Genomic DNA, 56,209 nt, shown 5'->3' on the forward strand with positions numbered 1-56,209 from the left:
CTGCTGGTGCGGATGCTCGGCAACGTGAGCGCCTCGCTGGGGATGGCGGTCCGCAACGCCCAGCTGCTCGACGAGGGCCGGGGCTCGGACGCGCACTCGTCGCTGGTGAAGGAGTTCTGCGCGACCCGGATGCGCGAGACCGTCGCGCTCGGGCGCCAGCTCGTCGGCGGCAACGGCGTCGTGCTGGAGAACCGGATCGCCAAGTACTTCGCCGACGCCGAGGCGATGTTCTCCTTCGAGGGCACCCGGGAGATGAACACCCTGATCGTCGGGAAGGCGATCACGGGGCAGAGCGCGTTCGTCCGCTGAGCGCCCGGGAGGGCTCCCGGGCCCCGGGGGCCATCCTGGGGCACCGACGAGGAGGGGGACGCCGTGCCCGACGCCCGGTCCGACGGTGCCCTGCGGCGCCGGCTCCGCCCCTGGTTCCGGCTGCTCCTCGTCGGCGTCGGTGCGCTGGTGCTGTCGTTCGCCGCCCGCCGGTACGGGGCCGGCACCGGCCGCGGGCCCGTCGTGGCGCTGTTGTCCGACGGTGGGCTGCTGCTGGTGGGGGTCGGCCTGCTGGGCCTGCTCGGAGCGGCCGTGTTCACCGCCGTGCTGTACGTCCTGGAACGGCGGGACCGGTGATCCTCACCAGACGCCAGGGGTCCCGCCCGGCGGGGTGGCGCTCGTCGCCGGGGTGGGCAGACCGCCGCCGCGCAGCACGCGGTGCAGGTCGTCGGGGCGCAGCGACCGGGCGAACAGCCAGCCCTGGAACGCGTTGACCCCGAGCCCGCGCAGCACGTGGAACTGCTCGGCGGTCTCGACGCCCTCGGCGACGGTCGCGCGGCCCATCGCGCGGGCGACCTCGACGACGGCCCGGGCCAGCGCGAAGTCGGCCGGGTCGGTGCCGACGCCGGTCACGAACGCGCGGTCGACCTTCACGGTCTGGGCCGGGAGCTCCTTGAGCCGGGCCAGCGACGAGTAGCCGGTGCCGAAGTCGTCCACGGCGAAGCGGACGCCGCGGCGCACCAGCTCGCTCATCGCGTCCAGCGCGGGGCGCGGCAGCGCCACCAGACTGGTCTCGACGAGCTCCAGGACCAGCTGGTCCCAGGGCAGTCCGGCGCCCTCGACGATGGCGGTGACGTCGGCCAGGAACGACGGGTCGGCCGGCAGCAGCCCGGCCAGGTTCACCGCGACCGCGACCGCCTGCCCGTTGCGGGGCCAGGTCGCGGCCTCGGTGGTGGCGGTGCGCAGCACCCACAGGTCCAGGTCGCGCTGCAGGCCGCCCCGCTGGGCGACCGGCAGGAACTCACCGGGCGACACCTCGCCGTGCACGGGGTGCGACCAGCGCAGCAGCGCCTCGGCCGACAGCACGGTGCCGTCCGGCGCGACGACGGGCTGGTACTCCAGGCGCAGCGCGTCGCCCTCGATCGCGGCCCGCAGCTCGGCCTCGAGCTCCAGCTGACGCCGCGCCGGGACGACGGCACCGCGGTCGGCGACGGCGACCGTGCCGCGTCCACGCTGCTTGGCCTCGCGCACCGCGACCTCGGCCGAGCGCAGCAGGTCGTCACCACGCGGGCCCCGGTCGCCGGGCTGCGGACCGGCCAGCGCGGCGTCCCGCCCGGCGACACCGACCGACGCGGTCAGTGTGATCGGCCTGCCGGCCACGGTGACGTCGCCGCGCAGCAGCTCGGCGACGACGACGGCGAGTGCCTGCGGACCGCCGACCTCGTCGACGTCGGCGCAGACGACCGCGAACTCGTCGGCCGAGAGCCGCCCGGCCGTGCAGTGGTGGGGCAGCTCGCGCTGCAGCCGCCCGGCCAGCTCGACGAGCAGGGTGTCGCCCGCGTCGTGGCCGAGCCCCGTGTTGACCCTGGCGAAGTCGTCGACGTCACCGCAGACCACGGCGACCCGGGCCGCGTCCGGTCCGGCCAGCAGCCGGTCGGCGGGCTCCAGCAGCCCGGCCCGGTTGGGCAGGCGCGTCAGCGGGTCGACGGTGTCGGCCTCGCGCAGCACGTCGGCGGCGCGGCGGCGCTCCCCCACGTCGGTGACGACGAGCAGCCAGAACGGCCGGCCGCCGTCGGAGGGGGCGGCGTTGACCACGACCTCGCAGTCGATCCGGGTGCCATCGGCCCGCAGCAGCGGGAGCGACTCGATCCGGTAGGTCGGCTCCGGGTGCGACGGGTCGCGCAGCCAGTCCGGCAGCCCTCCGCGCCGGTCGGACTGGGGCTCGGCGGACAGGCTGCGCGCCGGGACGCCGCGCAGCGTCTCCAGGTCGGCGTCGAGCAGCTGGCACAGCGCCGGGTTGGCGTCGACGATCCGGCCGCGGCCGTCGAGCATCGCGACACCGGTGGTGATGGTGGCGACGAGGTCGGCGAAGCGCTGCCCGGAACGCTGGGCGCGGGACTCGGCCCGGCGCCGGTCCGAGACGTCCTGCACGGTCCCGATCAGGCGCAGCGGGGCGCCGCCGGGGGTGCGGTCGATGCGGGTGCGGCAGGACAGCACCGCCCCGCCCTCGGGACGGATCTCGGAGCTGTGCGCGGTGGTGGGCTCCGGCGCGGCGTCCGGGCCGCGGCGCAGCATCCGGCACACCCGCTCGACCTGCTCGCCCTCGATGGGGCCCTCCGGGCCGTCGGGGCGCACGCCGAGCGCGCGGTAGAGCTCGACGAGCCCCTCGCTGCGGGTCAGCGTCCCGGCCTGCAGGTCGAAGGTCCAGGTGCCGGAGCGGGTGGCGCGCTCGAGGTCGAGCGCGGGAGCCTCGTCCGACGGCGCGGGCGCGGCGTCGGGGAACGGGGTGAGCAGCACGACGGTGCGGTCGCCGGGCTGGTTCCAGCGGACGACCTTGACCCGGGCCAGGCGGCGGTCGGCGCGGACCAGGCGGGCGTCGGAGTCCGGTCCGACGAGCAGCTGCGGGAGCTTCATGCCGGTCGGGTCGGCGGAACCGGCGAGGCGGCGGAGTGCGGCGTTGGTGTGCACCACTACTCCCCCGGCGTCGCAGACCAGGGCGGGCGAGGGCGGGAGCTGCACCGCGGAGTGGTCGGCGGGGTCGGCGTCGGCGGCGCCGGGCCGGGGCATCCCGGCGGCGGGGGCCGCGGGCCCCGGGCCGGGGACCGACGGTCGCGGCGCGGCGGGCAGGCGGGGGGCCCGGCCGAACGGCGGCTCGCCGAAGCCGGCACCGGCGACCCCCGCGTCCGGCGCGGCGAGGTCGAGCGCCTCCGCCGGGTCGAGGTGCGGCTCGTCCACGGTCCCCGGCCGGGCCCGGCCCGCCGGGGTGCCGCCGGGACCCGCGAAGGCCCGGGCGAGGTCACCGGCCAGGCCGGCGTCCCGGTCCCGGCGGGCACCCGGTGCCTGCTCCGCCCGTCCGCCGACCGGTTCCCCGGCCGACCCATCCGGACGGTGTCCCGCCCGCGATCCCTGCTCCGACACGCCCGCCTCCGTTCCGTTCGGCAGCTCCGTCGGGAACAACGAGCCACCGTCCCGGGCGATCCGGCCGGGTAGACCGATCGAGCCACCCGACACAGCGAGTGACGGGACCGTTCGGCCCAATACCGTTGCTACGCCTGTCACTCACTGGTGGTGACAGGTGGTCGCCGGAGGGTGAAGGGTGTGGCGCGCTCGGCGAGCGGCGGCGGTCGAGCCGACCGTGCGTGTTCGACCGCTCACAGCGCGCCGTACCGTTCGGCGCAGACCCCGATTGCACACGTTTCGTAACCGGGGTTATGGACGGCCGTCAGCCCGCGGTCACACCGGCGTCGCCGGCGGCCCGGGCCACCGCCGCCGCCACGGCGGGCGCCACCCTGGGGTCGAACGGACCGGGCACGATCTTCTGCGGGGACAGCTCGTCGGCGACGACGTCGGCGATCGCCCGTGCCGCCGCGACCTTCATGTCGTCGGTGATGCGGCGGGCGTGCGCGTCCAGGGCCCCGCGGAAGATCCCGGGGAAGGCCAGCACGTTGTTGATCTGGTTCGGGAAGTCGCTGCGCCCGGTCGCGACGATCGCGGCGTGCCGGGCCGCGATGTCGGGGTGCACCTCGGGATCGGGGTTCGACAGCGCGAAGACCATGCACTCCGGGGCCATCGTGGCCAGGAGCTCCTCGGGCAGCGTGGCGCTGGACAGCCCGACGAAGACGTCCGCACCCGCCAGGGCCTCGGCGATCCCCCCGTTACCTTCTTGATCAAGCCCGCTGAGGGCTTGCAGGCCGCCGGCCGCGGTATGACTGACTGCCCCTGTCGCCCGATGATCTGGGGGGTGTTGTCGCCGTGGCCGGAGGGCGCCAACGACCGCTGATAGAGACCTGACCCGTGTGGTCTGCTCGTAACGTGGCTGCCGGCGCGGGTGCTCGTGGTCGGCCTGCCGCGACGAGAAGGGAGCGGCGGTTGCCCGATCCTGACCAGCACCCGACCGGGTTCGCGGTGTTCTGCGGCCTGGACGTGGGCAAGTCCGAACACCACGCCTGCGCGGTCGACACCAACGGGAAGCGGGTGCACGACAAGGCCCTGCCCAACGACGAATCGGCGCTGCGCACCGTGCTGTCCGGGCTGGCCGAGCACGGCGCGGTGCTGATGGTCATCGACCAGCCCGCCTCGATCGGAGCGCTGGCCATCGCCGTCGCTCGTGATCTGGGGATCACGGTGGCCTACCTGCCCGGGCTGGCGATGCGCCGCATCGCCGACCTGCATCCCGGGCAGGCCAAGACCGACGCCCGCGACGCCCACGTGATCGCCGAGGCCGCCCGGACGATGCCGCACACCCTGCGCCGGGTCGGCACCGACGACGAGACCCTCGCCGAACTCACTGTGCTCGCCGGTTACGACGATGACCTGGCTGGGCAGAGCACCCGGCTGACGAACCGGCTGCGCGACGCCCTGCTGCATGTTCATCCCGCCCTGGAACGCCTGCTCGGGCCACGCCTGGACCGCGGTGGCGTGCTCGACCTGCTCGCGGCCGCGCCCACCCCGCAAGCCCTGCGAGAGCTCGGCGCTGACGGGATCGCCGAGACGATGCGGGCCCGGTCGCCTCGACTGGCCCGCACCCTTCCCGCCCAGATCCTGACCTCGCTCGACGCCCAGAGCCTGACCGTTCCCGGCACGGCCGCGTTCGCCCGTGTCATCACCGGCGTCGCCGGGCAGCTGCGCCAGGTCCACACCGAACGCGACCAGCTCGCCGACGAGCTCGAAGCCCGCCTGGAGGCCCACCCTCTTGGACCGGTCCTGACCTCGATGCCCGGACTCGGGGTCAGGACCGCCATCAAGATCCTCACCATCGTCGGCGACGGCTCCGGGTTCCCCACCGCCGGGCACCTCGCCGCTTACGCCGGCCTCGCCCCAGTCACCCGCCGCTCCGGCACCTCGATCAAAGGCGAAACCCGATCCCAGCGCGGCAACCACGCCCTGAAATCCGCGCTGTTCCTGTCCGCATTCGCCGCCCTGGCCGACCCCGCCAGCCGCGCCTACTACGACCGCAAACGAGCCGCCGGCAAACGACACAACGCCGCCCTGATCTGCCTCGCCCGACGCCGCACCGACGTCATCTACGCCATGCTCCGCGACCGCCGCCCCTACAACCCGCCCACGGTCAACAACCCCGATCCAGAACTCGCCGCCGCTTGACGAACCCATAGAGACACCCCCCCGGTGACCCCGCGCGGGTTGGTGACGGCGGCGAGTGCGGCCTTCTCCCCGCCGCGGCCGGCGTCGACGACCCCGCGCGAGTCCAGCAGCACGACGTCCGAGGCCCCCGCGGTCAGCAGGATCCGGGCGCAGGCGATGCCGGCCGCACCCGCACCGGAGATGACGATGCGCAGGTCCGCCAGCGACCGGTCCTGCACCCGGCAGGCGCCGTCCAGGGCCGCGAGCAGCACCACGGCGGTGCCGTGCTGGTCGTCGTGCATGACCGGGCAGTCCAGGGCCTCGACCAGACGGCGCTCCAGCTCGAAGCAGCGCGGCGCGGCGACGTCCTCGAGGTTGACCGCGCCGAAGGTCGGCCGCAGCCGGACCAGGGTCTCCACGATCTCCTCGACGTCGGTGGTGTCGAGGACCAGCGGGATCGAGTCGAGCCCGGCGAAGGACTTGAACAGCGCCGACTTGCCCTCCATCACCGGCAGCGACGCGCGCGGGCCGATGTCGCCGAGGCCGAGCACCGCGGTGCCGTCGCTGACGACGGCGACCAGCCGGTGCGCCCAGGTGTAGCGGGCGGCGAGCGAGGTGTCGTCGGCGATCGCGCGGCAGACGTCCGCGACGCCGGGGGTGTAGGCGATCGACAGGTCGCGCTCGTCGGCGAGCGGCGCGGTGAGCCCGGTCGCGAGCTTGCCGCCCTCGTGTGCGCCGAACACCTCGTGCCGGTCGGGGGCGGAACGCGCGGTCGGGTCCTGGGCGAGCGTCATGGGAAGACTCCACGGGTGGTGCGGTACGAGAGCGGCGCACGGACGCGCCTGCCGTTGCACCGGGCGTCGCGGGTTGACGTCGACCTGCTCGCGGTGCCGGACGGCCATCCCGCGCGCCGCGCCGGGATAGGGGCGCCGCGCCGGGACGAGCTGTCGGATCTGTCGCCGAGTCTAACCGGGTGGACGCCGGGAACCGGTCACCCGGCGCGTCCGGAGTGGCCACCCGCACATGACGGGCGTACGGATCACCGCACGCCCGTCCCAGGAGCCGTGTGCCGGGTCAGCGCAGCGGGGCCGGGGTGAGGTCGGGCAGCGGGAGCGGGAGCAGCGAGGGGCCGGTCGGCAGCTCGGTCAGCGGCAGCACCCCGGGACTGAACGGGACCCGCCCGGGGACGACCTCCAGCGCGCCGACCTCGCCGTAGCGCTCGGCGTAGGCCAGCGCGCGGGCGATGTCGGTGACCCCGTTGGTGTTGGTCGGCAGCATCAGGCTCGACAGCAGCCCGAAGGCGCGGCCGCGGGCGTCGAGGTAGCCCGAGCCCGAGTCACCCGGGACCCCCGGCGGGGTGGTGAGCACGACGTGCGTGCGCGGCCCCTCGGGCTGCCCCAGGCTCAGCCCCTGCTTGTACGGCGTGGCCACGAGCTGGTTGGGCTGGAAGCTGTAGACCTTCTCCCCCTGCTCGGTCCCGTCGGTGTCGAGCCCGGTCGGCCCGCCGAAGCCGGGGACCGTCGGGTCGGCGACCGCCGCCGCGGCCGGACTCAGCTCGATCAGCGAGAGGTCGTTGTAGAGGCACAGCTGCGGGTCGGTCTCGCCGCGGTCCTGCATGACCGCCCAGGAGTTGTAGGCGACCCGGCCGGTGTAGTTCCGCCCGTCGCGGCCGCGGATGCCGACCTCGATGCCCTCGGGCATCACCGGCTCGCGGCAGCCGTCCACCGAGGACATGGCGTCCTCGCCCGCCATGCAGTGCGCGGCCGCGCCCAGGTAGAGCGCACCGGAGGGGGCGCTCTGGTGCTCGGCCCCCCGCCCGCCGGGCTCGTCCCGCCTGCCGTCCTGCCCGGCGGCGGGGGTGTAGAGGAAGTTCGCGGTGCAGAGCTCGGCGCCACCGGTGACCGGGGTCGCGACCTGCACGCCCGGCCCGATCGCACCCGCCTGCGCCTGCGGGTCGGGCTGTGCCGCCACCGCGGTGCCCGCGGCGACGGGCGCGGTGAGCGCCGCGGTGAGCGCCAGGCCCGCCGCGGCGGCGATCCCGGCGATGCGTCGCCGTGCGGGGCGGCGGGAGAACTGCGACGACATGACGCTCCTCGGCTCGTGGTCCGCCACGGATCTCACCCGACCCGGCCACGCTGCGGGTACGGCGCGCCCGGCGGACTCCCCGGTCGGGGACGGATCCGACCCGACCGGGCGACGTGATCACCGCGAGCGTCCCGGAGCGTCCGCGACTAGCGTCGCCGCCCGTGAGCACCAACGCCGATCCGGACGGACGGATCCTCCTGCTGCGCCACGGCGAGACCGAGTGGTCGCGCACCGGGAAGCACACCGGCCGCACCGACGTCCCGCTGACCGACGAGGGCCGCGACGCCGCCCGCCGGGTGCGCGACGCGCTGGCCCTGGTCCGCCACGACGCCCCGCCCGCCCGGGTGCTGTGCTCCCCGCGCACGCGCGCGAGGGACACCGCCGAGCTGGCCGGGCTGCGGGTGGACGCGGTCGACGACCGGCTCGCCGAGTGGGACTACGGCGACAACGAGGGCTGGACCACGCCGCAGATCCGCGGGTCCCTACCCGGCTGGACGATCTGGGACGGCCCGTGGCCCGGCGGCGAGACCCCCGACGACGTCGCGGCGCGGGCCGACGCCGTGCTGGGCGACGCACGGGCCCTGCTCGACCACGGCGACGTCGTCCTGGTGGGGCACGGCCACTTCTCCCGGGTGCTGACGGCCCGCTGGATCGGGTTGCCCGCGAGTGGTGGGGTGCACTTCCGTGTGGACCCGGCCGGGGTCAGCGTGCTGGGGTTCGAACGCGGGGTGCCCCGCCTCGACCACGTCAACCAGCGACCCACCCCCGCGGAGGACCGGTGAGCGTCCGCACGGCCACCCCCGACGACGTCCCGGTGATGGTCCGGCTCGTGCACGAGCTGGCCGACTACGAGAAGGCCGCGCACGAGTGCGGTCTGACCGAGGACCAGCTACGGGCCGCGCTGTTCGGCCCGGACCCGTCGGCCGGGGCGTTCGTGGCCGTCGACGACGACGGCACGGTCGTCGGCACGGCCATCTGGTTCCGCACGTTCTCCACCTGGGAGGGCGTCGCCGGGATCCACCTGGAGGACCTCTACGTCCGGCCCGGGGCCCGCGGCGGCGGGCACGGTGCGGCGCTGCTGGCCGCGTTGGCCGCGGAGGTCACCCGGCGCGGCTGGGCCCGCCTGGAGTGGGACGTCCTGGACTGGAACACCCCGGCGATCGGTTTCTACGACGCGATCGGGGCCGCACCCCACGACGGCTGGACGACCTACCGGCTCACCGGCGACCGGCTGACCGCGCTGGCCGGGCGGGACACCGCGGGCCGCTAGTCGTCGGGGTACTCGTCGCCCATCGACCAGCGCCGGGCCTGTTCGCTGATCAGCATCAGGAACGTGAACAGCACGAACAGCCCGCAGACGATGCCCCACAGCAGCTGACGGCTGGGGCCCAGGGCGTAGTAGATGGCCGGGAACAGCAGCAGCTGCACGACGATCGCCGGGGTGCGGCAGCCGTGCACCCCGCGGACCAGGCCGTACCCCACGCCCGCCACGGCGGCCGCCAGGACCACGAAGATGCCCGCCTCGGCCAGCCCGTAGTAGAGCCGGGCTCCCCCGGCCTCCAGGGCGCGCACGCCCAGCACGACCGCGAGGACCGCACCGACGGCTCCCTCGGCAGCGACGAGCACACCGGCCACCCGCACGTTCTCCGGCGGTCGTTCCCGCGTCGCGGGGCGGTCGTCGCGGTCATCGGCCACCCGCCGAGGATAGGACGCCCGCCACGGGGGGCGCCGCCGGGCGGCCGACGGACCGGCCGGTGCGCGGTCGATACAGTCGGCCCGTGCGCGCGATGCTCGTGGTCAACCCTCAGGCCACGTCCACCACCGCCGCCGGCCGGGACGTGCTCACCAAGGCCCTGGCCAGCGAGCTGAAGCTCGACGTCCTGCAGACCCGCTACCGGGGCCACGCGGCGGAGGCGACCGCGGCGGCCGTGGCGGACGGCGTCGAGCTCGTCGTCGCGCTCGGGGGCGACGGCACGGTGAACGAGGTCGTGAACGGGCTGCTGGCCGCACAGACCGGCTCGGGCAGCGGCGCCCCGCGGCCGGACCCGGACGCCACGGCGATGCTGGCGGTGGTCCCCGGCGGCTCGGCGAACGTGTTCGCCCGTGCCCTGGACATGCCGCGCGACCCGGTCGAGGCGACCGGGCACGTGCTCACCGCGCTGGCGCAGCGGCGACGGCGGCTGGTCGGCCTCGGCTGGGCCGACGACCGCTGGTTCACCTTCAACGCCGGGATGGGCTGGGACGCCGAGGTGGTGGCCGCCGTAGAGCGCGCCCGCGCGCAGGGGCACGAGGCCAGCCCCGGTCGCTACGCGCTGACCGCGATCGCCCAGTACCTCGCACAGCTGCGCCGGCCGCCGTCGATGACGGTGGAGCTGCCGGACGCGGCCCCGCTGCCCGGGGTGCGGCTGGCGTTCGTCTCCAACACCGACCCGTGGACCTTCCTGTCCGGCCGCGCGGTACGGACCAACCCCCGCTCCTCGTTCGGCAGCGGGCTGGGCCTGTTCGCGCTCACCGGGCTGGGACCGCGGACGATCGCCTCGACGCTGCGCCAGATCCTGTCCGCGGACGGCGACCCGCACGGGCGGCACATCGTGCGCCACGACGCCGTCGGCCGGGTGCGGATCAGCTCGGACCAGCCCCTCGCCCTGCAGCTCGACGGCGACCACCTCGGAATGCGCACCGATGTGGAATTCCTCAGCGTGCCCGGAGCGTTACGCGTCGTCGTGTGAGACGGACGGTTCGTCGCGCCCCGTGCGGGCGCTCACACACGCCGGAGTGAGCAACCCCGCCATTCACCGATGTGAGCGGACCGTCGGTCCCGTTGGGGCTTACACCAGGCCAAACCGGTGATCCAAGGTGGTCCCTACGCAAGCGAGGCCACGAGCAACGCCGCTCGTGGAGGTTCCGTCCCACCGGGCCGACCCCCTCCTGTGAGGGGTGTCCGGGTCGACACCGTTTTCGGGTGGCCGATTCCGAGTGGGACAGGGACACTGGATCGTGGAACCGGCCCAGGGCGGCTCGAAGTCCCGGGCACTGGTCTGTCTGCGTGCGTTCCCTATGAGGGTGCTCACGCATCTGCGAGCAGTTTCCCATTGAGGACCGCGGCAGCTCGTGAAAGTATTCACAAGCTGCGAAACATGCACGTAACACCAAGCGCACAGACGATCGGCGCGACCCCGATCGCGCACCAGAGGAGAAAGTGATCATGGACTGGCGTCACGACGCGATCTGCCGCGACGAGGACCCGGAGCTGTTCTTCCCGGTCGGCACCAGCGGCCCTGCCCTGATGCAGATCGCGGAGGCCAAGAGCGTGTGCCGGCGTTGCCCGGTCACCGAGTCGTGCCTGCAGTGGGCACTCGAGTCCGGCCAGGACGCGGGTGTCTGGGGCGGCATGAGCGAGGACGAGCGGCGCGCCCTGAAGCGGCGCAGCACTCGTCCGCGCGCTCGCACCGCGTAGACAGCCCGGGCACGAGCCCGGACCGCTGCGACAGCGGGAACCGTCGCAGTAGATCTGTGCAGTACTCGAAGCGGTACTCGAGAGAACTGAAGAAGTAGCTCCCCGACCTCGGGCCCGTAGCCGGACGCCACCGGCCACGGGCCCGAGGTGCGTTCGGGGTGATCTGCCACCCCGGCGTGAGGGTCGACCACGGTGCCGGCGCGACCACGGCACCGGGATCAACGGTCACGCGACGAGCGTATCCGGTGCCCTCCGGCCCCCCGTCCACGCCCCGGGTCACCGGGAGTGACCGGGACCGGTCACCCGCCGCACCGCAGCAACCGCCCGGGGACGACGGGGGCCCGAGCCGTTGCCTCGCGGGCCCCCTCGCCCGTTGCTCCCGGAGCCGCTCCCGCGGCCGGTGGGGCGACGCGAGCTGCCCCACGGGCCCGGGTGGGGTCAGGATCCGCCGAGCGGTACCCGGACCACGGCGACCGTGCCACCGCCGTCCCGGGCCCGCACGTCGATGGTGGCCTCCAGCTCCGAGGTCAGCAGGGTCCGCACGATCTGCAGCCCCAGCCCCTTGGACTTCTCGAAGTCGAAGTCGGCGGGCATGCCGTGGCCGTCGTCGGCCACCGACACCTCCAGCCGGCTCGCCGAGCGCACCGGGCTGACGACCACCTCCCCCGCCGTGCCGGGGTCGTAGGCGTGCGCCAGCGCGTTGTGGGTCAGCTCGGCCAGGACCAGCACCAGCGGGGTGGCCTTCGCCGCGGGCAACGCCCCGAACCCGGGGTCGACGCGCACCCGGGAGCGGGACTCGGTCGTCGCCCCGTCGCGGATCGCGGGCAGCACCTTGGGCAGCAGCTCGTCGAGCTCCACGACCTCGGCGACGGAGTAGGCCAGCGCCTCGTGGACCAGTGCGATCGAGGTGACCCGGCGGACCGACTCCTCCAGTGCCCGGCCGGCCTCCGGGTTCTCACTGCGCCGGGCCTGCATCCGCAGCAGGGCCGCGACCGTCTGCAGGTTGTTCTTCACCCGGTGGTGGATCTCCCGGATGGTGGCGTCCTTGCTCATCAGCGCCGCGTCCCGGCGACGCAGGTCGGTCACGTCGCGGACCAGCACGAGGGCCCCCGCCGCGTCGCCGCGGGGGCGCAGCGGCAGCGCGCGCACGAGCATCGTCGCCCGGCGGCCCTTGATCTCCATCCGGGTGGACGGGGCGCCGTCGAGGGCCTCGTTGATCCGGCCGGCGACGTCCTTCGCGTCGAACGGGTCCAGCACGAGGGCCTTGGTGACCGTCGCGAGGTCGGCGCCTGCGACGTCGCTGGCGTGCCCCATGCGGTGGTAGGCCGAGAGCGCGTTCGGGCTCGCGTAGGCGACGTTGCCGTGCACGTCCAGACGCACCAGACCGTCCCCGGCCCGCGGGCTGCCCTCGGCCGACCCGGGCGGACCGGACTGCGGCGGGAACGTCCCGTCGACGATCATCTGGCACAGGTCCGACGCACTGCCCAGGTAGGCGATCTCCAGCGGCGACGGCACCCGGGGCGTCGACAGGTTCGTGTCCCGCGACAGCACCGCCACGGTGCGCCCCTTGAACCGGACCGGGATGGTCTCCCGGCGGACCGGCACCTCCAGGTGCCAGCGCGGGTCGTCGTCGCGGCAGATCCGGCCCTCCAGCACCGCCCGGCGCAGCTGCCCGACCTCCACCGGCACGGCCCGGCGGCCGACGACGTCGTCCGGGTGGGCGGTCGGTGCGGTGGTCGGCCGGGCCTGGGCGACGCACAGGAACTGCGCGGTCGCCGCCCGGGAGGCTCCGCCCGTCCCCGTGTGGAGGTCGTCCAGCGGCACCCACAGCAGGAAGTCGGCGAAGGACATGTCGGCCAACAACTGCCACTCACCGACCACGCGCTGGAGGTGATCGGCGGTCTCGCCGTCCATCGTCGTGTGCTCGGCGAGCAGCTCGCTCAGCGTGGTCACGATCGCCCATCCCACCACATGCGAGAATCGTGCGTACGAAGCTCCCGCGGCAACGCCGCGGAACCGTGACCCGGACGGGAAGGAGGGTCGAGATGTCCAAGCGTGCACGCAAGCGCCGTGACCGCGCCAAGAAGGGCGCCAACCACGGCAAGAAGCCGAACTGCTGAGCTCGGCGACACCGACGCGAGAGGGCGGGCACCCCGGTGGGGTACCCGCCCTCTCGCGTACGCCGGTCGCTCAGCTGCCGGAGCGGTACTCCGTGCGCTGGTGGGACACCGAGACGCTGGTGCCCTCGGGACCGCTCTCGACGGTCACCTGGGCCTGTTCCAGCACCGCGGAACGGATCTGCGACCGCAGCCGGTCCTTGAGAGCGGCCGGGGCCGCCTCACCGCCGCACTTGCGGGCCAGCAGTGCCTTGAGCTTCTCGTCGATGCCGTACTCGGCCAGGCACGGGCCGCACTCGTCGAGGTGCTGCTGGAGCAGGCGGCGCCGCTCCTGGTCGCACTCGTGGTCGAGGAACAGCCACACCTCCGCCAGCACCTCGCTGCATCCGGTGTTCGCGGGCGGGTCCTGGATCATGGGGTTGCGCTCGAGCGGTGCGCCCGAGCCCTCGGCGGCGCTCACGATGCCGTCACCTCCCGGTCCCCTGTCCCGTTGGCGGCGCCATCGCGGACGAAGCCGCGCTCGCGGGCGACGTCGGTCAGCATGTCGCGCAGCTGACGCCTGCCCCGGTGCAGCCGCGACATCACGGTGCCGATCGGGGTGCCCATGATCTCGGCGATCTCCTTGTAGGCGAACCCCTCGACGTCGGCGAGGTAGACCGCCATGCGGAAGTCCTCGGGCAGACCCTGCAGGGCCTCCTTGACGTCGCTGTCGGGCAGCGCGTCGAGGGCCTCCACCTCGGCCGAGCGCAGGCCGGTCGAGCTGTGCTCACCGGCCTGGGCCAGCTGGTAGTCGGTGATCTCGTCGGTCGGCGACTGCAGGGGCTGACGCTGCCGCTTGCGGTACCCGTTGATGTAGGTGTTGGTCAGGATCCGGTACAGCCACGCCTTGAGGTTGGTGCCGCGGCGGAACGACCCGAACGCCGAGTACGCCTTCAGGAAGGTCTCCTGCACCAGGTCCTCGGCGTCGGCCGGGTTCCGGGTCATGCGCAGCGCCGCGCCGTAGAGCTGGTCGAGCAGCGGCATCGCGTCGCGCTCGAAGCGGGCCGTGCGGTCGGAGACGCTCTCGTCGTCGGGCGCGCGGTTGCCGTCGGCGTCGGCCACACCGACCCGGGCGGCGAGCTCCGCGGGATCGGTCCCTGCCGCATCCGTCCCCGGCTGGTCCGGCTGATCCGGCTGTACTGACAAAGGTTCCCTCTCCAGTGACACGAGTCGCGCACCGGTGCGGGTCACCGGCACGGCGGACGCGTCGGAGGGTACGCGCCCCGGCCGCTCCCGGCCGTCCGGCGGCGCGGCCCCGGGCCTCTCCATCACTGATGTCGTCACGTACGGAACAACGGTGCGCCACCGGAGGGCATTCCCGTAGGTTCCCGTCGGCACCCGGGGCACGGCCCCGGGGACGGGTACGGGAGGACGACCATGGCGGGCAGGGGCACCCCGGCGACGGCGCTGCTGGCGAAGCGCGGCGTGGCGCACGAGCTGCACACCTACACCCACCACGACGGGGCGGGCTACGGCGAGGAGGCCGCCGCCGTCATGGGGCAGGACCCGCGACGGGTGTTCAAGACCCTCGTCGCGCTCGTCGACGGGACCATGACCGTCGGCGTCGTACCGGTGTCGGCCCAGCTGGACCTCAAGGCGCTGGCCGCCGCCGCGGGCGGGAAGAAGGCCGTCATGGCCGACGTCGCCGACGCCGAGCGGACCACCGGCTACGTGGCGGGCGGCATCTCCCCGCTGGGCCAGCGCAAGCGGCTGCCGACCGTGCTGGACGCCTCGGCGCAGGACCACCCGACGGTGTTCTGCTCCGGCGGACGACGGGGTCTGGAGATCGAGCTCGCCCCGGCGGACCTGGTGGCGCTCACCGGCGCCGTCGTCGCACCCATTGCGACCGGCTGACGGTCGGGATCCCACGGACGGGGCCGGCTCGGGCCCCGCCCCAGTAGGGTCGATCACCGACGGCAGCCGAGCACCGTCGGCACGGACCGGGACGAGCGGCGGGGAGCAGACGTGGACCGACCGGCATGGGCGCCCGACGAGGTGGACATGACCAGCCCGAGCGTCGCCCGGGTCTACGACTACTACCTGGGCGGGTCGCACAACTTCGAGGCCGACCGGGCCTTCGCCGACCGGGTCCTGGAGGCCCTGCCCGAGATGGCGGCGGTCGCGCAGGCCAACCGGGCGTTCCTGCGCCGGGTCGTGCACCGGCTCTGCGAACACGGGATCCGCCAGTTCCTCGACCTCGGGTCGGGCATCCCGACGGTGGGCAACGTGCACGAGGTCGCGGCGACGGCCTGCGACGACGCGCGGGTGCTCTACGTCGACAACGACCCGATCGCCGTCGCGCACAGCCGCGCGCTGCTCGACGGCGACCCGTCGACGGCCGTCCTCGCCGCCGACCTGACCGACGCGCGACGTGTCCTCGACGACCCGCTGACCCGCAGCCACCTCGACCTGTCCCGGCCGGTGGCCGTGCTGCTGGTGTCCGTGCTGCACTTCGTGCCGGACGAGGCGGACCCGGCCGGGATCATCGCCGCCTACGCGGGCGCGACCGGTCCCGGGAGCCACGTCGTCGTCAGCCACGCGAGTGACGAGGGCGGCCTCTCCGGTGCGAGCCGGGCCCAGAACCTCTACAACAGGGACAGGTCCCCGAACCGGATGCGGATGCGCGACACCGAGGAGGTCGCGGCACTGTTGAGCGACCTGGAGCTCGTCGAGCCCGGTGTCGTGCGGATCCCGCTCTGGCGCCCGGAGTCCCCGGTGGGACCCGAGGCGCAGCGCTACCCCGGGCTCGCCGCCGTCGCCCGTCACGCCGGATGGCCCGGCATCTGACAGTGGGAGGGAGGGCCGTCGTGGCGAAACCCGTCCCCTTCCCGCCCGGTGGGCGGGAGCCGGGACCGGCGGTGCTGGCCGACGCCTGGGTACGCGCCATCGAGGCCCGCGGCTTCGTCTCCGCCGCCCGCGCCGACCTCCACGCGGTGCTCTCCGGAGCGGCCTGGTGGTTCACCGCCGTCGTCGACGGGCGGAGGAGGCGATGGCCGAGGAGGTCGGCGCCGAGCTGGTCGCCGCCCACCTCACCGACCCGGCCGCCCTGCGCTGCTCGATCGACGTGCTGTCCGCGCACTTCGCCGGGACCGTCGGCGACCCGGCCGGGCTGCGTCGCTGGACCACCGCGGTCGGGGCACTGTCGACCGGCTACGCGCGGACGCTGCGCGACCGCACCCGGCTGGAGCAGGAACGGATCAGCTCCGCCGCGTTCGACGCACGCGCCGCCGCCGAGGACGCCCGCTGGCGGTCCGAGGCCCGCTACCGGGTGGTCTTCGAGAGCGCGGTGCTCGGCATCAGCGTCGCCGACATCGAGGGCCGCATCCTGGAGGCCAACCGCACGCTGACCACGATCCTCGGCTACGGGCCGGGCGATCTCGTCGGCCGCTCGGTGTTCGAGTTCATCCATCCCGAGGACACCCCGGAGATGTGGCCGCAGATCGAGGCCATGCTCGCCGGGCGGGTCGGGCACGTCCGCATGGAGAAGTCCTACTTCCGGGCCGACGGCGACCAGGTGTGGACCGAGCTGACCGTGTCGCTGGTCCGTTCCCCCGACGGGGAGCCCCGCTACCTCGTCGCGATGGTCTCCGACGTCACCGAGCGGCGCCGCCTGCAGTCGCGCCTGCGCCACCAGGCCGAGCACGACCCGCTCACCGGGCTGCCGAACCGGGCGCTGTTCTTCGCCCGGCTCGAGTCCGCGCTCGCCGGCCCGTACGGGTCACCGGCCCCGGTGGGGGTCTGCTACCTCGACCTGGACGGCTTCAAGGCCGTCAACGACACCCTCGGCCACGACGCGGGGGACCAGCTCCTGCGGACCGTCGCGCACCGCCTCGACGCCGAGCTCCGCCCGGCCGGGCACACCGTCGCCCGGATGGGCGGCGACGAGTTCGTGGTGCTCGTGGAGCGGTGCACCGGCGTCGACCAGCTGACCGCGGTCGCCGACCGGGCACTGGCGGTGGTGCGGCGGCCGGTCCGGGTGCGCGGCCGCGACGTCGTGGTGTCGGCCAGCATCGGGATCGTCGCCCTCCCGTTCCGCGACCCGGCGGGCGCCGCCACCGGCGCGGACGTGGCCGAACCCGCGGGCGCGGCCACGCTCATGCAGGCCGCGGACACCACGATGTACTGGGCCAAGCGCGACGGCCGGGACCGCATCGCGGTGTTCGACCCGGCCCGGCACGCGAACGACGTGCACCTGTTCGAACTGGCCGGCCGGATGCCGGGCGCGCTGGACCGCGGTGAGTTCCACCTGGAGTTCCAGCCGCTGGTGGCGCTCGACGACGGCGCCGTCGTCGGGGTGGAGGCGCTGGCACGCTGGCGCACCGCGGACGGCGAGCGGCTCGGCCCCGACGTGTTCATCCCGCTGGCCGAGCAGACCGGTCTGATCGTGCCGCTCGGCCTGCACCTGCTGGAACAGGCCTGCACCGCCGCCCGCTCCTGGGTGGACACGGGTGCCGACCCGGGGCTGGTGCTCAGCGTGAACGTGGCGGGCCAGCAGCTGCGCAGGCCCGACGCCGTCACCCGGATCGTCGACGTGCTGGAGCGGACCGGGTGGCCGGCGTCGTCGCTGCAGCTGGAGCTCACCGAGAGCGACCTCATGTCGGCCACCGGGCGCCCGGTCGAGGCGCTGGAGGAGCTGTCGAGGCTCGGGGTGCGCATCGCCATCGACGACTTCGGCACCGGCTACTCGAACCTGGTCTACCTGCACCGGCTGCCGGTGGACGTGCTCAAGCTGGCCGGGTCGTTCGTCACCGGGCGGGGCGGCCCCTGTCCCGGTGAGGAGGACCCCGACGACCAGGGCCCGGTGGACGTCGACAGCCCGGTCATCCTCTCGGCGATGATCGAGCTCGCCCACACGCTGGGGCTGACCGTCGTCGCGGAGTCGGTGGAGACCGGCTGGCAGGCGCGCCGGCTGTACGACCTGGGCTGCGACATCGGCCAGGGCTGGCACCTCGGGTCACCGCGGCCCGCGGCCGAGCTGGCCGAGCTGCTGCGGGCCGGGCCGGGTGCCCGTTAGACGGTGCCGAGCCACTGCCCTACGGTCGCGCCGAGCACGTCGTGCTGCTTCTTCAGCCCGTGGTCGCCGTCGAGCAGCACCACCCGCCGGCCGGGCCCCTCGGCCGGCACGCCGAACCGGTCGCTGCGACCCTGCACCACGAGCACCGGCACCCCGGCCCCGTCGAGCTCGGGGGCCCGGGTCCGCTCCGGGCGGCCCGGGGGGTGCAGCGGGAAGGCCAGGCACAGCACCGCGGTCGCCCCGGCCGTCGTCGCCGTGCGGCACGCGACGCGGGCTCCGGAGCTGCGGCCGCCGACGACCAGCGGGCCGTCGTGGCCGGGCCGCACCGCCGCGACGACGGCGAGCCACGCCTCGTCGAGGTGCCCGGCCGGGGCGGGCGCCCGCCGGCCCGCGACCCGGTAGGGCTGCTCGACCAGCCCGACGTCGAACCCGGCGGCGGTGCCCGCAGCGGTGGCGGTGACCAGGTCGGGGGCGTCGATGCCGCCACCCGCGCCGTGCCCGAGCAGCAGCCCGCGCGGGGTGCCCGCCCGGTGCAGGGTCACCCGGGCCGGGCCGCGCGGGGTGTCGACCTCGCGGGCCGAGGTCACGACAGCAGGTCGAGCTGGATCGGCTCGGTGACCTGGTCGTCGGGGAGCCGGTCGAGCAGCTCGGGCGCGTTGTTGCGGACGTTGTTGACCTGTGACGACACCGGCCGGATGTCCAGGGTCGAGACGAGCTCCGGCGACGGCGGGACCAGCAGCCGGGCGACCCCCTCGTCGCCGGTGCCGCGGTCCGGGTCGAGCCAGTCCGACCAGTCGTCGGGGCGCAGCACCAACGGCATCCGGTCGTGCACCTGGGCCAGCGGGCCGACCGCCTCGGTGGTGAGCACGCAGGCGGTGACGAGCCCGTCGGGGTACTTCTCGGTCAGCTCGTCGCCCTTCGGGCGCCAGAACTCCCAGATGCCCGCCATCGCCATCGTGGCGCCGTCGGCGTAGTGGGTGAAGTAGGGCTGCTTGGTCGGCTTGCCCGTCCCGCCCCGGGACGTCGGGACGGCGTCGTGGCGCTGCCACTCGTACCAGCCGTCCATCGGGAACAGGCAGCGCCGCGACGCGGCCGCGCGCCGGAACGCGGGCTTCTCGGTGATCGTCTCGGACCGGGCGTTCACCATCCGCGCGCCCGCCGAGGGGTCCTTCGCCCAGAACGGCACGAGCCCCCACCGCACGGTGCGCAGCGACCGCTCGGTGGTGTCCCGGTCGGGCTCGCCGCTCCCGTCACGGGGGTGGCGTTCGACCACCACGGTGATGTCCTTGGTCGGCGCCACGTTGTAGTCCGGACGCTGCGAGGACTCCTGCGTCGCGTCGACCGCGTGGAACTCGTCGGCCAGGTCCGCGGGGGCCTTGGTGGAGGCGTAACGGCCGCACATGCATCCCATCCTCCCACGTGGGGAAGGATGGAGGCGTGAGCAACTGGACCGCCCCCACGCCCGGGTCGCCGGTGACCGGCACCGTCACCGTCCCCGGGTCGAAGTCGGTGACCAACCGCGCGCTGCTGCTCGCCGGCCTGTCCGGCGGCGACGTCCGGGTCGACGGCGCACCGCCCACCCGCGACACCGCCCTGATGACCGGCGCCCTGGCCTCGCTCGGTGTCCCGGTCGCCGCCGAGGGCGACACCGTGCGGATCGGTGCGCACGGCGGGCTGCGCGGGGGCACGGCGGCGTTCCCGGCCGAGGTCGACTGCGGGCTCGCCGGCACGGTGATGCGGTTCGTCCCGCCGGCCGCGGCGACCGCGACGGGTGCGGTCCGGTTCGACGGCGATCCGCGGGCCCGCGAGCGCCCGATGGGCACCGTGCTGGGCGCGCTGCGCGACCTCGGGGCGACGGTGTCCGGAGAGGCGCTGCCCTTCGTCCTCGACGGGGGCCCCGTCCGGGGCGGTGCGGTGACGATCGACGCGTCGGCGTCGTCGCAGTTCGTGTCCGGGCTGCTGCTGTCCGGGTCGCTGTTCGAGCGCGGCGTGACCGTGGTCCACGACGGGGAGCCGCTGCCGTCGCTGCCGCACATCGCGATGACGGTGGAGATGCTGCGCGCCGCCGGGGTGGTCGTCGACGACGGCGAGCCGAACCGCTGGCGGGTCGAGCCCGGCCCGGTCGCCGCGCGGGACTGGTCGGTCGAGCCGGACCTGTCGAACGCCTCGGTGTTCCTCGCCGCGGCCGTCGTGACCGGCGGGCGGGTCACCGTGCGCGGCTGGCCGGACAGGACCACCCAGCCCGGCGTCGACGTCCTGCCGGTGCTGGAGCAGTTCGGCGCCACGGTCACCCACACCGCCGACGGCCTCACCGTGGCCGGGCCGGACCGGCTCGCCGGTGTCGACGTCGACCTGCACGACGCGGGCGAGCTCGCCCCCACCGTCGCCGCGGTCGCCGCGCTGGCCTCGGGTACCTCGCGGCTGCGCGGGATCGGGCACCTGCGGGGTCACGAGACCGACCGGCTCGCCGCGCTCGCCACCGAGATCACCGCGCTCGGCGGCGCCGTCACCGAGACCGAGGACGGCCTGGTCATCGAACCGAAGCCGCTCACCGGACGGTCGGACCGGCCGTGGGGCGCCTACGCCGACCACCGGATGGCGACCGCGGGCGCGATCATCGGGCTGGTCGTGCCGGGCGTCGAGATCGACGACGTGGCCAGCACCGACAAGACCATCCCGGACTTCCCCGGGCGGTGGGCGGCGCTGGTCGGGAACTGACATGCCCCGCGACATCAGCAGGCTCGACGAGTCCGACGTCCGTGTCCGGCCCGGGCGGCGCGGCAGCCGTCCGCGCAGCAAGCGCCGGCCCGCCCACGCCGACGCGACCCGGGCGATGGTCACCGCCGTCGACCGGGGCCGCTGGACCTGCGCGGTCGACGCCGATCCCGGCCTCCCCCAGGTCGTGGCCATGCGGGCCCGCGAGCTGGGGCGCACACCGGTCGTCGTCGGCGACCGGGTGGACCTCGTCGGGGACCTGTCCGGCGAGCCGGACACCCTGGCCCGGATCGTGCGGGTCGCCGAGCGCGACACCGTGCTCCGCCGCACCGCCGACGACACCGACCCCTACGAGCGGATCGTCGTCGCGAACGCGCAGCGGCTGATCGTGGTCACCGCCGTCGCCGACCCGGTGCCCCGCAGCGGGTTCGTCGACCGGTGCCTGGTCGCGGCCTTCGCCGGCGGCCTGCAGCCGGTGCTGTGCCTCACCAAGTCCGACCTCGCCGACCCCGAGCCGTTCGCCGCGCAGTACCGCGAGCTCGGGGTGCCGGTGCTGGTGACCGGGCGTTCGGAGTCCGGACCGCCGTCCGGGCTCGACGCGCTGCGCGCGGAGCTGTCCGGGCGGCTGTGCGCGCTGGTCGGGCACTCCGGCGTCGGAAAGTCCACCCTGGTCAACGCGATCGTCCCGGCCGCGACCCAGGCCATCGGGCGGGTCTCGGGTGTCGGGAAGGGGCGGCACACGACCACCGCGGCGCTGGCGTTCCCGCACGCCGACGGCTGGGTCGTCGACACCCCGGGGGTGCGCTCGTTCGGGCTCGCGCACGTCGGCGCGGACGACGTCGTCGCCGCGTTCGGCGACCTCGCCGACGCGATCGAGAACTGCCCGCGCGGCTGCGGGCACCTCGGGCCGCCCGCCGACCCGGAGTGCGCACTGGACGACCTGGTCGCCTCCGGTGCCCTCGGAGGAGGCAGACTCGGGGCGCTGCGCCGTGTGCTGGTGGCGCTGGCGGGCGACAGGTTCTGACCACCACGACGACGGCCGGGGAGCGGGTAGTGCCGGGACGGCGTGCGACGACGCTGCTGCTGTGCGCGGCGGTGCTGGTGCCCGGGCTGTCCGGCTGCGCCTGGTCCGGCTCCTTCGGCGACACCCCCGGGCCTGCCGCCACCGCACCGGCGGCGCTGCCCAAGTACTACGACCCGGCCCCCCTGGTCACCGACGTCCGGGCGCGCACCCGGCTCGACGGCGGCTCGACGCTGTCGGTCGCGGGCACCCTGACCCGGGACGGCACCCCGGTCCCGGTGACCGGGGACGGTGCCCTGCGGGTCGACCAGGCCGGGGACGCGCCCGCGGTGCGGCTGCTGCTGCGCTCCGGGCCGTCGGGCACGGTCGCCCGCAGCACCGAGGTCATCCGGGTCGGCGGCCGCACCTGGCTGCGCCCCGGCGACGGCGGCTGGGGCGAGGCCGGGCGGGTACCGCTGCCCCCGGACCAGACGACCCACGCGACGCTCGCCGCGAACGTCGCCGCCGGCGTCGACCCGCTGGGGTCGGTGGCCCGCTACCCGGACGCGGTGCTCGTCGCCGACGCCGCCGACGACGCCGTCGACGGCACCCCGGCCGTGCACTACACGCTGGTCGTGGACCTGGTGCGGGCCGTCGCGAGCGAGACCGACCCGCCCCGCCGCGCCGCGCTGCAGGCCCAGCAGCAGGCCGGGCTGACCCGGCTGAGCGCCGAGATCTGGGTCGATGCCGAGCGCAGGCCGCTGCGCACCCGGGTCCGCCAGCAGATGCCCGACGGAGCCGCCCTGGACGTGCTGGTCCGCTACGACGGCTGGGGTGCCCCGATCACGATCGAGCCGCCGGTCCGCGGCTGAGCGTCACCGCCGGAACGCGAGGTCCAGACCGTCGACGGGCCAGGTGCAGCGGTAGAGCCGCCCCCGTCCGGACGAGGTGACCCACGCGTCGCGCGAGCCCGCACCGGCGAAGCAGATGTTGGTGACGTGCGGGTCGTGCTCGGGCGGCGCGACGGTGCCGAGCAGCTCCCCCGCCGGGGACAGCACGCTGACCTCGCCGGTCACCAGGGTGGCGACGCAGACGTTCCCGTCACCGTCGACGGCGAGCGAGTCGAGGTTGCGGTACCCGGCGAAGCCGTGCAGCAGCCGGGCGCCGCCGGGACCGGACGGGCCGGGCAGCTCCGGCGGCGTGCCGAGCTCGCCGGGGCCGGTGACCGCCCAGCACCAGACCCGGCCGGTGGCGGTCTCGGCGACGTAGAGCCGTGACCCGTCCGGGGACAGACCGACGCCGTTCGGGGTCATCAGCGGGTGCACGACCTCGGTGCGGGCCGAGCCGTCCGGGCGCGCGTGGTGGAGACCGCCGAGGTCGAGCTCCCGGGGGCGGCGCTTGCCGAGGTCGGTGAACCAGAACGTCCCGTCGGCGGCGAAGACGATGTCGTTCGGGCCCCGCAGACCGTCGTACAGCACGGAGGACTCCCCGGTCCCGGGGTCGACACGCAGGATCGCGCCGCCGCGGTAGTCCTCGGGCTGGTCACCGGGGAACACGGTGCCGTCGGGCCGGGTGTGCCAGGTGAACCCGCCGTTGTCGCAGACGTAGACCGCGCCGTCCGGGCCGATCGCGGCGCCGTTCGGCCCCCCGCCGGTCCCGGCGACGGTGACGTGGGTGCCGTCGGGCAGTACCCGGGTGAGCCGCCCGGCCGCGATCTCGACGACGAGCACCGACCCGTCGGACAGCGCGACCGGCCCCTCCGGGAACGCGAGCCCGCGGGTCACCTCGTGCAGCTGCGGCGCGACGAACGCCATACCGGCCTCCGATCCGGGTTACGGTCCGGTGCATGAGCGAGCGTGTCCGGACCACCGTGGACGACGGCGTCGCCGAGGTGCGGCTGACCCGCCCGGAGCGCCGCAACGCCCTCGACGTCGCCCAGTTCACCGCGATCGTGCACGCCGCCCACGCCCTGCGCGAGCGCACGGACGTCCGCGCCGTGGTGCTGTCGGCCGAGGGCCCGGATTTCTGTGCCGGGCTCGACCGGGACATGTTCCGCGCGATGGGCGCCGGCGAGCGGCTCTCCGCCACCGCGGAGCTGCCCGCGGTCCCCGACGGCTCGCCCGCCCACGCGACCGGCCAGCGCGCCGCGTACGCCTGGACCGAGCTCCCGGTGCCGGTGATCGCCGCCGTGCAGGGGCACGCGCTCGGCGGCGGTCTGCAGATCGCCCTGGGTACGGACCTGCGGATCGTCGCGCCGGACGCGACATTGTCGGTGCTGGAGATCGTGTGGGGGCTGGTCCCCGACATGGGTGGCACGCTGCTGCTGCCGGACCTGGTGGGACGCGACGTCGCCAGGGACCTGACGTTCACCGGGCGCACGGTGTCCGGCACCGAGGCCGGCGCGCTGGGGCTGGCGACCCGGACCGCCGAGGACCCGCGGGCCGCCGCGCTGGCCACCGCGCGCGAGATCGCCGCCCGCAGCCCGCACGCCGTCCGTGCGGCCAAGCGGCTGCTCGCGGCGACCCGGCCGCCCGCCGATCAGCTCGCCGCCGAGCAGGCCGAGATCGGCGCGCTCATCGCGAGCCCGAACCAGCGGGAGGCCGTCGCGGCGCGGCTGGAGCGACGGGCCCCGGTGTTCGACGACCCGGCCTGACGCCCCGGACCGTGCCGGGGTGTCCGGCACAGCCGCCCGGGGGTCGCGCGCCTCAGCCCAGCTCGACGAGGAACGGCAGCTCGGTGCCGTCGTACCAGGCCAGCTCGTGGTCCTCGGCCTCGCCGACGAGGAACTCGGCGTCCATGTCGCCCAGGTCCGCCTTGTCGACCGCGCCCGCGGCCTCGCGGACCGCGTGCTCGGCCTCGGGCAGGTCCACGTGCACGGCCGCGATCTTCGAGACCGGCACCGGGCCCGTCACCCGCACCGCGCCGTCGTCCAGGTCGGGGCGCAGGGTGACGTCGTCGGTGTCGGCGGACACCACGACCCGGCGGGCGGGGGTGTCGTCCTCGCCCAGCCCGAACTCGACCGCCAGCAGCCGCAGCGACGCCCGCGCCGCCTCGTTCATCGCGGCGTACTCGAGCTCCTCGTCGTCGCCCGCGGTGTAGGACTCGCGCAGCTTCGGGGTGAGCGCGAACGCGGTACCGCCCAGCGGCTCGAAGTTCCCGGTCTTCACGGTGCGGGCCAGCATCGGCCAGGTCGCGGGGAGGTAGATCCTCAACGGTCCTCTCCTCTGACGGGGCTCACCCCGTCTGTCGCAGTGTCTCGAGCAGCTCCTCGAGCGACTCGCCCACCATCCCGGCGAGCACGTCCAGGTCGCCCATGGCGTCCCTGTCCCCGTTCAGCCCGTAGTAGATACCACCGTCGTAGCTGGTCAGACCGATGGAGACGGCCTGCCCCTTCGCCAGCGGGACCACCGGGAACATCTCCAGCATCCGCGCCCCGGCCGCGTAGAGGGGGAACTGCGGGCCGGGGACGTTGGTCACGACCAGGTTGAAGAAGTGCCGCGCCATCCCGTTCGCGGCGCGGGCCCCGACGGCGTGCAGGGTCGGCGGGGCGAACCCGCCGATCCGGACCAGGGTGTCGGCGCCGACGGCGTCACCGGTGTCGGTGTGCTCGCGCATCTGGTGGGTGACCTGGTGCAGGCGCACCAGCGGGCTCGGCTCGCCGACCGGCAGGTCCACCAGGAACGACGCGACCCGGTTCCCGAGCGACCCACCGGTCGCCGAGCTCGGCACGTCGCCCTCGCCGCGCACCGACAACGGGACCAGTGCCCGCACCGCCGACGAGCCGGCGACCGGCTCGCCGCGCGACATCAGCCAGGTCCGCAGGGCACCCGCGATGACGGCGAGCACCACGTCGTTGACGTCGCAGCCGTAGGCGGCGCGGACCGCGCGGTAGTCCTCCAGGTCGGTGCGGGCCATCGCGAACCGGCGCTGGGTGGAGATCTCGGCGTTCAGCGGCAGCCCGGGCGCCCGGCGGCCCGCGGTGCGCGCCATGGTCAGCACCTTGCCCGCGGCGCCCGCGAGCTTGCCGACGGTGGCCAGCGCGTCGCCCGCGGCGACCCGGACGTTGTCCACGATCTCGGTGGGGCGCGTCACGGCCTCGGAGATCGCGTCGAGGACCAGCTGGCCGTCGGTCGGCTCCGGGCGCGGCATCCACAGCTCGTCCGGGGTGGCCCGCGGCTCGGCGGAGACGTCCAGGATGACCTGGCCGATGTCGATCGCGGAGATGCCGTCGACCATCGCCTGGTGGGTCTTGGTGAGGATGGCGACCCGGCCGGCGCCACCGTCCCCGGCGGGGGCGAGGCCCTCGATGAGGTACATCTCCCACAGCGGGCGGGTGTGGTCCAGCGGGCGGGACATCAGCCGCCCGACCAGGTCGGTCAGCTGGTCCTCGCTGCCCGGACGGGGTAGCGCGGAGCGGCGCACGTGGTAGGCGATGTCGAACTCGGGGTCGTCGACCCACACCGGACGGGCGAGGTTGGCCGGGACGTGGCGCACCTTCTGCCGGTAGCGCGGCACCAGGGCGATGCGCTGCTCGATCAGCTCGACGAGGCGGTCGTAGTCGAAGCCGTCGCCCGCGCGGTCGAACACGGCGACCCCGCCGACGTGCATCGGTGTGGTCGCCTCCTCCAGGTACAGGAAGGACGCGTCGAGTGCGGAGAGCCGGGACGGCATGGTCGCGATCCTACGTGCGACGCTTCCGTGCGTGAGCGACGCACGTGCGGTCTCCCCGAAGGACCGGTTCATCACCGTCTACGGCCGCAAACCGGTCCTGGAGGCGCTGGCCGACCCCGGCCTGGAGGTCGACAAGGTCGTGCTCGCCGACTCGGTGCGCGGCGGGGGCGAACGCGAGATCACCGCGGCCGCCCGTGACCGCGGTGTGCCGGTGCAGCGCGCGACCGCGCAGCGGGTGAAGGTGCTCGCCGGCAACGGCCGCCACGACCAGGGCGTGCTGGCCGACGTCGTCGCGCCGCGGATGTCGCCGCTGGAGCACTTCCTGTCCGACCTGGGCAGCCGCCGTCCGGGGTCGGTGCTGGTGCTCGACGCCGTCACCAACCCGTCGAACGTGGGGATGATCCTGCGCAGCGCGACCGCCGCCGGGCTCGACGGTGTGCTGCTGCCCCGGCGGGGGGTGCCCGCCATCGACCCGCTGGTGATCAAGGCCTCGGCCGGGGTCGCGTTCGCCGCGCCGGTGCTGCGCTGCGCCACGGCCGCCGAGGGGGTCGACCTCATGCACGCGGCCGGGTTCGGCGTGTTCGGCCTCGACGCCGGCGGCGACTCGCTGCTGGAGGCGGAGCTGCCCGCCCGGGTCGCGCTGGTGCTGGGCAACGAGACCGACGGGCTGAGCGAGGACGTCCGGGCCCGCCTCGACGGGATCCTGTCGCTGCCGATGTTCGGCGGTGTCGAGTCGCTCAACGTCGCCTCCGCCGGGGCGGTCGCCGCCTACGAGCTGCTGCGACGGCGCTGACCCGCCTACCCTCGGACGGATGGTGCGCCGTCGCATTCCCCGCCCGTCCGAGCTCGCGCCGCTGCTGCGGCCCGCCCCGTTCACGCTGGACCGCACGGCGGCCGCGCTCGCCCGCGCCTCGAGCATCGGGGACCTGCGCCTGCTGGCGCGACGGCGGGCCCCGCGGGCGGTGTTCGACTACACCGACGGGGCCGCCGAGGACGAGGTGAGCCTGCGCCGGGCCCGTGAGGTGTGGGCGTCGGTGGAGTTCACCCCGACCGTGCTCACCGACGTGTCCCGGGTGGACACCGGCAGCGACGTCCTCGGCGGCCGCTCGTCGCTGCCGTTCGCGCTGGCCCCCACCGGTTTCACGCGGATGATGCACACCGAGGGCGAGCGCGCGGTCGCCGCGGTCGCCGCCCGGGCCGGGATCCCCTACGCACTCTCGACGATGGGCTCGACGACGATCGAGGGCGTCGCCGAGGCCGGTCGTGGCGGGCGGCACTGGTTCCAGCTCTACCTGTGGCGCGACCGCTCGGTCGCCCACGAGCTCGTCTCCCGGGCGCGCGAGTCCGGCTACGACACCCTGATGCTCACCGTGGACACGCCGGTCGGCGGCAACCGGCGCCGCGACGTCCGCAACGGCCTGTCCATCCCGCCCGCGCTGTCGCTGCGGACCGTCGTCGACGGGGCCCGGCACCCGCGCTGGTGGTTCGACCTGCTCACCACCGAGCCGCTGACGTTCGAGTCGCTCGCCGCGGGCGGCGGGAGCCCCTACGAGGTGATCAACCGGGTCTTCGACCCGAAGCTGACCCTCGACGACGTGGCCTGGCTGCGCGCGGAATGGCCCGGGAAGCTCGTGGTCAAGGGCGTCCAGTCGGTCACCGACGCCCGCCGGGTCGCCGACGCGGGCGCCGACGGTGTGCTGCTGTCCAACCACGGCGGTCGCCAGCTCGACCGCGCCCCGGTCCCGGCGGAGCTCGTCGAGCCGGTCGTGCAGGAGCTCGGTGACGACGCCGAGGTCCTGGTGGACACCGGGATCACCCACGGCGGCGACGTCGTCGCGGCGGTCGCGCTCGGCGCCCGCGCCGCGCTGGTGGGCCGCGCCTACCTGTACGGGCTGATGGCCGGCGGGGAGGCCGGGGTGGCGCGCGCGGTGGAGATCCTGCGGGCCGAGGTGGAACGCACGATGCAGCTGCTCGGCGTCACCCGGGTGGACGACCTCCGCCCGGAGCACGCCCGGCTCCGCTCGTCGACCGGCGGCCATCATCACCCGAACGAGCGACGACCCGACACTGCGCCCCGGCGCTGACGGCGCCACGATGGGCCCATGGGTTTCCTGGACAAGGCCAAGGAACTGCTCGGCCAGCACGACGACAAGGTCGACCAGGCGCTGAACAAGGCCGGTGACGCGGCGAAGCAGAAGTACGCCGGTCACGACGGCCAGATCGACGCCGCGACGAAGTTCGCCCGGGAGCGGACCGGCACCGGTGACTCCACCGCGCCGGCGCCCGGTCAGCCGGGTCCGGACGGGCAGGCGCCGCCGCCGCCCGCGCCGGGCGAGGCCCCGCCGCCGCCCCCGCAGCAGTAGGAGTACGACCAGGCACCACCGGCCCGGATCTCCCGGGCCGCCCACGAGGCGCCGTCCGCACGCAGCGGGCGGCGCCTCCGCACGTCACGGGCCGCGCGGGCCCGGCTCCCGCGCCGGCACCCCGAGCAGCACCTCCAGCTCGGCGAGCGTCGGCCCGGCGACGGTGTGGTGCACCCCGACCGCGCCCGCCGCGGCCGCGCCGCGCACGCAGGCCCCGAGGTCGTCGACGACCACGCAGTCCGCTGCGGGCAGCCCCAGCTCCGCCGCCGCGGCGGCGAAGGCGTCCGGGCTGGGCTTGCGGGCACCGCGTACCGCACCGAGCAGCACCGTCCCGAACGCCGCGGCGACGTCGTCGGGCACCGCGTGCGCACCGGAGAACAGCGCGGTGCGCACGCCCGCGGCCGCGGCGCGGCGGGCGTAGCCGAGCAGCAGCGCACCGTCGGCCGGGTCGTCGAGGACGCCGCCGTAGTCGACGATGAGGCCGCGCAGGGTCCGGGATCCGGTCACCGCAGCGACGCTATCGGCTCAGTCCAGTGCCCGGCGCAGGAATCCGCGGATCCCGAGCAGCGTGAACAGCACGATCGCCGCGACCGGGACGAGCACGCACACCCACAACGGGATGTGCGGGACCTGCGGCACCAGCGAGGCGCGGATCCCCTCGCTGACGTAGGTCAGCGGGTTGACCGCCGACAGCACCTGGAACCAGCGCAGGTCGGCCAGCGTGAGCCACGGGTACTGCACGGAGCCGGTGAACAGCAACGGCGTGAAGATCACCGCGAACAGGATGTTGATCCGCCGCGGCGGTACCGCGGTGCCGATGGTGAGTCCCATCGCCGCCCCGAGCAGGCTCCCGAGCACCACCATCAGCAGCGCGGGCGCGAGCCCCTCGGCCGGCCACCGGATGTCGATCATCAGGACGCCGATCGGCACCATCAGCAGGCTGGCGAGCAGGCCGCGCAGCCCCGCGAAGACGATCTTCTCGACGGCGACGGCCCACACCGGCATCGGCGCGAGCAGCCGGTCGTCGATCTCCCGGGTCCAGGACAGCTCGAACACCAGCGGGAGCGTGACCGCCTGCAGGGCGCCGAACACCGCGTTCAGCGCGATCAGGCCGGGCAGCATGATCTGGCCGTACTCGGGTGCGACGAACCCGCCCCGGCCGAGGACCACGACGAACACCAGCAGGAAGAAGAACGGCTGCACCAGCGTCTGGACGAGGAACGACGGCAGCTCCCGGCCGGTGACGAACAGGTCCCGGCGCAGCACGGCCAGGAAGGCGCGCCCGGTCATCGCAGGTCCCTGCCCGTCAGGTCGATGAACACGTCCTCCAGCGTCGCCTGCCCCAGGCTGACGTCGCGCACGGTGGCACCGTGCCGCCCGAGCAGCTCGACCGCCGGAGCCAGCAGTGTCGCGGGCTCCGTCGTGACCGAGAGCCGGAACGCCGACGCGGTGCCGTTCCCGTCCGGACCGCGTCCCGGCGGGGTCTCGGCGCGGGCGACCCCGCCCAGCCCGGCCAGTGCCGCCCGCAGCGCCTCGGCGGCGCCGGGCCCGTGGTCGGCGACGATCTCGACGGTCGCGCTGCCGGGCAGCGACCGGACCAGGGCGTCCGGGGTGTCCAGTGCCAGCAGCGTCCCGTGGTCGACGATGCCGATCCGGTCCGACAGCTTGTGCGCCTCGTCCATGTCGTGGGTGGTCAGCACGACGGTCACACCCTCGTCGCGCAGCCCGCGGATCTGGTCGTGGACGAACAGCCTGGCCTGCGGGTCCAGGCCGGTGGAGGGCTCGTCGAGGAACAGCACCTCGGGCCGGTGCATCAGCCCGCGCGCGATCATCACGCGCTGGGCCTGGCCGCCGGACAGGTCGTCGGCGACGGCCTTCGCCTTGTCGGTCAGACCCATCCGCTCCAGCAGCTCGTCGGCGCGGCGGTTCCGCTCGGCCCGGCCGACACCGTGGTAGGCGGCGTGGAAGACCAGGTTGTCGCGGACGCCGAGGGACCGGTCCAGGTTCTGGCGCTGCGGGACGACGGCGAGCTTCGCGCAGACGGCGACGGCGTCGGTGCGCACGTCGAGCCCGGCCACCCGGGCGGTGCCCGAGGTCGGCACCACACGGGTGGTGAGCACGCCCACGGTCGTGGTCTTCCCGGCGCCGTTGGGCCCGAGCAGCCCGAACACCTCGCCCTCGGCCACCGTGAACGACAGCCCGTCCACCGCGTTGCCGGTCGCCTTCGGGTACCGCTTCACCAGGTCGACCACCTCGACCGCGGTCCGTCCCATCGTCCTCCCCCGCCCGTCATCGCTCGTGGGACCGATCCTGCTCCAGGTCGACGATCACCGCGAGCAGATAGCCGCGGACCGCGTCGTCGAGCCCCGGCGGTGGTTCCCGGAGCCACGGTCCGCGCCCGTCCGGGCGGGCGGCACGCCACCGGGCCCGTCCGGCGTCGGTGAGCCCGACGAGCCGGACCCTGCGGTCGGCGCGGTCGCCGCGGCGGGTCACCAGTCCCGCCGTCTCCAGCGCGTCGACGACCGGGGTCAGGCTGGTCGGGGCGACCCGGACCCGGGCGGCCAGCTCACGCTGGGCCAGCCGGCCGCGCCGGGCGAGCACGTCCAGGACGGCGAACCCGGTGACGCCGAGGCCGTGGCCGCCGGTGCGCCGGCGGCGCTCGGCGAGCACCGCGGAGCCGGCCCGGACGACGAGGTCGGCCAGCGACTCCGCCGGGTCCTCCGCGGGGTCGGGGGCAGGGACGAGGCGTGCCGGGGTGAGGTCGATCGGCCCCGGTGGGTGGGGTGCGGGCATCGCGGGAGGGTAGGACGGGCGCGGGACCGGCGGGGGCGGTCGGACGGGACCGGTCGCGTTCGCGAACACCGGCGACCACCGGTCTCGCGGCCGGACGCCACCGCCGCGGGGGGCGATGCCGGTCTCCCCCTGCTCGGTGGGGCCGGATCCTGCAGAGCCGGGACGGTGTGCAGCCGGACCATGTGCAGCCGGACCATGTGCAGCCGGACGGTGCGGAACCGGACGGTGCGGTCTCGGATCCGGGCCGGTCACCGTCGCGGCGGTGAGACGCACCACAGGCTGGAGCCGTGACCACGACGACCACCGACACCGCTCCGGGAGCCGGCTCCGGCGGGTGGACCGACGACGCCCCGCACACCGCGCCGGCGGCTTCCCCCCGACCGGCTCGGCAGGGCCGGACCCCTCCGGTGCCGGCCACCGGCGGCCCTCCCCGGCCCGCGTCGTCGCACGGTGCCGCGCCGCAGCACACCGGGGGCGGTGCCGCGGCGGCACCCGGCGCCCCGGTCCCGTCGGCGGGAAGCGGATCCGTCGCCGTCGCCGGGGCCGTCGGCACGGACCCACCCCCTGGTCCGACGACGCTGTGGGCACGCACCCCCGACGACGTGCCCGACCTGCTCGCGCCCGGGGTCGTCGTCGTGCTGCCGGGCGGGTTCCGCCTGTCCTCCGGGGCCGCCCCCGCGCCACGCGGGCCGGTGCCCGCCGGACCGGCGCCGACGGTGCCCGAGGACGTCTCCCCGGCCGAGGTCGCACGGGTCCGGGCACCGGCCGCGGAGATCGTCCGGCTGCTGACCGAGGTGCTGGCCGGGCGCCGTCCCCCGGACGGGGTCGCCGCCGTGACCACCCCGGCGGTGCGGCGCTACCTGTCCGCCACCCGGTTCGTGCTCTCGACCGGTCCGCGCGGCCGGGCAGGACCCGGCGGGCGGGTGGCCGCACCCGGCTGCGGGGGTCCGACCGCCAGGGCCGGCACGGGCAGCAGGGGCGGCACGGCCGGCAGGGCCGGCACGGGCGGCACGGGCGGCACGGGCGGCACGGGCGGCACCGTCGTGCGTCGGGCTCCGCGGGTGCACGTCGGGCTACCGCGGCCGGATGCGGCGGAGGTCTGCGCGACCGTCACCGTCGCCGGCCGAGCCCGTGCCCTCGCACTGCGGCTGGACCGCACACCGGGCGGCCGGTGGATCACCACCGCCGCCCGGCTCGTGTGAGGTCGCCCGGCTCAGCGCCGCCGGCGGGCCTTCTCCGCCCGCCGCCGCTCGGCGCGGTTGACACCGTCGTCGCCGTTCGGGGAGGCCCCGTTGCCGCGGGCCGGCACCTGGTGGCGACCGGTGCGCCCGGCGCCCGGGGTGCCCTCGCCGCGACGCGCGACCCCGCCGTCCTCACCCGGGCCGCTGTACTGCAGGTTCTGCGGCGGGCTGGTGCGGAACAGGTTCGGCAGGACGACCGTGGACTCGGCGGGGTCCTCGGCCGGGACCCGCCGCACGACCGGGATCTCGGTCGTCTCCGGCTCGGCCTCCTGGACGGGGGCGGCCGGCTGCTGCACCTGGACGACGACGTTGAACAGGTGCCCGATCGTCTCCTCCTTGATGCCCTCGAGCATCGCGGCGAACATGTCGAAGCCCTCGCGCTGGTACTCGATCACCGGGTCGCGCTGGGCCATCGCCCGCAGCCCGATGCCCTCCTTGAGGTAGTCCATCTCGTAGAGGTGCTCGCGCCACTTGCGGTCGATGACCTGCATCAGGACCTGGCGCTCGAGCTCGCGCATGCCGCCCTGCGGGCCGATGAGCGCGTCGATCTCGGCCTCGCGCCGGGCGTAGGCCGCCTCGGCGTCGGCGAGGATCACCCGCTCGAGCTCCTCGGCGGAGAGGTCGTCCACGTCCTCGACGACGGTGCGCCAGTCGAGCGTGATCGGGTACAGACCCTTGACCGCCGTCCAGAGCTTCTCCAGGTCCCAGTCCTCGGAGTAGCCCTCGGCGGTGGCCCCGACGACGTAGGCGTGGATCACGTCCTCGAGCATGTTGCGGGTCTGGCGCTGCACGTCCTCGCCGTCGAGGACCCGGCGACGCTCGTCGTAGATGACCTTGCGCTGCTGGTTGAGGACCTCGTCGTACTTGAGGACGTTCTTGCGGATCTCGAAGTTCTGCTGCTCGACCTGGGTCTGCGCGCTGCGGATCGCGCGGGTGACCATCCCCGCCTCGATCGGCACGTCGTCCGGCAGGTTGAACCGGTTCATGATCGATTCGACGACCTGGCCGTTGAACCGGCGCATCAGCTCGTCACCCAGGGACAGGTAGAAGCGCGACTCGCCCGGGTCGCCCTGACGGCCGGACCGGCCGCGCAGCTGGTTGTCGATGCGGCGCGACTCGTGGCGCTCGGTGCCGAGCACGTAGAGCCCGCCTGCGGCGCGGACCTCGTCGGCCTCGGCCTTCACCTGCTTGCGCATGCGGTCGAGCACGGCGTCCCACGCGGCCTCGTACTGCTCGCGGGTCTCGACCGGGTCCAGGCCCTGGCTGCGCAGCTCGAGGTCGGCGAGGAACTCGGGGTTGCCGCCGAGCATGATGTCGGTACCGCGACCGGCCATGTTCGTGGCGACGGTGACGGCGCCCGCGTGCCCGGCCTGGGCGATGATCTGCGCCTCGCGCGCGTGGTTCTTGGCGTTGAGGACCTCGTGCGGCACGCCGCGGCGCAACAGCAGCTTCGCCAGGTACTCGGACTTCTCGACACTCGTCGTGCCGATCAGGACCGGCTGGCCCTTCTCGTGCTTCTCGGCGATGTCGTCGGCGACCGCCTCGAACTTCGCGGGCTCGGTCTTGTAGATCAGGTCGGCCTGGTCGGCACGCACCCGCGGCCGGTTCGGCGGGATCGAGACGACCGACATCTTGTAGATCTCGTGGAGCTCGGCGGCCTCGGTCTGGGCCGTACCGGTCATGCCGGCGAGTTTGTCGTAGAGCCGGAAGAAGTTCTGCAGCGTGATCGTCGCCAGGGTCTGGTTCTCCGGCTTGATCTCGACGCCTTCCTTGGCCTCGATCGCCTGGTGCATGCCCTCGTTGTAGCGACGGCCGGACAGCACGCGGCCGGTGAACTCGTCGACGATCAGGACCTCACCGTCGTTGACGATGTAGTCCTTGTCCTTCTTGAACAGCTCCTTGGCCTTGACCGCGTTGTTGAGGTAGCCGACCAGCGGGGTGTTCGCGGACTCGTAGAGGTTGTCGATGCCGAGCTGGTCCTCGATCAGCGCGACACCCTCCTCGGTGATGCCGACGGTGCGCTTGCGCTCGTCGACCTCGTAGTGGATGTCCTTGGACAGCATCGGCGCGAGCCGCGCGAACTCCTGGTACCAGCGGGCGCTCTGCTCGGCCGGGCCGGAGATGATCAGCGGGGTGCGGGCCTCGTCGATGAGGATCGAGTCCGCCTCGTCGACGATGGCGAAGTTGTGCCCGCGCTGGACCATGTCGGCGGTGTTCCACGCCATGTTGTCGCGCAGGTAGTCGAAGCCGAACTCGTTGTTCGTGCCGTAGGTGACGTCGCAGGCGTACTGCTCGCGGCGCTGCGCCGGGGTCATCTCCGACAGGATCACGCCGACGGTGAGCCCCAGCCAGCGGTGGATGCGGCCCATGGTCTCGGAGTCGCGCTTGGCGAGGTAGTCGTTCGTGGTGACGACGTGCACGCCGTCACCGGGCAGCGCGTTGAGGTAGACCGCCAGCGTCGAGGTCAGGGTCTTGCCCTCACCGGTGCCCATCTCGGACACGTTGCCCATGTGCAGGGAGCCGGCGCCCATCAGCTGCACGGTGAACGGTCGCTGGCCCAGCGTGCGCTGCGCGGCCTCGCGGACCGTGGCGAAGGCCTCGGGCAGCAGGTCGTCGAGGGACTCGCCGGCGGCGTGGCGACGACGGAACTCGTCGGTCTTGGCGCGCAGCTGCGTGTCGGTGAGGCCCTCGAACTCGGGCTCCAGTCCGTCGATGTGCGCGGCGATCTTCGCGAGCCGCTTCACCAGCTTGGTCTCGCCGGCCCGGAGGAGTCGACTCAGGAAGGGCACTGCCGACCTCATTCACGTCGCGGTCAGGACACGGGGCCTGCCACCACGGTCTCCGCGCCGCGACCCCGTGCCACGGGCGGCACCGCCACGGCACCGGCGCCGCACGGCGGGCCGACCCCGTCGTCCATGGTACGGGCACCGGCGACGACGGTCCGCGCCGCGGCGGGGAGGCGACCCCCGCCGCGGTGCGGGCACCGTCGGGCGCGGGCGGTCAGCCGTCGAGCCGGATCACGCCGTAGTCGTAGCCGCGGCGGCGGTAGACGACCGAGGCGCGGCCGGTCTCGCTGCAGGAGAACATGTAGAAGTCGTGGCCGACGAGCTCCATCCGGGACAGCGCCTCGTCGACGCTCATCGGCGTGGCCGGGTGGGACTTCTCGCGGACGATGCGGCCGGGCCGGTACTCGGCCTCCCACTGCTCCTCGAGGCGGGCCAGCTCGTCGTCGGTCAGGGACTCGTCGTGGCCGCGCGGTGCGGGGATGGTGTCGGTGACGGGCGGGGCATGCTCCATCAGCGCGACGGCCGAGGCCTCGGCGGCGGCGCGCGAGGCGGCGACGCGGTCGCGCCGGCTGGGCTTGCGGCGGTCGTGGGAGCGACGGAGCCGTTCGGCGAGCTTGCCGACGGCCGTGTCGAGCGCGGCGTAGAAGTCGGCGGCGGAGGCCTCGGCCCTGGCGACGGCTCCGCAGCCGCCCCGCCCGGTGATCTCGACGCGCTGGCAGGACTTCTGCTGACGGCGGTTCGGCTCGTGGAAGAGCTCCACCTCCATTCCGACGATCTTGTGGTCGTGGCGCTCCAGGCGGCTGAGCTTGTCCTGGACCAGGCCACGGAAGTGCTCCGGCACCTCGACGTTCCGGCCGGTGACGACGATCTCCACTCGAACATCCCTCGCTTCAGTCGTGCTGAACCCGGGACCCGACGACGGCCCCGGGGGGTGGGCTCGCGGTCGTTCCTCCTGATGTGGTAGCGGTCGGAGTTCAGCCGACGTTATCGGGAAATCCGCCTCCGTGACAGGTCGTTCGCCGACCCGTCGGGAGGACACCCCGGTGCCGTCGGACGCGGTGGGCGACGACCCCGCGGCACCCGGGTGACCCACACCCCGGCGGCGGCGCACTCACCTCCGGATCGCCCCGGACGCGCCCACTGTGGACGCCGCCCCACCCCCCGCAGGCAGGCCCACCTGTGTGACCGGAATCACATTGCACCGCGGTGCGGAGCCCTCCGGGCGGAGGCGTCGGCCAGCACCACGGCCCCGACCGCGGGCACCCCGGCTCCGGCGAGCACCGCTGCGCAGGCACGCAGCGTCGCCCCGGAGGTCACGACGTCGTCCACCAGCAGCACCGCCTCCCCCGGTGCCGCCGGGGCCGGCGCGCGGCCGTGCGCCGGGTACAGCGCCGAGGCCAGGTTCGCCGCCCGCCCGGCGCCGTCGAGCCCGACCGAGTCCCGGGCACGGCGGTGCAGGGCCAGGGCCGGGTCGGTGCGGGCCGGGAGCCCGGCCGCGGTGAGCAGCGGTGCCAGCGCCCGGCACAGCCGCACCATGTGGTCGCCCCCGCGCACCCGGGCCGCCGACGGCCGGGACGGAGCGGGCACCAGACGCACCGCGACCGGGTCCGGCGCGCCGTCGGACCGCCGGGTGAACACCACCGCCACCGGGTCGACGAGCAGGCCCGCCAGGTCCGGGGCCAGGTCGCGCCGGCCGCGCTCCTTGTAGGCCAGCACGGCGCGGCGCAGCGGCCCGCGGTAGCGCCCGGCCGCCGCCACCCGCCCGACACCGGGCACCCGGACCGGCAGCGGGCCCGCGGTGTCCTGTGCGCAGGCCGGGCACCAGCCCCCGCCTCCGGGCGGCCCGGCACCGCAGCCACCGCAGGTCCGGGGCAGGAGCAGGTCCAGCAGGGCGGCGGCCGGGGACAGGGCGCGGGTGGCGGTCACGGCACCGATCCTCGCCCCGCGCACCGCCGACGACGGCCCGGCCGAGCCCGCACGGCGCCGGTTGTCCACAACCACCACGGGTTGTCCACAGGTCGAGGCGAGCCGGTCCGGCGGGTCCGTCCCGGTCGGGTCAGCCCGGGTAGAAGGGCTGCGCCGCGGCGCCGGTCCCGCCCGCCTGCTGCCACGCGTCGAACTCGCCGCCGGAGTAGCTCCACAGGCCGGTCCGGTCGGTCACGTACAGCGGGCGGCCCTCCGCCGCCGCCAGTGCGCCCAGCGGCGCGGTCAGGTTCGTCCCGGGGATCTGGTCCAGCCGGAGCCCGTCGGTGCTCACCTCCGACATGGGCCGGTCGGAGTCCGAGGCGACCACGATCCGGTCCGCGGAGTGCCAGTCGATCGACACCACGTCGTCGAGGTCACCGGGACGCAGGCGGCGCAGCGGCCCGACGGCGACCTCACCGTCCTCGAGCGGGACGATCGGCCCGACCAGCAGCGCACCGTCGGCGACGACGGCGATCCGGCCACCCTCGCGGGCCAGCGCGATGTCCCCGATCCGGCCCAGCGGTGCCAGCCTGCCCGCGTCCACCGCGCCCTCGGCCGGCGGCCCGGACGCCGGGACGAGGACCCGGCGCACCCTGCCGTTCACGACCGCCCAGATCTCGTCACCGGCCCCGTTCCAGCTCAGCGAGCGGACGTCGGCGCCGGACACCGGGGTCGCGGTCAGCTCGCCGCCGAGCGGCCCGGTGAGCAGCCGCAGGGTGCCCGTCGACTCCCGGGACACGACGGCGATCCGCCCGCTGCGCGCCGACGCGGCGGCCTCGGTGACGTCGAACGAACCGTTGCCGGCCTGCCCGGCGACCGGTGTGCTCCCACCGGCGGCGGCGAGCTGGCGGACCCGGCCACCGTCGACGACGTAGGGGAACGCGGGCGCCCGGCCGGGGCCGGCGACGAGGTCGGCCTGGTCCGCCGCCGCGAGCGTCGGCCGGTCGGGGACCAGCGGCGCCCCCTCGACCCGCAGCTCCACCCGCGGCACCCCCACCCCGCCCAGGGTCTGCGCGACCTGCGCGGCGAGCAGCTCCCGGTCCCGCGCGGACAGCCCCGACACCCCGGTGAGGTCGACGGCTGCCGTGCCCGCGGCCGGGTCGGTGGTGGCCGAACGGACCCGCGCGGTCGCCGGGAACATCGTCACCGCGGCGCCGGCCAGACCGGTGGACGGGCCGCGCAGCAGCACGTCGACCGCGTCCATCGCGAGGTCGCCCGGGCGCCCGCTGCGGATGTAGTGCCCGTCGGGCAGCAGCATCCGGCGGACCGGATCGACGAACCAGGCCTGCAGCTCGCGGTAGTGCGACCGGAAGTCCGACAGCCGCACCATCACCCCGGGCGGCGGCCGGTCGATGCGCCAGTGCTCACCCTCCCGGACGACCCCGACGTCGACCTCGACCCGCTGCGGCGAGGACTCGAACGCTCCCCCCGGTCCGACCGTGCCGAGCCGCGAGCCCCGCACCCGCACCGTCATCCGGTCCGGGCCCGGTGAGCCGTTCTCCGGCGACACGACGGTGTCGAACCGCTCGTCCAGCACCGTGAGCGACGCCGTGTCGTCCCAGTCCGACGCCGAGGCCGACAGGTAGCGGCGGGCCTGCGCGTGCCGGTCGTCGGGCGAGCCCGACCGGTAGACGAACCCGCGGACCAGGCCGAGCGGCTCGTCGTCCTCGATCGGGCCGCTCAGGTCCTGCTCGGCCGCACGCTCACCCTGGCGCAGCACCTGGACGTCGGACTGCTGGGGCACGGTCGCGCACCCGGCGACCACCGCCACCGCGACCGTCACGGCCAGCGCCGCCAGCCCGCGCCGGGCCGTCACCGGTCGCCGCCGGGGTCGATGATGGCGCGCTCGGCGGGCTGCATCGGCGCGTGCTCCTCGTGCCGCAGCCGCCACGGGTCCTCCTCGCGCAGCTCACGACCGATGCCCTGCGGCGGGGTCGGCACCGAGCTGCCGTTGCGGCGGTCGCCGACGGCCGCGGCCGGTGGGCCGAGCGGCAGCGGCGAGGCGGAGATGTGCCCGCCGACCTCGCGGGGCAGGGTCAGCCGGAACGCCGAGCCGTTGCCCGGCTCGCCCCAGGCCTGCAGCCAGCCCCCGTGCAGCCGGGCGTCCTCGATGCTGATCGACAGCCCGAGCCCGGTGCCACCGCTGCGCCGGGCCCGCGACTCCTCGGCCCGCCAGAACCGGTTGAACACCAGGTCGGCCTCGCCGGGCCGCAGGCCCACCCCGTGGTCCCGCACGACGACGGCCACCGCCGTGCCGTCGCCGGCCACCGTCACCTCGACCGGGCGGCCCTCTCCGTGGTCGATCGCGTTCGCGACCAGGTTGCGCACGATGCGCTCCACCCGGCGCGGGTCGGCCTCGATCAGCTCCCCCGACGGCAGGTCCAGGACGAGGTCGGTGCCGGCGTCGGCGGCGATGCCGCGCACCGCATCGGTCGCCCGCCGCACCACCGCGGACAGGTCGACGCGCTCGGCACCCAGCTCGGCGACGCCGGCGTCGAGCCGGGAGATCTCCAGCAGGTCCGCGAGCAGCTCCTCGAACCGGTCCAGCTCGGTGACGAGCAGCTCCGAGCTGCGGCGCAGGGCCGGGAGCAGCTCGTCGCGGGAGGCGTAGAGGACGTCGGCAGCCATCCGGACGGTGGTCAGCGGCGTGCGCAGCTCGTGGCTGACGTCGGAGGTGAACCGGCGCTGCAGCGCCCCGAACTCCTCGAGCTGGGCGATCTGCGCGGCGAGGCCGGCGGCCATCTCGTTGTAGGACTCGGCGAGCCGGGCGACCTCGTCCTCGCCGCGGACCGCCATCCGCTCGTCGAGGTGCCCGCCCGCGAAGCGTTCGGCGACGTCGGCGGCGTGCCGGATCGGGCGCACGACCTGCCGGGTGACGAGGCTGGCGATCCCGGCCAGCAGCACCAGCAGCACCAGGCCGCCGACGATCAGCGTGCTCTGCACGAGCCCGAGCGTCAGCTGCTCGCCGTTGAGCGGGAACAGCAGGTAGAACTGCAGCTCCCGGCCCGCGGTGGCGATCTTCTGCCCGATGACCAGCTGCGGGACGCCGTCGACGGGCGTGTACTGGCGGTTGAGGCTGTCCAGCGACCCGCGGGCGGTGATGTCCTTCTGGCGCGCGGTGATCTGCCCGACGTCGCCCGCGGACACCTCGGGTCCGTTCGCCGATCCGGTGGTCAGCGCGGCGCTGAACTCCCCCGCCGTCCCCGCCCGCCCGGGGCCGGTGGTGTCGGTCAGCCGCTCCAGGGCGCTGTCGAGCGTCTCCTGCACGCCCTCCCGGTCCGGGTCGACGTTCGCCAGCTGCCCCTCCAGGACCTGCCGGTTCGCGTCCGACTGGGAGATCGCGGCGTCGAGCTTGCTCTGCAGCAGCCGTTCGGCGATCTCGCTCTGCAGCACCAGCCCGAGCACCAGCACGACCGCCGAGGACAGCGCCAGCGTCGAGGTGACCACCCGTAGCTGCAGCGACCGCCGCCAGGCCGCGGCGATGAGCACGCCCAGCTCGTGCGCCTGTACCCGCAGCGGGCCCAGCACACGGGCGACGCGGCGGGCCCCCGGCAGCCGGGCCAGCCGGGTCCGGAGTCCGCGGGGCCTGCTCACCACGGCCGGTGCACCGCCCGGGGCGCGCCGGTCACGGGGGACCGGCCTTGTACCCCACCCCGCGGACGGTCAGGACCACCTCGGGGCGCTCGGGGTCGCGCTCGACCTTCGACCGGAGACGCTGCACGTGCACGTTCACCAGGCGGGTGTCCGCGGCGTGCCGGTAGCCCCACACCTGCTCGAGCAGGACCTCGCGGGTGAACACCTGGCGCGGCTTGCGGGCCAGCGCGACGAGCAGGTCGAACTCCAGCGGGGTCAGCGCGATCGGCCTGCCCTCCCGGGTGACCTGGTGCGCGGGCACGTCGATGTCGATCTCGCCGATGGACAGCTGCTCGGCGGGCTCGGCGTCGTTGCGGCGGACCCGGGCCCGGATCCGCGCGACCAGCTCCTTGGGCTTGAACGGCTTCACCACGTAGTCGTCGGCACCGGACTCCAGCCCGAGCACGACGTCGACGGTGTCGCTCTTGGCCGTCAGCATGACGATCGGGACGCCGGACTCCGCCCGGATCGCCCGGCACACGTCGATGCCGTTCATGCCGGGCAGCATCAGGTCGAGCAGCACCACGTCCGGCTGGGTGTCCCGGACGGCGGGCAGTGCCCGCGTGCCGTCGGACACGACCGCGGTCTCGAACCCCTCGCCCCGCAGCACGATGGTGAGCATCTCGGCCAGGGCCGGGTCGTCGTCGACCACCAGTACGCGCGACTTCATGGGCCCACTATCCCAGTCCTCGGGTCAGGTCCCGCGCAGCAGGGCGGGAACCAGCGCCGACGGGGCCACGGCGGGGTCGTCGAGCACCGTCCACGGGCTCAGCCAGGACCGCGCCGCGAGCTCCCGGTAGGCGGCGTCGGTGCGGGCCTGCAGGCCGTCGTCGCTCTCGTAGGCGTCGCGGGCGCGGCCCGGATCGGTGGCCTCCCGCGACCGCGCACGCTCGGCGGCGACCTCGGGGGGCGGGGCGAGCAGCAGCTGGTGGTCGGGCACCGGGATGCCGAACCGGTCGATCTCCAGCGCGCGGACCCAGCCGACGACCCCGCCGTCGGTGTCCTGCCCGAGCCGGGCCGCGCTGTAGGCCGCGTTGGAGGCGACGTAGCGGTCGACCAGCACGACGTCGTGGGTGTCCAGCGCGGCGCGCAGCCCGTGGGCTGCGGCGCGGCGGTCGAGCGCGAACAGCACCGCCATCGCGTGCACCGACGAGGCGAGGTCGCCCATCCGTCCGTACAGCGCGTCGCGGGCCAGCTCGGCGTGCACGTCGTCGTCGTAGCGGGGGAAGGCGAACGTCGTCACGGTCGCGCCGTGCCCGCCCAGCTCGGCGACGAGCTCCGTGGTGAACGTGTGCTTGCCCGCACCGTCCAGTCCCTCGACGACCACCAGTCTCCCCACGGCGGTCGAGCGTAGGGGTCAGGCGCCGAGGGCGGAGACCGTGGGCCAGCTCGTGGCGAACCCCGGGTGCAGGGCCAGCTCGCCGAAGCGGTCGGTGCGCACCCAGCGCAGCTCGGTGCTCTCGGCGCCACGGACCCGGACCGGTTCCGCGGTCGCGGTCCGCACGACGACGGTGGTGTAGCTCCAGCCGCCGTGGTCGTCGACGAACTCCTCCACCGGCTCCAGCCCGTCCACCGCGAGCGTGCTCTCCTCCGCCGCCTCGCGCAGTGCCGCCTGCGCCGCGGACTCCCCGCGGTCCCGGGCACCGCCGGGGATCCCCAGGTGCCCCCGTGGTGGCTCCAGGACGCCCGGTGCTGCAGCAGCACCCGGTCGACACCGGCCGGGTCGGCGTCGTCGCGGTGGCGCACCAGCAGTCCGGCGGCACCGAACAGGCCCCAGTGCCGGTGCCCCTGTGCGCAGTGCACCCAGCCGTCACCGGATCCCACGTCGATCATCACCCTCGACGGTAGCCCCCGGACACGCCGACGGCGCGCCGGCCCGTGCGGGGCCGACGCGCCGTCGGTGGTGGATCCCGGTGCGCCGGGCGCGATCCGGGGGTTCGCTCAGTAGCGGTAGTGCTCGGGCTTGTACGGCCCCTCGACGTCCACGCCGATGTACTCCGCCTGGTCCTTGGTGAGCTTGGTCAGCTCCCCACCGAGGGCCTGCACGTGGATCCGCGCGACCTTCTCGTCCAGGTGCTTCGGCAGCCGGTAGACGTCCTTGTTGTACTCCTCGTGCTTGGTGAACAGCTCGATCTGGGCGATCACCTGGTTCGAGAAGCTGTTGGACATCACGAACGACGGGTGGCCGGTCGCGTTACCCAGGTTCATCAGCCGACCCTCGGACAGCACGATCACCGAGTGCCCGTCCGGGAAGATCCACTCGTCGACCTGGGGCTTGATGTTGATCTTCTTGATGCCCTCGACGCGGGACAGGCCCGCCATGTCGATCTCGTTGTCGAAGTGACCGACGTTGGCGACGATCGCCTGGTGCTTGGCCCGCTTCAGCAGGTCGACCGTCAGGATGTCCTTGTTGCCGGTCGCCGTGACGATGATGTCGACCTGCTCGATGACCTGGTCCAGGGTCGCGACCTGGTGGCCCTCCAGCAGCGCCTGCAGCGCGCAGATCGGGTCGACCTCGGCGACGATGACGCGCGCGCCCTGGCCCGCCAGTGCCTCGACCGAGCCCTTGCCGGTGTCGCCGTAGGCGGCCACGACGGCCACCTTGCCGCCGAGCAGCACGTCGGTGGCCCGGTTCAGGCCGTCGACCAGCGAGTGGCGGATGCCGTACTTGTTGTCGAACTTCGACTTGGTGACCGAGTCGTTGACGTTGATCGCCGGGAAGAGCAGCTCGCCGCGCTCGGCCAGCTGGTACAGCCGGTTGACGCCGGTGGTGGTCTCCTCGGTGACGCCGCGGATGTCGGAGTTGATCGTCGTCCAGCGCTGCGGGTCCTCGGCGAGGCTGCGGCGCAGGGTGTCGAACACGACCCGCTCCTCGTCGGAGACGGACAGGTCGTCGTCGTCGAAGCTCGGCACGACGCCGGTCTTCTCGAACTCGACGCCCTTGTGCACGAGCAGGGTGGCGTCACCGCCGTCGTCGAGGATCATGTTCGGGCCGACGACGTTGCCGTCGGCGTCGCGGAACTTGAACAGCTGCTCGGTGCACCACCAGTAGTCCTCGAGCGACTCGCCCTTCCAGGCGAAGACCGGGACGCCCTGCGGGTCCTCGGCGGTGCCGTGCGGGCCCACGACGGTCGCGGCGGCCGCGTAGTCCTGAGTGGAGAAGATGTTGCAGGACACCCAGCGGACGTCGGCGCCGAGCGCGACGAGGGTCTCGATGAGGACCGCGGTCTGGGTGGTCATGTGCAGCGAGCCGGCGATCCGCGCGCCGGTCAGCGGCTTGGACTCCCCGTACTCACGTCGCAGGTCGATCAGGCCCGGCATCTCGTTCTCGGCGAGCCGGATGTCCTTGCGGCCGTACTCCGCCTCGGAGATGTCGGCGATCGCGAAGTCCAGGCCGCCGGCGTGCTGCAGCTTCGGGTGATCGGTCATGGGGTGGGTGCGCCTCCTCAGGCGGTCGAGTCGTACTCGTCGGCACGACGGGTGCGGTCCGGGCAGGAGGAGGAACGGCGTGCACGGGTCACGGCGCCCTCCCTCCTGGTCGGAGACAGGCGCCCTTTCTCGTCCGTGCCGGCCGGGCCCGAGCGTGGCGGCCGGAACGGCCGCTGCAGCGCCTCTCGGCGCCCGGCGATGTCGCACCCTCCATGGTTCCGAGCCGCCGCGGGGGTGTCAACTCGTGCGTGATCAGCCCGTCAGGTGCTCGACGAGCAGGGCACCCGCCGCGACCTCCCGGCCGTGCGCGGCCAGCAGCCCGGCCGGGGCCAGCACGGACTCGCTGTCCACCCGCACCTCCGCCCGGGCCAGCAGCGGGGCCAGCACGGTGTCGTGGCGCACGGTGCGGGCCGCCGCGGCGAGCCCGGCGGCGTCGCGCTGACGGAACACGCCCCCGGTGAGCACGACGAGACCGATCTCACCCGCGTCGCCGGGAGCGTCCGGGCCCGCTCCGGGCTGCGCGGGGTCGGTGAGCAGCCCGGTGTGACGCAGGTGCCTGCGCAACGCGACCACCGCGGCGATCGCGGCGAGCCTGCGGTCCTCGGCGGCCGCGCCGCGGTCGGCGGGCACGGTGGCCCGCGACTCCTGCAGGGTGCTGACCGCCGGACCGAGCAGATCGGCCTCGACCGGGTCGACGACGCCCTCGGTCTGGGCCTCGACGAGTACGCCGACGGCGCCGTCGCGCACCCCGAGGTCGCCCTCCACCGTGGCGGCCGTCCGGGCCGTACCTGGCCCGCTGCGGTGCACGTCGGTGGTCGCCGACCCGACGTCGACGACGAGCACCCCGGTCCCGGTCAGCCGGGCCAGCACCCCGGCCCCGTCACCGACCGCGGCGTGCGTGCCGGAGTGCACCAGCGCGCCGAACCGGCCGGTGCCCGCCCCGAGGACGTGCCGGGAGTACAGCGCGGCGACCGCGTCCCGCGCCGGTCCGGCGACGATCCGGCCCGGCCGCGGGGTGACGTTGGGACAGGTCGTGACGGCGCGGCCGCCGGCCAGCAGCAGGCCGAGCGCGTCGGCGCGGGCGTCGTCGTCCACCGCGAGCAGCACCGGCCAGTGCCCGCGGGTGCGGGCCAGCCTGCCCGCGTTGTGCAGCAGCACCGACGGGTCGCCCCCGTCGGCGCCACCGAGCAGAAGCACCGCCCCGGGCCGGCGGCTGGACAGCTCCAGCACCGCGTCGGGCTCGAGCGGACCGGGATGCACCCCGACCACCCGGGCGCCCGCGGAGCGGCAGACCCGGTGCCCGGCCTCGGTCGCGGTCAGGGTCTCGGCCCCGACCACCGACAGCCGCAGCGCCCCGCCCGCCGACGAGCAGGCCAGCACCCGCGGCGCACCACGACCACCCCGGCCCGCGGCGGCCGCCGCGGCGACGGCGGCGTCGACGCCGGTCAGCACGTCGGGGGTGGTGGGGTGCTCGGCGAACCCGGCGGGGGTCCCGTCGGGCAGCACCAGCACCGCCTTGGTCCAGCAGGACCCCACATCGAGGCAGACCGCGGGTGCGTGCGGGTCGTCCGGGGACGCTGCGGTCATGGACGGCGAGCGTACTGCGGCCAGGTCGTCACAGACAGTGTCGGCGGCAGATCCGTTGCACCCCGGACCTGTCCGAAGGGGGTGATCACGGCCGGCTCCGCCGGTGGGTCGGTCGGCGTCGTCGCCACCCGCCCGCATGATCATCAGTACCTGAGCGCTGCCCGGCCCGGCTGCCACAGCGCTCAGGTACTGATCGACCGCTGCTCCTCGCTCTGGGCGGGGGGGCCGGGGACGCGGATCCAGGGTGTCGTCCGGCAGGAACGGGACCCGTCACGTGCGCGGGAGGCCCGGGCGGCGCTCCTGCGGCGCGGTCACGCCGATCGGGGCCCTGCCGTCGTGGCCGGGACGACCGGTGCCGTCCTCCGACACGGAACGGCGGCGCACCCGGACCGGGTGCGCCGCCGTCGTGGGGGGGTCAGTCGGAGGACGTGGCCTGGGCGGGCAGGTCACCGCTCTCGCGTCGGCCGAGGATCGAGTTCTTCCGCGAGTAGGCGAAGTACACGACCACGCCGATGACCATCCAGATGATGAACCGCAGCCAGGTCTCGACCGACAGGTTCAGCATCAGCCAGACGCAGGCGAGCACGGCCAGGATCGGCACCAGCGGAACCAGCGGGGTGCGGAAGCCGCGCGGCAGGTCGGGCCGGGTCCGGCGCAGGATCACCACGCCGATCGAGACCAGCACGAACGCGAACAGCGTGCCGATGTTGACCATCTGCTCGAGGTCCTGGGCCGGGAAGAACGTCGCGACCAGGGCGATCACGACGCCGATCAGCCAGGTGGCGCGGCCCGGGGTGCCGAAGCGGTTGGTCTTCGCCAGCGCGGTCGGCAGCAGCCCGTCGCGCGACATCGCGAAGATGACGCGGATCTGGCCGAGCATCAGCACCATGACGACCGTGGTGAGACCGAGGAGCGCACCGATGGCGATGATCGTCGCCGCCCAGTTGATGCCGAGCGAGGCGAACGCCGTCGCCAGGGTGGCGCGGGTGCCGTCGGGCTGGGTGGCCAGGTCGGTGTAGGGCACCATCCCGGTGATCACCAGCGCGACGGCGACGTAGAGCACGGTGACGATCGCGAGCGAGCCGAGGATGCCGCGCGGCAGCGCCTTGGACGGGTTCTTGGTCTCCTCCGCGGTCGTGGCCACGGCGTCGAAGCCGATGAAGGCGAAGAAGACGATCGCGGCGGCGGCGAACACGCCGTAGACACCGAAGACGCTCGACGAGGCGACACCGAAGAACGACAGCAGCGACTGCTGGATGCCGGTACCGGTGTCGACGCTGCCGGGCGTGGGCTCCGGGACGAACGGGGTGTAGTTCGCCGCGTTGATGAAGAACGCGCCCAGGATGATCACGAACAGCACGATCGCGACCTTGATCGTGGTGATCACCAGGCTGACCCGGCTGGACAGCTTCGTGCCGCGGTAGAGCAGGAACGCCAGGACCACGACGAGCAGCAGCGCGCCCCAGTCGAAGGAGAAGAAGCTCCCCAGCTCGAACGAGGTCGACACCTCGATGCCGAGCAGGCCGAGGGTCTGGGCCAGATACTCCGACCAGCCCTTCGACACGTACGCGGAGCCGACCGCGAACTCCAGCACCAGGTCCCAGCCGATGATCCAGGCGACGAACTCGCCCAGGGTGGCGTAGGAGAACGTGTAGGCGCTGCCGGCGACCGGCACGGTCGAGGCGAACTCCGCGTAGCAGAGCGCGGCCAGACCGCAGGCCACCGCGGCCAGCACGAACGAGAGCGACACCGCAGGTCCCGCGATGTTGCCCGCCGTGCTGGCGGCGAGGGTGAAGATGCCGGCGCCGATGACCACCGCGACCCCGAAGACGATCAGGTCGATCGTCCCGAGGTCCTTCTTCAGCCGGGTGTCCGGTTCGTCGGTGTCCCGGATGGATTGCTCGACCGTCTTGGTGCGGAACATGCCGCCACCACGGCTCGTGACCGTCATGGGCGGTGAAGCTACGACCTCGGTGCGGCCTGCGTCACGTCTCCGTGCACAGATTTAGGGTCACGATGATGTTGCGCAACGAATTGTCCGTTTCGTCACGCACGCAGGCCACGTCCGTCAGACGGTGCCGTGCGGCAGCCCGTGCGCCTGAGCGACCTCGTGCGACAGCAGCGTCCCGGCGTGGGTCGACAGCCCCGCGGCGAGGTGCGGGTCGGCCTCGGTCGCGGCCCGCCAGCCCTGGTCGGCCAGACGCAGCACGTGCGGCAGCGTGGCGTTGGTGAGCGCACGGGTGGAGGTGTGCGGCACCGCGCCCGGCATGTTCGCGACGCAGTAGAAGACCGTGTCGTGCACCCGGTAGGTCGGGTCGGCGTGGGTGGTCGGCCGCGAGTCCTCGAAGCATCCGCCCTGGTCGATCGCGATGTCGACGAGCACGGCGCCGGGCCGCATCCGGGAGACCAGCTCGTTCGACACCAGGGTGGGCGCCTTGGCCCCGGGCAGCAGGACCGCACCGATCACGAGATCGGCGCCGGTCACCGCCTCGCGCACGGACAGGGCGGTGGAGTACTGGGTGCGCACGGCACCGGAGTACTGCTCGTCGATCGCGCGCAGCTTGTCCACGTCGACGTCGAGCACGGTGAGCTTCGCCCGCATGCCGGCGGCGATGGCGATGGCGTTCGCCCCCGCGACCCCGGCTCCGAGCACCACGACGTCGGCCCCCGGCGCCCCCGGGACGCCGCCCAGCAGCATGCCGCGCCCACCTGCGGAGCGCATGAGGTGGTAGCCGCCCGCCTGCGGGGCGAGCCGGCCCGCGACCTCGCTCATCGGGGCGAGCAGCGGCAGCCGGCCGCGGGAGTCGGTGACGGTCTCGTAGGCGATCGAGGTCGTCCCCGCCGACAAGAGCGCGTCGGTGCAGGGCCGCGACGCGGCCAGGTGCAGGTAGGTGAACAGCGTCAGGTCGGGCCGGAGGAAGCCGTACTCGGACTCGATGGGCTCCTTCACCTTGAGCAGCAGCTCGGCCGACCCCCACACCTCGGCGGTGTCGGAGACGATGTGCGCCCCGGCCTCCTTGAAGTCGGCGTCGGAGATCGCGGACCCGGCGCCGGCATCGTGCTCGACGACGACCTCGTGCCCCCGTCCGACGAGCTCGTGCACCCCGGCGGGCGTGAGCGCCACCCGGAACTCGTTGTCCTTGGTCTCCTTCAGCACTGCGACGCGCATGTCCTTCTCCTCCGCTCGGGGCCCTGTCCTGCACCAATGGTGAAGAAACATCGATAAGCTGCCAACCGGACTGAACAAGATTCTCAGGGGGCGCACATGAACGATGATTCTTCGCCGCCGGCGCGGAGACGGCCACCGCCGTCGAACCCTGTTCGGCTCGACGGGGTCGACCGCGCACTGCTGCGCCAGCTGGAGCGGGATGCCCGGACGCCGAACAACTCACTCGCGGCGGGGGCGGGGATCGCCCCGTCGACGTGCCTCGGCCGGGTCCGGGCGCTGCGCGAGCGCGGGGTGATCCGCGGCTACCACGCCGACGTCGACCCGGCGGCGACCGGCCATCCCCTGCAGGCCATGATCTCGGTCCGCCTGCAGTCCGACGCCCGCGACCGGCTCGCCGAGTTCGTGACCCGGGTGTCGCGCCGCCCCGAGGTGCGCGACGTGTACTTCCTCGCCGGCGAGGACGACTACATGATCCGGGTCGCGACCGCCGACACCGTCGCGCTGCGCGACCTGGTCGGCACGCTCAACGCCTGGACCGAGGTCGCGGGCACCCGGACGTCGTTGATCTTCGAGCACCACCGGGCCCCGGACACCTACTGAGCCGGGTCGTACCCGTGGCGGAGCAGGGCGAACGCGGCGTCGAGGTGCTCGCGGGCCCGGCCCGCCTGTTCGCGCAGCAGCGGCGGGATCCCGACGACGACGTGGGCCAGCACCCGGTCCGCGGGTGACGGCTCGTCCCGTCCCGCGTCCGCCGCGAGCGCCGCCGCCAGCGCGGCCTCGTGTCTCGCCCACATCCGGCGTGCGTGGTCGCGCAGGCTCGGCGCCGCGTCGGTCAGCTCCCGGAACCGTTCCAGTTCCGCCTCCGACGGCCGTCGCCCGGCGGGCGGACCGTCGACCCGCCCGAGCAGCCAGGCGTGCAGCCCGTCGACGACGTCGGTGCCCGGCGCGCGGTCGCGCACCGCGGCCACCAGCTCGGACTCCTGCTCGGAGTCCTCGTCGAACAGCAACGCCTCCTTGCTGCCGAAGTGCTTGAACAGCGTGGTGACCGAGACGTCCGCGGCCTCGGCGACCTCGGCGACGGTCACCTCGTCGAAGCCACGCTCGAGGAACAGCCGCAGCGCGGCGTCCGCGATGCCCTGACGGGTGGCGGCCTTCTTGCGTTCGCGACGTCCCGGTGTGGTCACGACGACAGGTTAGCGCAGTCACTCATGAAGTGAACTCACTACACTTTTCTATCGACTTCACCTAAAGTCGTGGTCGACCCACCCGCACTCCCCACTCCGGAGGCCACCATGACCACCCCACCGCACGTCCTCGTCACCGGCGCCGGACCCGGCGGCCTGACCCTCGCCCGCGTCCTGCAGCGCCACGGCATCGACGTCACCGTGCTCGAACGCGAGGCCGACATCACCACCCGCGACCAGGGCGGCACCCTGGACATGCAGCGCGACAGCGGCCAGGTGGCGCTGACCGCCGCCGGGCTGCTGGAGGAGTTCCTGGGCGTGTCCCGGCCCGAGGGGCAGGACATGCGGATGCTCGCCCCGGACGGCTCGGTCCTGCTCGACGAGCGGGCCGCCCCCGGCGAGCTGTTCAACCCCGAGATCGACCGCGGCGACCTGCGCGCGCTGCTGCTCGGGTCGCTGGCCCCCGGCACCGTGCGCTGGGGCACGCGGCTGGACCGGGTCGAGCACCGCGACGACGGCAGGCTCGACGCCGTGCTCGCCGGACCGCCCGGGGGCAGCGGCTCCGGCACACAGGAACGGGTCACGGCCGACCTCGTCGTCGGGGCGGACGGGGCGCGCTCGCGGGTGCGGCCGCTGCTGTCGGCGGCGACACCCTCCTACACCGGGGTGACCTTCGTCGAGCTGCGGGTCACGCCCGCGTCGTTCCCGGGCCTGGAGGCGCTCGTCGGACGCGGGGGGATGACCACCCGCACCCCCGGCCGGGCCCTGTTCTGTCAACGGCTCGGCGACGGCTCGGCCCGTGTCTACGCCGGGTTCCGCCGTCCGCCCGGCTGGGCCGCCGAGCACGGCCTCACCACCACCGCCGGAGTGCTCGACGACCCGGCCGCGGCCCGCGCCGTGCTGCTCACCGCGTTCGCGGGCTTCGCCCCCGAGCTGCGGGAGCTGATCGTCCGGTCCGACGACCGGATCGTCGAGCGGCCGCTGGAGATGCTGCCCGTCGGGCACCGCTGGGAGCCGGTCCCGGGGGTCACGCTCATCGGCGACGCGGCGCACCTGATGTCGCCGTTCTCCGGGCAGGGCGCGAACTCGGCCATGCTCGACGCCGCCGACCTGGCCCGGGAGGTCGCGGCGACCCCGCAGGACCTCACCGGTGCGGTCGCCCGCTACGAGGCGACGATGTTCCCGCGCGCGGAGGTCAACGCGGCCGGGGCGGCGCAGGGGCTGGAGCGCTTCTTCTCCGCGGAGGCGGCCGCCGACCCGGTCGCGGTGTTCGCCGAGGTGATGGCCGAGGTCGGCGCGGCCGGAGCGCACGGCGACGCCGGGGGGACCGCCCCCGCCACGGCCCACCGGACCGCGTGAGCCGGAGCGCGGCGGGCCACAGCACGGCGGGCCACAGCACGGCGGGCCACAGCACGGCGGGCTACAGCGCGTCGCCGGACAGGAAGACGGTGGCCCCGTCCTCGCCGGTGGTCAGCACGGCGCCGCTGTCGGCCGCGGAGAGGAACACGGCCCGGCCGCGGGGCAGCTCACAGGTGACGCCGCCGGCGTCGACCGCGGCGTCGCCGTCGACGCACAGCAGGATGCGGGCGCCGGCGCCGGGCACGTCGAGCTTGTCCCGGCCGTCGGTGACCGCCCGGCGCAGCAGGAACTCCTCCACCGGCACGTCGTAGCGGTGCCAGCCGTCGGCGTCGGGATCGGGGACCGGGATGCGGACCGGCGGCGGCGGGGCGGTGAAGTCGAGGACCCGCAGCAGCTCGGGCACGTCCACGTGCTTGGGCGTCAGGCCGCCGCGCAGCACGTTGTCGGAGTTGGCCATCACCTCGATGCCGGCCCCGGACAGGTACGCGTGCAGGTTCCCGGCCGGCAGGTACAGCGCCTCACCGGGGGCCAGGGTGATCCGGTTGAGCAGCAGCGCGGCGAGCACGCCCGCATCGTCGGGGTAACGCTCGGACAGGTCGAGCGTGGTCCTGGCCTCACCGGTCCACTCCGGGGCGGTGCCGCGCGCCAGCAGCCGGACGGCGCCGTCCTGCAGGGCGGGCACGAGCCCGTCGAGCACCGACTGGGGCAGGGTGATCCAGGTGGTGAACAGCGCGCGCAGCCCGTCGGGGCAGGGCTGGCCGGCGAGCAGCTCGGTGTAGGCGGCGAGCTCGGGCACGTCCAGGGCGCGCAGCAGCTCGAGTGTGCGGGTCGGCTCACGGAACCCGACGAGCGCGACGAACTCGGTCAGCGCGCAGATCAGCTCCGGCTTGTGGTGCGCGTCGCGGTAGTTGCGGTCCGGCGCGTCCACCGCGATCCCGGCGGCGTTCTCCCGCTCCCATCCCTCGCGGGCCTGTTCCAGGCTGGGGTGGGCCTGCAGGCTCAACGGCTCCTCGGCCGCCAGGACCTTCAGCAGGAACGGCAGCCGCCCCTCCCAGCGGTCCCGGCCCGGGCCCAGCGCGGCGACCGGGTCGGCGGCGATCAGCTCGTGCAGCGGGCGGGTGCCCCCGGCGACCGTCGACGGGGCGGCCGGGTGCGCACCCAGCCACAGCTCCGCCTGCGGGTGCGGCGACGGGACGGGCTCGCCGAGCAGCTCGGCGATGACCGTCCGCGACCCCCAGGCGTAGGTGCGGATCGGGTTCTCCAGCAGTTCCACGGGTCTCCCGGTGTCAGGTGCGCGGGGTCAGGTGATCAGGGTGGCGCCGGTCGCCAGGCCGAGGTACACGGCGGCGATGTCGGCGCGGAGGGCCAGCACGCCGGCCCGCAGCAGCGCCGCGTCGCGAGTTCCGCGCGGGATCTCGTCGGCCGGGTGCGCCAGGTCGGCGTTCGGCCACTCCCGGCCGAGCACCCGGCGGCTCACCGCCTGCGGGTCCTCCTCCCCCGTGCCGAGCAGCACCAGCCGGGGTGGCGGCGCGTCGCCACCGGGGGCCGGGTCGTCGAACGGGTCGTGGAAGATGTCGCCCCCGCCGCGCTCGGACAGGTCGACGGCCACGCGCAGCCCGGCCAGGGTGCCCGCCTGGGCGAGCGCGTCGGCGTGCGCGACGACGCCCGCGTGGGTGGCCAGGGCCAGCGCGCCGTGCCGGGCCACCGCGGCGGCGGCCGGGTCGACGCCCCACAGCAGCGGCGTGCGCTCGGCCAGCCGCAGCGCGAGCGCCTTGGCCGGGTTCACGAACGGCTCGTGGGCGGGCTGACAACGCTCGGCCTCGGCGTCGAGCGCGGCGGCCAGCGCCTCGAGCCGGGCCGGGACCTCCTCGCTGCGCATCCCCGGCAGCAGGTCGAGCTCGGCCACGGCGACCAGCGCGACCGTCAGCGCCTGGGCGAACCCGAGCCCCTCGGGCAGCGGGATCCGCGGCTCGACCAGCCGGGCGCGCCCGGCGCCGGCCTGGGCGACCGGCCCGGAGTCCGGCGCGGACAGCACGACCTCGGCCCCGCGGTGCACCGCGACGGCGACCGACTCGGCCAGCTCGGGGTCGGTGGGGTCCGTGGAGTGCGCGACGACGACGTCCAGCGGCCCGATCCAGCCCGGCATCCGCTCGGCGGTCACCACCGGCACCGGACAGCGGTCCCCGAGCAGGGCCGTCACGAGGTCGGCCACCGCCCCGGAGACACCGGGTCTGCGCAGCAGCACCAGCGCCCGCGGACGGTGCCCGCGCAGCCGGTCCAGTCCGGCCTGGCCCGCGGTGTACACCGCGGACCGGACCTGCGCGCCCGCGGTGGCGGCCGCACGCAGGACACCGGTGGTGTCCCGCGCCGCCAGCTCCTCGGGATCGGCCAGCAGCGTGTCGTCGAGCACCCCGTTCACCCGTCGTCCCGTCCGTCCCCCGCCGGCCCGGTACCGGGCAGCGCCTCGTCGAGGAGCAGCACCGGGATCCCGTCGGTCACCGGGAACGCCCGACCGCACACCGTGCAGGTCAGCCGGTCCTCACCCGGGTCAAGGGCCGCGTGCGCGTCGCACGGGCACGCCAGGATCTCCAGCAGCTGGGGGTCGAGCTGTAGGGCCACGGTTCTCCTCGTCATCAGGTCGCGCTCTCGATGCTGCCACCCGGCACCGACACCGCGCGGCAGCCGACCGGGTACGGACGCCATCACCGCAGGTGTGCGGGGCCGCGGGATCAGGCGCGCACGACCGCCAGCACCTCGTCCACCAGGGCCCGGACGGCCGCCTCGTCGGCCGCCTCGACGTTGAGCCGCAGCAGCGGCTCGGTGTTCGAGGCCCGCAGGTTGAACCAGGAGCCGTCGGGCAGCGACACGGTCAGACCGTCGAGCCGGTCCAGCTCGACGCCGTCGCGCGGGCCGAAGAGCGCCTCGATCGCGGCGACCCGCCCGGCCTGGTCGGCGACCGTCGAGTTGATCTCCCCGGAGGCCGCGTAGCGGTCGTAGCCCGCCATCAGCCCGGACACCGTCGCACCGTCGGCGGCCGCCCGGTGCTCGCCGAGCGCCGCCAGCAGGTGCAGCGCCGCGAGCATGCCGGAGTCGGCCTTCCAGAAGTCGCGGAAGTAGTAGTGCGCGGAGTGCTCACCGCCGAACACCGCGCCGGTCTCGGCCATCGTCTGCTTGATGAACGAGTGCCCCACCCGGGTGCGGACCGCCCGGCCCCCGTGCTCGGCGACCAGCTCCGGGACCGCCCGCGAGGTGATCAGGTTGTGGATCACGGCGACGTCGGACTCCCCCGCCGCGTGCGCCCGGGCGAGCTCGCGGGCGGCGACCAGTCCGGTGATCGCGCTGGGGCTCACCGCCTCGCCGCGCTCGTCCACGGCGAAGCAGCGGTCGGCGTCGCCGTCGAAGGCCAGCCCCAGGTCCGCGCCCTCGGCGAGGACCCGCTTCTGCAGGTCGACCAGGTTCGCCGGGTCCAGGGGGTTCGCCTCGTGGTTCGGGAAGGTCCCGTCGAGCTCGAAGTACAGCGGGACGACGCGCACGTCCAGCCCGTCGAACACGGTCGGCACGGTGTGCCCGCCCATCCCGTTCCCGGCGTCGACGACGACGGTCAGCTCCGGGGAGGCGTCCAGCGAGGACAGGTCGACCAGACTCCGCAGGTAGCCCGCGTAGCCCTCGAGCATGTCCTCGGTGCGCACCACGCCGGGGGACCCGGCCGAGGGGACGCCGGTGTCGAGGAAGCGGCCCGCCTCGTCCCGGATCGTGGCCAGGCCGGAGGTCTGGCCGACCGGGACGGCACCGGCGCGACACAGCTTGATGCCGTTGTAGGCGGCCGGGTTGTGGCTGGCCGTGAACATCGCGCCGGGCAGGTCCAGGGTGCCGGAGGCGTAGTAGAGCATGTCGGTGCTCGCCAGCCCGATGTCGACGACGTCGAGGCCCTGCGCGGTCACCCCGTCCGCGAACGCCGCCGCCAGCGGGGGCGAGCTGTCGCGCATGTCCCGCCCGACGACCACCGCCGACGGCGCCGGGTCGTCGCCGGCCAC

The 56,209-nt window shown here is 74.6% G+C and carries 53 protein-coding genes and 2 pseudogenes (2 of these 55 only partly in view); 21 read left to right on the plus strand and 34 right to left on the minus strand.

Annotation, left to right across the window (positions count from 1 at the left end; genetic code table 11):
* Together KPF47_RS29100 and KPF47_RS29105 are read left to right on the plus strand one after the other, a co-directional pair.
* Positions 1-309: the final stretch of an acyl-CoA dehydrogenase family protein gene (locus tag KPF47_RS29100; RefSeq protein WP_224392015.1), read on the plus strand. Its footprint begins 933 nt before the window's first position; only the last 309 of its 1,242 coding nucleotides appear in the window; its start codon lies beyond the left edge, outside the window; it ends in the stop codon at positions 307-309.
* A 63-nt stretch (positions 310-372) separates the two neighbouring features.
* The gene (locus tag KPF47_RS29105; RefSeq protein WP_224392016.1) at positions 373-624 is read left to right on the plus strand and encodes a hypothetical protein; all 252 of its coding nucleotides are present in this window, start codon (positions 373-375) and stop codon (positions 622-624) included.
* 3 nt (positions 625-627) lie between these two features.
* Here the strand turns inward: KPF47_RS29105 and KPF47_RS29110 are convergent, their stop codons facing one another.
* Positions 628-3,405, minus strand: a complete 2,778-nt coding sequence (locus KPF47_RS29110; RefSeq protein WP_224392017.1) for an EAL domain-containing protein — start codon at positions 3,403-3,405, stop codon at positions 628-630.
* A 304-nt stretch (positions 3,406-3,709) separates the two neighbouring features.
* Positions 3,710-4,141, minus strand: a pseudogene (locus KPF47_RS29115) (malic enzyme-like NAD(P)-binding protein); the annotation flags it as partial.
* A 215-nt stretch (positions 4,142-4,356) separates the two neighbouring features.
* Here KPF47_RS29115 and KPF47_RS29120 point away from each other — a divergent pair.
* Positions 4,357-5,589 (plus strand): IS110 family transposase, encoded by a 1,233-nt coding sequence (locus KPF47_RS29120; protein ID WP_224386690.1) that lies wholly within the window; start codon positions 4,357-4,359, stop codon positions 5,587-5,589.
* An 11-nt stretch (positions 5,590-5,600) separates the two neighbouring features.
* On the opposite strand, the pseudogene KPF47_RS29125 reads toward KPF47_RS29120, so the two are convergent.
* Positions 5,601-6,362 (minus strand): annotated as a pseudogene (locus tag KPF47_RS29125) (NADP-dependent malic enzyme); the annotation flags it as partial.
* A gap of 280 nt (positions 6,363-6,642) precedes the next feature.
* A complete protein-coding gene (locus tag KPF47_RS29130) occupies positions 6,643-7,653 on the minus strand; it encodes a serine protease (RefSeq protein ID WP_224392018.1) in 1,011 nt (336 codons plus the stop codon).
* A gap of 161 nt (positions 7,654-7,814) precedes the next feature.
* Here KPF47_RS29130 and KPF47_RS29135 point away from each other — a divergent pair, with 161 nt between their 5' ends.
* A complete protein-coding gene (locus KPF47_RS29135) occupies positions 7,815-8,435 on the plus strand; it encodes a histidine phosphatase family protein (RefSeq protein ID WP_224392019.1) in 621 nt (206 codons plus the stop codon).
* A gap of 35 nt (positions 8,436-8,470) precedes the next feature.
* Positions 8,471-8,923, plus strand: coding sequence for a GNAT family N-acetyltransferase (locus tag KPF47_RS29140; protein WP_224392265.1), 453 nt, complete (start codon positions 8,471-8,473; stop codon positions 8,921-8,923).
* Here the strand turns inward: KPF47_RS29140 and KPF47_RS29145 are convergent.
* Positions 8,920-9,348 carry a hypothetical protein gene (locus KPF47_RS29145; RefSeq protein WP_224392020.1) on the minus strand — a complete coding sequence of 143 codons (429 nt, stop codon included), beginning with the start codon at positions 9,346-9,348 and terminating at the stop codon, positions 8,920-8,922. The two genes, KPF47_RS29140 and KPF47_RS29145, sit on opposite strands and share 4 nt — an antisense overlap.
* Before the next feature lie 83 nt (positions 9,349-9,431).
* Here KPF47_RS29145 and KPF47_RS29150 point away from each other — a divergent pair, with 83 nt between their 5' ends.
* Both KPF47_RS29150 and KPF47_RS29155 read left to right on the plus strand, forming a co-directional pair.
* Positions 9,432-10,382 carry a diacylglycerol kinase family protein gene (locus KPF47_RS29150; protein WP_224392021.1) on the plus strand — a complete coding sequence of 317 codons (951 nt, stop codon included), beginning with the start codon at positions 9,432-9,434 and terminating at the stop codon, positions 10,380-10,382.
* A gap of 476 nt (positions 10,383-10,858) precedes the next feature.
* Positions 10,859-11,110, plus strand: a complete 252-nt coding sequence (locus tag KPF47_RS29155) for a WhiB family transcriptional regulator (protein ID WP_043277332.1) — start codon at positions 10,859-10,861, stop codon at positions 11,108-11,110.
* A gap of 438 nt (positions 11,111-11,548) precedes the next feature.
* Here KPF47_RS29155 and KPF47_RS29160 read toward each other — a convergent pair whose 3' ends face one another.
* Positions 11,549-13,063, minus strand: coding sequence for a sensor histidine kinase (locus KPF47_RS29160; RefSeq protein ID WP_224392022.1), 1,515 nt, complete (start codon positions 13,061-13,063; stop codon positions 11,549-11,551).
* 92 nt (positions 13,064-13,155) lie between these two features.
* Between KPF47_RS29160 and KPF47_RS41150 the strand changes: the two genes are divergently transcribed.
* Complete coding sequence (locus KPF47_RS41150) at positions 13,156-13,230, plus strand: 50S ribosomal protein bL37 (protein ID WP_369804880.1); 75 nt, start codon at positions 13,156-13,158, stop codon at positions 13,228-13,230.
* Positions 13,231-13,300: 70 nt separating this feature from the next.
* Here the strand turns inward: KPF47_RS41150 and rsrA are convergent, their stop codons facing one another.
* Together rsrA and KPF47_RS29170 are read right to left on the minus strand one after the other, a co-directional pair.
* Complete coding sequence (rsrA, locus tag KPF47_RS29165; RefSeq protein ID WP_224392266.1) at positions 13,301-13,642, minus strand: mycothiol system anti-sigma-R factor; 342 nt, start codon at positions 13,640-13,642, stop codon at positions 13,301-13,303.
* 41 nt (positions 13,643-13,683) lie between these two features.
* Positions 13,684-14,328, minus strand: a complete 645-nt coding sequence (locus KPF47_RS29170) for a sigma-70 family RNA polymerase sigma factor (RefSeq protein WP_224392267.1) — start codon at positions 14,326-14,328, stop codon at positions 13,684-13,686.
* A gap of 315 nt (positions 14,329-14,643) precedes the next feature.
* Here KPF47_RS29170 and ybaK point away from each other — a divergent pair, with 315 nt between their 5' ends.
* The 3 genes from ybaK (at position 14,644) to KPF47_RS29185 (ending at position 18,280) form a co-directional block, all read left to right on the plus strand.
* Positions 14,644-15,120, plus strand: coding sequence for a Cys-tRNA(Pro) deacylase (gene ybaK, locus KPF47_RS29175; RefSeq protein WP_224392023.1), 477 nt, complete (start codon positions 14,644-14,646; stop codon positions 15,118-15,120).
* A gap of 111 nt (positions 15,121-15,231) precedes the next feature.
* Positions 15,232-16,053: an SAM-dependent methyltransferase gene (locus KPF47_RS29180; protein WP_224392024.1), complete on the plus strand. Its 822-nt coding sequence runs from the start codon at positions 15,232-15,234 to the stop codon at positions 16,051-16,053.
* Between the two features lie 202 nt (positions 16,054-16,255).
* Positions 16,256-18,280, plus strand: coding sequence for a bifunctional diguanylate cyclase/phosphodiesterase (locus tag KPF47_RS29185; protein ID WP_224392025.1), 2,025 nt, complete (start codon positions 16,256-16,258; stop codon positions 18,278-18,280).
* On the opposite strand, the gene KPF47_RS29190 is transcribed toward KPF47_RS29185, so the two are convergent.
* Together KPF47_RS29190 and KPF47_RS29195 are read right to left on the minus strand one after the other, a co-directional pair.
* Positions 18,277-18,867 carry an alpha/beta family hydrolase gene (locus tag KPF47_RS29190; protein ID WP_224392026.1) on the minus strand — a complete coding sequence of 197 codons (591 nt, stop codon included), beginning with the start codon at positions 18,865-18,867 and terminating at the stop codon, positions 18,277-18,279. The genes KPF47_RS29185 and KPF47_RS29190 overlap by 4 nt on opposite strands.
* The gene (locus KPF47_RS29195) at positions 18,864-19,682 is read right to left on the minus strand and encodes an SOS response-associated peptidase (protein WP_224392027.1); all 819 of its coding nucleotides are present in this window, start codon (positions 19,680-19,682) and stop codon (positions 18,864-18,866) included. The genes KPF47_RS29190 and KPF47_RS29195 overlap by 4 nt, the downstream gene beginning before the upstream one ends.
* 35 nt (positions 19,683-19,717) lie before the next feature.
* Between KPF47_RS29195 and aroA the strand changes: the two genes are divergently transcribed.
* From aroA to KPF47_RS29210, 3 genes are read left to right on the plus strand one after another with little or no spacing between them, the layout of a single operon-like run.
* Positions 19,718-20,998, plus strand: coding sequence for a 3-phosphoshikimate 1-carboxyvinyltransferase (gene aroA, locus KPF47_RS29200; protein ID WP_224392028.1), 1,281 nt, complete (start codon positions 19,718-19,720; stop codon positions 20,996-20,998).
* A 1-nt stretch (position 20,999) separates the two neighbouring features.
* Positions 21,000-22,019 (plus strand): ribosome small subunit-dependent GTPase A, encoded by a 1,020-nt coding sequence (rsgA, locus tag KPF47_RS29205; RefSeq protein ID WP_224392029.1) that lies wholly within the window; start codon positions 21,000-21,002, stop codon positions 22,017-22,019.
* A gap of 29 nt (positions 22,020-22,048) precedes the next feature.
* Complete coding sequence (locus KPF47_RS29210; RefSeq protein WP_224392030.1) at positions 22,049-22,867, plus strand: hypothetical protein; 819 nt, start codon at positions 22,049-22,051, stop codon at positions 22,865-22,867.
* Between the two features lie 3 nt (positions 22,868-22,870).
* Here the strand turns inward: KPF47_RS29210 and KPF47_RS29215 are convergent, their stop codons facing one another.
* Positions 22,871-23,809 (minus strand): SMP-30/gluconolactonase/LRE family protein, encoded by a 939-nt coding sequence (locus tag KPF47_RS29215; RefSeq protein WP_224392031.1) that lies wholly within the window; start codon positions 23,807-23,809, stop codon positions 22,871-22,873.
* 32 nt (positions 23,810-23,841) lie between these two features.
* Here KPF47_RS29215 and KPF47_RS29220 point away from each other — a divergent pair, with 32 nt between their 5' ends.
* A complete protein-coding gene (locus KPF47_RS29220) occupies positions 23,842-24,648 on the plus strand; it encodes a crotonase/enoyl-CoA hydratase family protein (RefSeq protein ID WP_224392032.1) in 807 nt (268 codons plus the stop codon).
* Positions 24,649-24,700: 52 nt separating this feature from the next.
* Here KPF47_RS29220 and KPF47_RS29225 read toward each other — a convergent pair whose 3' ends face one another.
* Positions 24,701-25,207 (minus strand): hypothetical protein, encoded by a 507-nt coding sequence (locus KPF47_RS29225; protein ID WP_178376077.1) that lies wholly within the window; start codon positions 25,205-25,207, stop codon positions 24,701-24,703.
* 22 nt (positions 25,208-25,229) lie between these two features.
* Positions 25,230-26,666 (minus strand): wax ester/triacylglycerol synthase family O-acyltransferase, encoded by a 1,437-nt coding sequence (locus KPF47_RS29230; RefSeq protein WP_224392033.1) that lies wholly within the window; start codon positions 26,664-26,666, stop codon positions 25,230-25,232.
* On the opposite strand from KPF47_RS29230, the gene KPF47_RS29235 reads away from it, so the two are divergent.
* The 3 genes from KPF47_RS29235 to KPF47_RS29245 are packed head-to-tail and all read left to right on the plus strand — an operon-like array spanning position 26,665 to position 29,029.
* Positions 26,665-27,459 (plus strand): RNA methyltransferase, encoded by a 795-nt coding sequence (locus KPF47_RS29235; RefSeq protein WP_224392034.1) that lies wholly within the window; start codon positions 26,665-26,667, stop codon positions 27,457-27,459. The two genes, KPF47_RS29230 and KPF47_RS29235, sit on opposite strands and share 2 nt — an antisense overlap.
* A gap of 19 nt (positions 27,460-27,478) precedes the next feature.
* Positions 27,479-28,750: an alpha-hydroxy acid oxidase gene (locus KPF47_RS29240; RefSeq protein WP_224392035.1), complete on the plus strand. Its 1,272-nt coding sequence runs from the start codon at positions 27,479-27,481 to the stop codon at positions 28,748-28,750.
* Between the two features lie 18 nt (positions 28,751-28,768).
* Positions 28,769-29,029, plus strand: coding sequence for an antitoxin (locus KPF47_RS29245; protein WP_224392036.1), 261 nt, complete (start codon positions 28,769-28,771; stop codon positions 29,027-29,029).
* An 84-nt stretch (positions 29,030-29,113) separates the two neighbouring features.
* Here the strand turns inward: KPF47_RS29245 and KPF47_RS29250 are convergent, their stop codons facing one another.
* From KPF47_RS29250 to KPF47_RS29265, 4 genes are read right to left on the minus strand one after another with little or no spacing between them, the layout of a single operon-like run.
* Positions 29,114-29,536, minus strand: a complete 423-nt coding sequence (locus tag KPF47_RS29250) for an HAD-IA family hydrolase (protein WP_224392037.1) — start codon at positions 29,534-29,536, stop codon at positions 29,114-29,116.
* Between the two features lie 18 nt (positions 29,537-29,554).
* Positions 29,555-30,319: an ABC transporter permease gene (locus KPF47_RS29255; protein ID WP_224392038.1), complete on the minus strand. Its 765-nt coding sequence runs from the start codon at positions 30,317-30,319 to the stop codon at positions 29,555-29,557.
* Positions 30,316-31,302 (minus strand): ABC transporter ATP-binding protein, encoded by a 987-nt coding sequence (locus tag KPF47_RS29260; RefSeq protein ID WP_224392039.1) that lies wholly within the window; start codon positions 31,300-31,302, stop codon positions 30,316-30,318. Before KPF47_RS29260 ends, KPF47_RS29255 begins: the two co-directional genes overlap by 4 nt.
* A gap of 16 nt (positions 31,303-31,318) precedes the next feature.
* Positions 31,319-31,822: a MarR family winged helix-turn-helix transcriptional regulator gene (locus KPF47_RS29265; protein ID WP_224392040.1), complete on the minus strand. Its 504-nt coding sequence runs from the start codon at positions 31,820-31,822 to the stop codon at positions 31,319-31,321.
* A gap of 287 nt (positions 31,823-32,109) precedes the next feature.
* On the opposite strand from KPF47_RS29265, the gene KPF47_RS40495 reads away from it, so the two are divergent.
* The gene (locus tag KPF47_RS40495) at positions 32,110-33,024 is read left to right on the plus strand and encodes an Rv3235 family protein (protein WP_224392041.1); all 915 of its coding nucleotides are present in this window, start codon (positions 32,110-32,112) and stop codon (positions 33,022-33,024) included.
* Positions 33,025-33,035: 11 nt separating this feature from the next.
* Here the strand turns inward: KPF47_RS40495 and secA are convergent, their stop codons facing one another.
* From secA to ald, 12 genes are all read right to left on the minus strand, one after another.
* Entirely contained in the window at positions 33,036-35,852 is a 2,817-nt protein-coding gene (gene secA, locus KPF47_RS29275) for a preprotein translocase subunit SecA (RefSeq protein WP_224392042.1), read from the minus strand.
* Positions 35,853-36,063: 211 nt separating this feature from the next.
* Positions 36,064-36,723, minus strand: coding sequence for a ribosome hibernation-promoting factor, HPF/YfiA family (hpf, locus tag KPF47_RS29280; protein ID WP_224392043.1), 660 nt, complete (start codon positions 36,721-36,723; stop codon positions 36,064-36,066).
* A gap of 317 nt (positions 36,724-37,040) precedes the next feature.
* Positions 37,041-37,853: a ComF family protein gene (locus KPF47_RS29285; protein ID WP_224392044.1), complete on the minus strand. Its 813-nt coding sequence runs from the start codon at positions 37,851-37,853 to the stop codon at positions 37,041-37,043.
* A gap of 52 nt (positions 37,854-37,905) precedes the next feature.
* Entirely contained in the window at positions 37,906-39,630 is a 1,725-nt protein-coding gene (locus tag KPF47_RS29290; protein WP_224392045.1) for an LpqB family beta-propeller domain-containing protein, read from the minus strand.
* Complete coding sequence (gene mtrB, locus KPF47_RS29295; RefSeq protein WP_224392046.1) at positions 39,627-41,408, minus strand: MtrAB system histidine kinase MtrB; 1,782 nt, start codon at positions 41,406-41,408, stop codon at positions 39,627-39,629. Before mtrB ends, KPF47_RS29290 begins: the two co-directional genes overlap by 4 nt.
* A 31-nt stretch (positions 41,409-41,439) precedes the next feature.
* Positions 41,440-42,117, minus strand: a complete 678-nt coding sequence (mtrA, locus tag KPF47_RS29300) for an MtrAB system response regulator MtrA (protein WP_020622190.1) — start codon at positions 42,115-42,117, stop codon at positions 41,440-41,442.
* A 24-nt stretch (positions 42,118-42,141) separates the two neighbouring features.
* Positions 42,142-42,786, minus strand: a complete 645-nt coding sequence (locus KPF47_RS29305) for a dTMP kinase (RefSeq protein ID WP_224392047.1) — start codon at positions 42,784-42,786, stop codon at positions 42,142-42,144.
* 18 nt (positions 42,787-42,804) lie between these two features.
* Positions 42,805-43,254: an NUDIX domain-containing protein gene (locus KPF47_RS29310; protein WP_308015538.1), complete on the minus strand. Its 450-nt coding sequence runs from the start codon at positions 43,252-43,254 to the stop codon at positions 42,805-42,807.
* A gap of 134 nt (positions 43,255-43,388) precedes the next feature.
* Positions 43,389-44,876, minus strand: a complete 1,488-nt coding sequence (ahcY, locus tag KPF47_RS29315) for an adenosylhomocysteinase (RefSeq protein ID WP_224392048.1) — start codon at positions 44,874-44,876, stop codon at positions 43,389-43,391.
* Positions 44,877-45,128: 252 nt separating this feature from the next.
* Positions 45,129-46,463 (minus strand): glutamate mutase L, encoded by a 1,335-nt coding sequence (locus KPF47_RS29320; RefSeq protein WP_224392049.1) that lies wholly within the window; start codon positions 46,461-46,463, stop codon positions 45,129-45,131.
* 415 nt (positions 46,464-46,878) lie between these two features.
* The gene (locus tag KPF47_RS29325) at positions 46,879-48,387 is read right to left on the minus strand and encodes an amino acid permease (RefSeq protein WP_224392050.1); all 1,509 of its coding nucleotides are present in this window, start codon (positions 48,385-48,387) and stop codon (positions 46,879-46,881) included.
* 144 nt (positions 48,388-48,531) lie between these two features.
* Positions 48,532-49,632 (minus strand): alanine dehydrogenase, encoded by a 1,101-nt coding sequence (ald, locus tag KPF47_RS29330; protein ID WP_224392051.1) that lies wholly within the window; start codon positions 49,630-49,632, stop codon positions 48,532-48,534.
* A 96-nt stretch (positions 49,633-49,728) separates the two neighbouring features.
* Here ald and KPF47_RS29335 point away from each other — a divergent pair, with 96 nt between their 5' ends.
* Positions 49,729-50,232 (plus strand): Lrp/AsnC family transcriptional regulator, encoded by a 504-nt coding sequence (locus tag KPF47_RS29335; protein WP_224392052.1) that lies wholly within the window; start codon positions 49,729-49,731, stop codon positions 50,230-50,232.
* Here KPF47_RS29335 and KPF47_RS29340 read toward each other — a convergent pair.
* On the minus strand, positions 50,226-50,816 hold the full coding sequence (locus KPF47_RS29340; protein ID WP_224392053.1) for a TetR/AcrR family transcriptional regulator: 591 nt from the start codon (positions 50,814-50,816) through the stop codon (positions 50,226-50,228). The two genes, KPF47_RS29335 and KPF47_RS29340, sit on opposite strands and share 7 nt — an antisense overlap.
* A gap of 108 nt (positions 50,817-50,924) precedes the next feature.
* Here KPF47_RS29340 and KPF47_RS29345 point away from each other — a divergent pair, with 108 nt between their 5' ends.
* Positions 50,925-52,175: an NAD(P)/FAD-dependent oxidoreductase gene (locus tag KPF47_RS29345; protein WP_224392054.1), complete on the plus strand. Its 1,251-nt coding sequence runs from the start codon at positions 50,925-50,927 to the stop codon at positions 52,173-52,175.
* 61 nt (positions 52,176-52,236) lie between these two features.
* Here the strand turns inward: KPF47_RS29345 and manA are convergent, their stop codons facing one another.
* The 4 genes from manA to KPF47_RS29365 form a co-directional block, all read right to left on the minus strand.
* Positions 52,237-53,448 (minus strand): mannose-6-phosphate isomerase, class I, encoded by a 1,212-nt coding sequence (manA, locus tag KPF47_RS29350; RefSeq protein ID WP_224392055.1) that lies wholly within the window; start codon positions 53,446-53,448, stop codon positions 52,237-52,239.
* A gap of 27 nt (positions 53,449-53,475) precedes the next feature.
* Positions 53,476-54,594, minus strand: a complete 1,119-nt coding sequence (locus tag KPF47_RS29355; protein WP_224392056.1) for an SIS domain-containing protein — start codon at positions 54,592-54,594, stop codon at positions 53,476-53,478.
* Positions 54,591-54,794 carry a Trm112 family protein gene (locus KPF47_RS29360; RefSeq protein ID WP_224392269.1) on the minus strand — a complete coding sequence of 68 codons (204 nt, stop codon included), beginning with the start codon at positions 54,792-54,794 and terminating at the stop codon, positions 54,591-54,593. Before KPF47_RS29360 ends, KPF47_RS29355 begins: the two co-directional genes overlap by 4 nt.
* A 110-nt stretch (positions 54,795-54,904) precedes the next feature.
* A protein-coding gene (locus KPF47_RS29365; RefSeq protein WP_224392057.1) for a phosphomannomutase/phosphoglucomutase crosses the window boundary here: on the minus strand, positions 54,905-56,209 show its 3' portion. Its footprint extends 108 nt past the window's final position; only the last 1,305 of its 1,413 coding nucleotides appear in the window; its start codon lies off the right edge, out of view; it ends in the stop codon at positions 54,905-54,907.

The organism is Pseudonocardia sp. ICBG1293 (genome assembly GCF_020131355.1).
Lineage (GTDB): Bacteria > Actinomycetota > Actinomycetes > Mycobacteriales > Pseudonocardiaceae > Pseudonocardia.

What these genes read in the sequence shown, in the direction of transcription:
- KPF47_RS29195 (WP_224392027.1), bottom strand. Translation starts at nt 19,682, where the DNA reads ATGTGCGGCCGTTACGCCTCCACCAAGGCCCCCGCGGACCTGGCCGAC.
- KPF47_RS29235 (WP_224392034.1), top strand. Translation starts at nt 26,665, where the DNA reads ATGGTCGCGATCCTACGTGCGACGCTTCCGTGCGTGAGCGACGCACGT.
- KPF47_RS29255 (WP_224392038.1), bottom strand. Translation starts at nt 30,319, where the DNA reads ATGACCGGGCGCGCCTTCCTGGCCGTGCTGCGCCGGGACCTGTTCGTC.
- KPF47_RS29185 (WP_224392025.1), top strand. Translation starts at nt 16,256, where the DNA reads ATGGCCGAGGAGGTCGGCGCCGAGCTGGTCGCCGCCCACCTCACCGAC.
- KPF47_RS29265 (WP_224392040.1), bottom strand. Translation starts at nt 31,822, where the DNA reads ATGCCCGCACCCCACCCACCGGGGCCGATCGACCTCACCCCGGCACGC.
- KPF47_RS29155 (WP_043277332.1), top strand. Translation starts at nt 10,859, where the DNA reads ATGGACTGGCGTCACGACGCGATCTGCCGCGACGAGGACCCGGAGCTG.
- KPF47_RS29230 (WP_224392033.1), bottom strand. Translation starts at nt 26,666, where the DNA reads ATGCCGTCCCGGCTCTCCGCACTCGACGCGTCCTTCCTGTACCTGGAG.
- KPF47_RS29140 (WP_224392265.1), top strand. Translation starts at nt 8,471, where the DNA reads ATGGTCCGGCTCGTGCACGAGCTGGCCGACTACGAGAAGGCCGCGCAC.
- rsgA (WP_224392029.1), top strand. Translation starts at nt 21,000, where the DNA reads ATGCCCCGCGACATCAGCAGGCTCGACGAGTCCGACGTCCGTGTCCGG.
- KPF47_RS29240 (WP_224392035.1), top strand. Translation starts at nt 27,479, where the DNA reads ATGGTGCGCCGTCGCATTCCCCGCCCGTCCGAGCTCGCGCCGCTGCTG.
- KPF47_RS29325 (WP_224392050.1), bottom strand. Translation starts at nt 48,387, where the DNA reads ATGTTCCGCACCAAGACGGTCGAGCAATCCATCCGGGACACCGACGAA.
- KPF47_RS29345 (WP_224392054.1), top strand. Translation starts at nt 50,925, where the DNA reads ATGACCACCCCACCGCACGTCCTCGTCACCGGCGCCGGACCCGGCGGC.
- KPF47_RS29215 (WP_224392031.1), bottom strand. Translation starts at nt 23,809, where the DNA reads ATGGCGTTCGTCGCGCCGCAGCTGCACGAGGTGACCCGCGGGCTCGCG.
- ahcY (WP_224392048.1), bottom strand. Translation starts at nt 44,876, where the DNA reads ATGACCGATCACCCGAAGCTGCAGCACGCCGGCGGCCTGGACTTCGCG.
- KPF47_RS29220 (WP_224392032.1), top strand. Translation starts at nt 23,842, where the DNA reads ATGAGCGAGCGTGTCCGGACCACCGTGGACGACGGCGTCGCCGAGGTG.
- KPF47_RS29130 (WP_224392018.1), bottom strand. Translation starts at nt 7,653, where the DNA reads ATGTCGTCGCAGTTCTCCCGCCGCCCCGCACGGCGACGCATCGCCGGG.
- ybaK (WP_224392023.1), top strand. Translation starts at nt 14,644, where the DNA reads ATGGCGGGCAGGGGCACCCCGGCGACGGCGCTGCTGGCGAAGCGCGGC.
- KPF47_RS29245 (WP_224392036.1), top strand. Translation starts at nt 28,769, where the DNA reads ATGGGTTTCCTGGACAAGGCCAAGGAACTGCTCGGCCAGCACGACGAC.
- KPF47_RS29320 (WP_224392049.1), bottom strand. Translation starts at nt 46,463, where the DNA reads ATGACCGCAGCGTCCCCGGACGACCCGCACGCACCCGCGGTCTGCCTC.
- rsrA (WP_224392266.1), bottom strand. Translation starts at nt 13,642, where the DNA reads ATGATCCAGGACCCGCCCGCGAACACCGGATGCAGCGAGGTGCTGGCG.
- KPF47_RS29335 (WP_224392052.1), top strand. Translation starts at nt 49,729, where the DNA reads ATGAACGATGATTCTTCGCCGCCGGCGCGGAGACGGCCACCGCCGTCG.
- KPF47_RS29260 (WP_224392039.1), bottom strand. Translation starts at nt 31,302, where the DNA reads ATGGGACGGACCGCGGTCGAGGTGGTCGACCTGGTGAAGCGGTACCCG.
- ald (WP_224392051.1), bottom strand. Translation starts at nt 49,632, where the DNA reads ATGCGCGTCGCAGTGCTGAAGGAGACCAAGGACAACGAGTTCCGGGTG.
- mtrA (WP_020622190.1), bottom strand. Translation starts at nt 42,117, where the DNA reads ATGAAGTCGCGCGTACTGGTGGTCGACGACGACCCGGCCCTGGCCGAG.